The 55,117-nt window shown below is 64.4% G+C and carries 53 protein-coding genes, 1 tRNA gene and 2 riboswitches (1 of these 56 only partly in view); of the genes, 21 read left to right on the forward strand and 33 right to left on the reverse strand.

Annotation, left to right across the window (positions count from 1 at the left end; all coding sequences use genetic code 11):
* Nucleotides 1-2: 2 nt before the first annotated feature.
* From ABIA90_RS28910 to ABIA90_RS28930, 5 genes are all read right to left on the reverse strand, one after another.
* Complete coding sequence (locus ABIA90_RS28910; protein ID WP_354120547.1) at nt 3-410, reverse strand: carboxymuconolactone decarboxylase family protein; 408 nt, start codon at nt 408-410, stop codon at nt 3-5.
* Between the two features lie 54 nt (nt 411-464).
* On the reverse strand, nt 465-1,631 hold the full coding sequence (locus tag ABIA90_RS28915) for a flavin-dependent monooxygenase (protein ID WP_354120546.1): 1,167 nt from the start codon (nt 1,629-1,631) through the stop codon (nt 465-467).
* A 182-nt stretch (nt 1,632-1,813) separates the two neighbouring features.
* A complete protein-coding gene (locus tag ABIA90_RS28920) occupies nt 1,814-2,662 on the reverse strand; it encodes a transglutaminase family protein (RefSeq protein WP_063982452.1) in 849 nt (282 codons plus the stop codon).
* 169 nt (nt 2,663-2,831) lie between these two features.
* Nucleotides 2,832-3,776, reverse strand: coding sequence for an alpha-E domain-containing protein (locus tag ABIA90_RS28925; protein WP_028150006.1), 945 nt, complete (start codon nt 3,774-3,776; stop codon nt 2,832-2,834).
* Nucleotides 3,777-3,780: 4 nt separating this feature from the next.
* The gene (locus tag ABIA90_RS28930) at nt 3,781-5,199 is read right to left on the reverse strand and encodes a circularly permuted type 2 ATP-grasp protein (protein WP_014494252.1); all 1,419 of its coding nucleotides are present in this window, start codon (nt 5,197-5,199) and stop codon (nt 3,781-3,783) included.
* Between the two features lie 277 nt (nt 5,200-5,476).
* Here ABIA90_RS28930 and ABIA90_RS28935 point away from each other — a divergent pair, with 277 nt between their 5' ends.
* The 3 genes from ABIA90_RS28935 (at nt 5,477) to ABIA90_RS28945 (ending at nt 7,487) form a co-directional block, all read left to right on the forward strand.
* On the forward strand, nt 5,477-6,214 hold the full coding sequence (locus ABIA90_RS28935; RefSeq protein ID WP_166091725.1) for a competence/damage-inducible protein A: 738 nt from the start codon (nt 5,477-5,479) through the stop codon (nt 6,212-6,214).
* A gap of 38 nt (nt 6,215-6,252) precedes the next feature.
* Nucleotides 6,253-6,780 (forward strand): xanthine phosphoribosyltransferase, encoded by a 528-nt coding sequence (gpt, locus tag ABIA90_RS28940; RefSeq protein ID WP_028150009.1) that lies wholly within the window; start codon nt 6,253-6,255, stop codon nt 6,778-6,780.
* A gap of 86 nt (nt 6,781-6,866) precedes the next feature.
* Nucleotides 6,867-7,487 carry a hypothetical protein gene (locus ABIA90_RS28945; RefSeq protein WP_247309483.1) on the forward strand — a complete coding sequence of 207 codons (621 nt, stop codon included), beginning with the start codon at nt 6,867-6,869 and terminating at the stop codon, nt 7,485-7,487.
* A 39-nt stretch (nt 7,488-7,526) separates the two neighbouring features.
* On the opposite strand, the gene ABIA90_RS28950 is transcribed toward ABIA90_RS28945, so the two are convergent.
* Both ABIA90_RS28950 and ABIA90_RS28955 read right to left on the reverse strand, forming a co-directional pair.
* Nucleotides 7,527-7,757 carry a hypothetical protein gene (locus ABIA90_RS28950; protein ID WP_354120545.1) on the reverse strand — a complete coding sequence of 77 codons (231 nt, stop codon included), beginning with the start codon at nt 7,755-7,757 and terminating at the stop codon, nt 7,527-7,529.
* Nucleotides 7,757-8,779 carry a methionine synthase gene (locus ABIA90_RS28955; RefSeq protein WP_354120544.1) on the reverse strand — a complete coding sequence of 341 codons (1,023 nt, stop codon included), beginning with the start codon at nt 8,777-8,779 and terminating at the stop codon, nt 7,757-7,759. Before ABIA90_RS28955 ends, ABIA90_RS28950 begins: the two co-directional genes overlap by 1 nt.
* Nucleotides 8,780-8,889: 110 nt before the next feature.
* On the opposite strand from ABIA90_RS28955, the gene ABIA90_RS28960 reads away from it, so the two are divergent.
* The 3 genes from ABIA90_RS28960 (at nt 8,890) to ABIA90_RS28970 (ending at nt 11,348) form a co-directional block, all read left to right on the forward strand.
* Nucleotides 8,890-9,591 carry a glutathione S-transferase N-terminal domain-containing protein gene (locus ABIA90_RS28960; RefSeq protein WP_354120543.1) on the forward strand — a complete coding sequence of 234 codons (702 nt, stop codon included), beginning with the start codon at nt 8,890-8,892 and terminating at the stop codon, nt 9,589-9,591.
* 171 nt (nt 9,592-9,762) lie between these two features.
* Nucleotides 9,763-10,371, forward strand: a complete 609-nt coding sequence (locus ABIA90_RS28965; RefSeq protein ID WP_063982457.1) for a 2-hydroxychromene-2-carboxylate isomerase — start codon at nt 9,763-9,765, stop codon at nt 10,369-10,371.
* The gene (locus ABIA90_RS28970; RefSeq protein ID WP_354120542.1) at nt 10,371-11,348 is read left to right on the forward strand and encodes an NADPH:quinone oxidoreductase family protein; all 978 of its coding nucleotides are present in this window, start codon (nt 10,371-10,373) and stop codon (nt 11,346-11,348) included. The genes ABIA90_RS28965 and ABIA90_RS28970 overlap by 1 nt, the downstream gene beginning before the upstream one ends.
* A gap of 106 nt (nt 11,349-11,454) precedes the next feature.
* Here ABIA90_RS28970 and ABIA90_RS28975 read toward each other — a convergent pair whose 3' ends face one another.
* The 9 genes from ABIA90_RS28975 to ABIA90_RS29015 form a co-directional block, all read right to left on the reverse strand.
* Nucleotides 11,455-12,345, reverse strand: a complete 891-nt coding sequence (locus ABIA90_RS28975) for a crotonase/enoyl-CoA hydratase family protein (protein ID WP_028150016.1) — start codon at nt 12,343-12,345, stop codon at nt 11,455-11,457.
* A 138-nt stretch (nt 12,346-12,483) separates the two neighbouring features.
* Nucleotides 12,484-13,905, reverse strand: a complete 1,422-nt coding sequence (locus tag ABIA90_RS28980) for an amidase (protein ID WP_354120541.1) — start codon at nt 13,903-13,905, stop codon at nt 12,484-12,486.
* A 2-nt stretch (nt 13,906-13,907) separates the two neighbouring features.
* Nucleotides 13,908-15,071, reverse strand: a complete 1,164-nt coding sequence (locus ABIA90_RS28985; protein WP_063982461.1) for a M20 aminoacylase family protein — start codon at nt 15,069-15,071, stop codon at nt 13,908-13,910.
* A gap of 14 nt (nt 15,072-15,085) precedes the next feature.
* Nucleotides 15,086-16,591: a M81 family metallopeptidase gene (locus ABIA90_RS28990; RefSeq protein WP_354120540.1), complete on the reverse strand. Its 1,506-nt coding sequence runs from the start codon at nt 16,589-16,591 to the stop codon at nt 15,086-15,088.
* Between the two features lie 213 nt (nt 16,592-16,804).
* A complete protein-coding gene (locus ABIA90_RS28995) occupies nt 16,805-18,454 on the reverse strand; it encodes an ABC transporter ATP-binding protein (RefSeq protein ID WP_028170190.1) in 1,650 nt (549 codons plus the stop codon).
* A gap of 14 nt (nt 18,455-18,468) precedes the next feature.
* Nucleotides 18,469-19,356, reverse strand: a complete 888-nt coding sequence (locus tag ABIA90_RS29000) for an ABC transporter permease (RefSeq protein ID WP_028150021.1) — start codon at nt 19,354-19,356, stop codon at nt 18,469-18,471.
* A gap of 20 nt (nt 19,357-19,376) precedes the next feature.
* Complete coding sequence (locus ABIA90_RS29005; RefSeq protein ID WP_014494267.1) at nt 19,377-20,318, reverse strand: ABC transporter permease; 942 nt, start codon at nt 20,316-20,318, stop codon at nt 19,377-19,379.
* Nucleotides 20,319-20,499: 181 nt separating this feature from the next.
* Complete coding sequence (locus ABIA90_RS29010) at nt 20,500-21,801, reverse strand: D-amino acid dehydrogenase (RefSeq protein ID WP_247309500.1); 1,302 nt, start codon at nt 21,799-21,801, stop codon at nt 20,500-20,502.
* A 67-nt stretch (nt 21,802-21,868) separates the two neighbouring features.
* Nucleotides 21,869-21,982, reverse strand: a riboswitch (glycine riboswitch).
* A 3-nt stretch (nt 21,983-21,985) separates the two neighbouring features.
* A riboswitch (glycine riboswitch) is annotated at nt 21,986-22,089 on the reverse strand.
* Nucleotides 22,090-22,183: 94 nt separating this feature from the next.
* On the reverse strand, nt 22,184-23,314 hold the full coding sequence (locus tag ABIA90_RS29015) for a M20/M25/M40 family metallo-hydrolase (protein WP_354120539.1): 1,131 nt from the start codon (nt 23,312-23,314) through the stop codon (nt 22,184-22,186).
* Nucleotides 23,315-23,581: 267 nt separating this feature from the next.
* On the opposite strand from ABIA90_RS29015, the gene ABIA90_RS29020 reads away from it, so the two are divergent.
* A complete protein-coding gene (locus ABIA90_RS29020; protein WP_354120538.1) occupies nt 23,582-25,192 on the forward strand; it encodes an ABC transporter substrate-binding protein in 1,611 nt (536 codons plus the stop codon).
* 229 nt (nt 25,193-25,421) lie between these two features.
* Entirely contained in the window at nt 25,422-27,017 is a 1,596-nt protein-coding gene (locus ABIA90_RS29025; RefSeq protein ID WP_354120537.1) for a glycosyltransferase family 39 protein, read from the forward strand.
* Nucleotides 27,018-27,220: 203 nt separating this feature from the next.
* Here ABIA90_RS29025 and ABIA90_RS29030 read toward each other — a convergent pair whose 3' ends face one another.
* On the reverse strand, nt 27,221-28,423 hold the full coding sequence (locus ABIA90_RS29030) for a multidrug effflux MFS transporter (RefSeq protein ID WP_479697493.1): 1,203 nt from the start codon (nt 28,421-28,423) through the stop codon (nt 27,221-27,223).
* A 197-nt stretch (nt 28,424-28,620) separates the two neighbouring features.
* On the reverse strand, nt 28,621-29,208 hold the full coding sequence (locus ABIA90_RS29035; RefSeq protein ID WP_354120535.1) for a TetR/AcrR family transcriptional regulator: 588 nt from the start codon (nt 29,206-29,208) through the stop codon (nt 28,621-28,623).
* Nucleotides 29,209-29,306: 98 nt separating this feature from the next.
* On the opposite strand from ABIA90_RS29035, the gene ABIA90_RS29040 reads away from it, so the two are divergent.
* Both ABIA90_RS29040 and ABIA90_RS29045 read left to right on the forward strand, forming a co-directional pair.
* Nucleotides 29,307-30,086 (forward strand): crotonase/enoyl-CoA hydratase family protein, encoded by a 780-nt coding sequence (locus tag ABIA90_RS29040; protein WP_354120534.1) that lies wholly within the window; start codon nt 29,307-29,309, stop codon nt 30,084-30,086.
* Between the two features lie 250 nt (nt 30,087-30,336).
* Complete coding sequence (locus ABIA90_RS29045; protein WP_354120533.1) at nt 30,337-31,620, forward strand: hypothetical protein; 1,284 nt, start codon at nt 30,337-30,339, stop codon at nt 31,618-31,620.
* Between the two features lie 66 nt (nt 31,621-31,686).
* Here ABIA90_RS29045 and ABIA90_RS29050 read toward each other — a convergent pair whose 3' ends face one another.
* Nucleotides 31,687-32,892 carry a phospholipase effector Tle1 domain-containing protein gene (locus ABIA90_RS29050; RefSeq protein WP_354120532.1) on the reverse strand — a complete coding sequence of 402 codons (1,206 nt, stop codon included), beginning with the start codon at nt 32,890-32,892 and terminating at the stop codon, nt 31,687-31,689.
* Nucleotides 32,893-33,125: 233 nt separating this feature from the next.
* Nucleotides 33,126-33,214: transfer RNA gene (locus ABIA90_RS29055), tRNA-Leu, on the reverse strand.
* Nucleotides 33,215-33,389: 175 nt separating this feature from the next.
* Between ABIA90_RS29055 and ABIA90_RS29060 the strand changes: the two genes are divergently transcribed.
* Nucleotides 33,390-33,815 (forward strand): twin-arginine translocation pathway signal, encoded by a 426-nt coding sequence (locus ABIA90_RS29060; protein ID WP_071912587.1) that lies wholly within the window; start codon nt 33,390-33,392, stop codon nt 33,813-33,815.
* Between the two features lie 21 nt (nt 33,816-33,836).
* Here ABIA90_RS29060 and ABIA90_RS29065 read toward each other — a convergent pair whose 3' ends face one another.
* Both ABIA90_RS29065 and ABIA90_RS29070 read right to left on the reverse strand, forming a co-directional pair.
* Complete coding sequence (locus tag ABIA90_RS29065; RefSeq protein ID WP_354120531.1) at nt 33,837-35,039, reverse strand: FAD-dependent monooxygenase; 1,203 nt, start codon at nt 35,037-35,039, stop codon at nt 33,837-33,839.
* Between the two features lie 19 nt (nt 35,040-35,058).
* Complete coding sequence (locus ABIA90_RS29070) at nt 35,059-35,304, reverse strand: zinc-finger domain-containing protein (protein ID WP_007602543.1); 246 nt, start codon at nt 35,302-35,304, stop codon at nt 35,059-35,061.
* 330 nt (nt 35,305-35,634) lie between these two features.
* Between ABIA90_RS29070 and ABIA90_RS29075 the strand changes: the two genes are divergently transcribed.
* Together ABIA90_RS29075 and ABIA90_RS29080 are read left to right on the forward strand one after the other, a co-directional pair.
* Entirely contained in the window at nt 35,635-36,771 is a 1,137-nt protein-coding gene (locus ABIA90_RS29075; RefSeq protein ID WP_354120530.1) for a hypothetical protein, read from the forward strand.
* A gap of 114 nt (nt 36,772-36,885) precedes the next feature.
* Nucleotides 36,886-37,641, forward strand: coding sequence for an alpha/beta fold hydrolase (locus tag ABIA90_RS29080; RefSeq protein WP_071912591.1), 756 nt, complete (start codon nt 36,886-36,888; stop codon nt 37,639-37,641).
* On the opposite strand, the gene ABIA90_RS29085 is transcribed toward ABIA90_RS29080, so the two are convergent.
* Nucleotides 37,627-39,003, reverse strand: coding sequence for a hypothetical protein (locus tag ABIA90_RS29085; RefSeq protein WP_354120529.1), 1,377 nt, complete (start codon nt 39,001-39,003; stop codon nt 37,627-37,629). The two genes, ABIA90_RS29080 and ABIA90_RS29085, sit on opposite strands and share 15 nt — an antisense overlap.
* Nucleotides 39,004-39,280: 277 nt before the next feature.
* Between ABIA90_RS29085 and cysE the strand changes: the two genes are divergently transcribed.
* Both cysE and ABIA90_RS29095 read left to right on the forward strand, forming a co-directional pair.
* Nucleotides 39,281-40,105 carry a serine O-acetyltransferase gene (gene cysE / locus ABIA90_RS29090; protein ID WP_014494283.1) on the forward strand — a complete coding sequence of 275 codons (825 nt, stop codon included), beginning with the start codon at nt 39,281-39,283 and terminating at the stop codon, nt 40,103-40,105.
* 124 nt (nt 40,106-40,229) lie between these two features.
* Complete coding sequence (locus ABIA90_RS29095; RefSeq protein ID WP_007602550.1) at nt 40,230-40,448, forward strand: DUF3126 family protein; 219 nt, start codon at nt 40,230-40,232, stop codon at nt 40,446-40,448.
* A gap of 40 nt (nt 40,449-40,488) precedes the next feature.
* Here the strand turns inward: ABIA90_RS29095 and ABIA90_RS29100 are convergent, their stop codons facing one another.
* Both ABIA90_RS29100 and ABIA90_RS29105 read right to left on the reverse strand, forming a co-directional pair.
* Entirely contained in the window at nt 40,489-40,929 is a 441-nt protein-coding gene (locus ABIA90_RS29100; RefSeq protein WP_354122488.1) for a PaaI family thioesterase, read from the reverse strand.
* A gap of 26 nt (nt 40,930-40,955) precedes the next feature.
* Entirely contained in the window at nt 40,956-41,663 is a 708-nt protein-coding gene (locus ABIA90_RS29105) for a hypothetical protein (protein ID WP_354120528.1), read from the reverse strand.
* Between the two features lie 223 nt (nt 41,664-41,886).
* Here ABIA90_RS29105 and ABIA90_RS29110 point away from each other — a divergent pair, with 223 nt between their 5' ends.
* From ABIA90_RS29110 to ABIA90_RS29120, 3 genes are all read left to right on the forward strand, one after another.
* A complete protein-coding gene (locus tag ABIA90_RS29110; protein ID WP_354120527.1) occupies nt 41,887-42,216 on the forward strand; it encodes a DUF6949 family protein in 330 nt (109 codons plus the stop codon).
* Nucleotides 42,217-42,325: 109 nt separating this feature from the next.
* Complete coding sequence (locus tag ABIA90_RS29115; protein WP_028150041.1) at nt 42,326-42,856, forward strand: gamma carbonic anhydrase family protein; 531 nt, start codon at nt 42,326-42,328, stop codon at nt 42,854-42,856.
* Nucleotides 42,857-43,084: 228 nt separating this feature from the next.
* Nucleotides 43,085-43,465: a hypothetical protein gene (locus tag ABIA90_RS29120; RefSeq protein ID WP_354120526.1), complete on the forward strand. Its 381-nt coding sequence runs from the start codon at nt 43,085-43,087 to the stop codon at nt 43,463-43,465.
* A gap of 234 nt (nt 43,466-43,699) precedes the next feature.
* Here the strand turns inward: ABIA90_RS29120 and ABIA90_RS29125 are convergent, their stop codons facing one another.
* The 6 genes from ABIA90_RS29125 to ABIA90_RS29150 all read right to left on the reverse strand — a co-directional run bounded on the left by ABIA90_RS29125 (nt 43,700) and on the right by ABIA90_RS29150 (nt 49,285).
* Nucleotides 43,700-44,191: a hypothetical protein gene (locus ABIA90_RS29125; protein ID WP_166091991.1), complete on the reverse strand. Its 492-nt coding sequence runs from the start codon at nt 44,189-44,191 to the stop codon at nt 43,700-43,702.
* A gap of 177 nt (nt 44,192-44,368) precedes the next feature.
* On the reverse strand, nt 44,369-45,100 hold the full coding sequence (locus tag ABIA90_RS29130) for an aspartate/glutamate racemase family protein (RefSeq protein WP_354120525.1): 732 nt from the start codon (nt 45,098-45,100) through the stop codon (nt 44,369-44,371).
* A 20-nt stretch (nt 45,101-45,120) separates the two neighbouring features.
* Complete coding sequence (locus ABIA90_RS29135; RefSeq protein WP_063982477.1) at nt 45,121-45,999, reverse strand: ABC transporter permease; 879 nt, start codon at nt 45,997-45,999, stop codon at nt 45,121-45,123.
* A gap of 3 nt (nt 46,000-46,002) precedes the next feature.
* Nucleotides 46,003-46,962 (reverse strand): ABC transporter permease, encoded by a 960-nt coding sequence (locus ABIA90_RS29140; RefSeq protein WP_354120710.1) that lies wholly within the window; start codon nt 46,960-46,962, stop codon nt 46,003-46,005.
* 4 nt (nt 46,963-46,966) lie between these two features.
* Complete coding sequence (locus ABIA90_RS29145; protein ID WP_354120524.1) at nt 46,967-48,256, reverse strand: ABC transporter substrate-binding protein; 1,290 nt, start codon at nt 48,254-48,256, stop codon at nt 46,967-46,969.
* Between the two features lie 42 nt (nt 48,257-48,298).
* On the reverse strand, nt 48,299-49,285 hold the full coding sequence (locus ABIA90_RS29150; protein WP_063982479.1) for an ABC transporter ATP-binding protein: 987 nt from the start codon (nt 49,283-49,285) through the stop codon (nt 48,299-48,301).
* Nucleotides 49,286-49,539: 254 nt separating this feature from the next.
* On the opposite strand from ABIA90_RS29150, the gene ABIA90_RS29155 reads away from it, so the two are divergent.
* Nucleotides 49,540-50,247 (forward strand): GntR family transcriptional regulator, encoded by a 708-nt coding sequence (locus tag ABIA90_RS29155; RefSeq protein WP_085398689.1) that lies wholly within the window; start codon nt 49,540-49,542, stop codon nt 50,245-50,247.
* A 14-nt stretch (nt 50,248-50,261) separates the two neighbouring features.
* On the opposite strand, the gene ABIA90_RS29160 is transcribed toward ABIA90_RS29155, so the two are convergent.
* Nucleotides 50,262-50,468 carry a hypothetical protein gene (locus tag ABIA90_RS29160; RefSeq protein ID WP_063982481.1) on the reverse strand — a complete coding sequence of 69 codons (207 nt, stop codon included), beginning with the start codon at nt 50,466-50,468 and terminating at the stop codon, nt 50,262-50,264.
* A 355-nt stretch (nt 50,469-50,823) separates the two neighbouring features.
* Here ABIA90_RS29160 and ABIA90_RS29165 point away from each other — a divergent pair, with 355 nt between their 5' ends.
* Both ABIA90_RS29165 and ABIA90_RS29170 read left to right on the forward strand, forming a co-directional pair.
* A complete protein-coding gene (locus ABIA90_RS29165) occupies nt 50,824-52,179 on the forward strand; it encodes a metal-dependent hydrolase family protein (protein WP_071912614.1) in 1,356 nt (451 codons plus the stop codon).
* A 451-nt stretch (nt 52,180-52,630) separates the two neighbouring features.
* Entirely contained in the window at nt 52,631-54,394 is a 1,764-nt protein-coding gene (locus ABIA90_RS29170; RefSeq protein ID WP_354114802.1) for a CYTH and CHAD domain-containing protein, read from the forward strand.
* Between the two features lie 119 nt (nt 54,395-54,513).
* On the opposite strand, the gene ABIA90_RS29175 is transcribed toward ABIA90_RS29170, so the two are convergent.
* Nucleotides 54,514-55,117, reverse strand: the 3' portion of a protein-coding gene (locus tag ABIA90_RS29175) for a transglutaminase-like cysteine peptidase (protein ID WP_028154093.1). It continues 20 nt past the right edge of the window; the window shows 604 of its 624 coding nt (coding positions 21-624); the start codon falls outside the window, past its right edge — the gene reads right to left on this strand; the stop codon is at nt 54,514-54,516.

The raw sequence follows: 55,117 nt of genomic DNA on the forward strand, positions 1-55,117 counted from the left end.
GCTCAGTCAGCGGCATCGACGAGAAACGCCTCGTCGACGGGGACGCCGAGCGCCGTGACCAGCCGGTTGGTCTCCGCGGCCATGCCGACGATGGCGAGCATCTCGCCATATTCGGCATCGGTCATGCCCTTGGCCCGTGCGCCCGCGGTGTGCGAATGGATGCAATAGCTGCAGCCATGCGCGATCGAGACTGCGACATAGAGCATTTCCTTGATCTTGGGATCGAGCGCGCCGGGTGCCATCACCTCCTTGATGCTCTCCCAGGTCCGCCGCAGCGTCTTCGGATCATGTGCCAGCGCGCGCCAGAAATTGTTGACGAAGTCCGACTTCCGCACCTTGCGGATATCGTCGAAAACGGCGCGCGCCTCGGCGGAGAGTTCATCGTCCGAAAGCAGCTTTACGGTCGCCATGGGTTACCTCGCGGGGTCAGGTCTGATCCCGCGAGTGTAGCACGGCTCGAGCGCTCAGCCGGCATGCCCGGCCGAGCGGCGCAAGGCCAGTTTGCCGACGTCGACATATTGCCGCTGCTGCGCATGGGCGTGCTGAGCTGCGACGTGAAGGTCGCGCAGGCGCCGCTGCAGCGGCGAGCTGTCATAGACCACGCTGGCGCCGGCCAGCGCAAAGCAGGCATCCGCGATGCCGACGCAGGTCGTGGCGAGCCAGGTCGCGGACCGGGCCCCCTCGTTCATGAGGTCTTCGTCGTTCAGCGTTCCCGCCAGCGCGTGACGCCAGTGGCTGGCGGCCTGGACCTCATGAAACGCTTGCGCGGCCCCGAGGTCGGCGGAGATCCGGCCGAGATCGTACTGGAAGATCTCGGACTCCCGCATCGGCACGGCCGCGTACAATTGCTGCCTTCCGGTGCCCGCCAGCGCGAGCAGGTCATCGACGGTGCCCTCGGCCATGCCTACCGTGAATGCGCCGTGCACCAATGGCAGCCATTGGCGCAGCGCCCGATAGAGCGGACCCGACTGGCGCGGGGCGGCATCGAGATCGAAGAAATTGGCCTCGGGAACCAGCGTCTCCCGCAGCGTGACGTGATGGCTGCCGGTGCCCTTGAGCCCCGCCGCGTGCCAGGTGTCCTCGATCTCCCAGTCGCGCGCCGGCAACACAACGACGCGAAGCAGCGGCTTGCCCTGCGGGCCGGGGACCGGCTTGCCGTTTTCGGTGACAATGCAGAACCCGCCGATCCAGTCGGCGTGCGTGCAACCGCTGGCGAACGGCCAACGACCTTTGACGCGATAACCGTCGGCCACGCGCTCTGCCGTTCCACCCGGTTGGGATGAGCCGCAGATCGCCGTATCGGGTCCGTCCTGATAGATGCGCTGGTACAATTCCGGGGGGGACGCTGCGACGAAGAGGCTGCTGGCTCCGGCGACAGTCGCGATCCAGCCAATCGAGCCGTCGAGACGGGCCAGTGCCTTGATGACCTCCAGTCCGGCCGGAAAATCCAGCTCCAGCCCGCCATGGCTCCGCGCAACGAACATCCGGAAGAGCCCAATCGACCGTAGTCGTTCCACGAGGTCGGGCGGGACGCGGCGTGCGGCTTCGATCTCCGCGGCGCGGGCCTTGATCTCGGGAGCCAACTCCCGGATCCCCGCAAGCATGTCCTGGTGGGGATCGCGCAGGGGCACGGAATGCTTCTTGTTCTTTTCGTGAAGCCGCATCTGTCTCAACCTCTGTTGCGGAAACGGATCACAACGGAGGTTGAAGAGATGGCGCTACGGGACGGTTTCAGCGCGGCGGTCGTCGATTACAGCTGTAACGCTGTGACGTGATTGCGCCGCAGATGCCTCGTGACGAGATACCGCAGCGCCTAGCTCTGCCGCTGTGACTGGGACTGCGATTGCCCGCCGCGGCCGGCCTGCTCGACCTTCACGGCCACCGTCAGCGTCTCCGCGCCGCCGCCATAGCGGGTGCCGCGCACGGGGGCCGCGCCGAGATAGTCGAGCCCGATCGCAACGCGGACATGGGCGTCGGTGGTGCAGATGCAGTTGGCGGGATCGAAGCCGACCCAGCCGAGACCGTCGACGTAAGCTTCCGCCCAGGCATGGCCGGCATCCTGGTGCACCGTGCCGTCCGAGCGCAGGAAATGGCCGGAGACGAAGCGCGCCGGCACGCCACCACTGCGGGCGCAGGCGATGAAGATATGCGCGTAGTCCTGGCAGACGCCGCGCTTGAGCGTGAACGCTTCCGCCGCCGAGGTGCCGCTGTTGGTCGGATCCTCGTCGAAGGTCATGTGATCGCTGATTTGCGTCATCAGCGTGTGCAGGAAGCCGAGCGTGTCGCTCTCGGCCTCGCTGCGCAACTGCCGCGCGACCGCCGTCATCGCCGGATTGACGGTGGTGAGGTCGGTGGCGCGCAAGAACATGCCGGCCGGAAAGCGCTCGTCGGCGCCGCGCAGCACGCCGCCGGTGTCGTGGGTCTCGATCAGGCCCTCGGCGGTGATCTTGATGTCGCCGACGGGTCCGCAGGACAGCACATGGGTGACGTTGCCGAAGGCGTCCTCATGGGTGTCGAGCTTGGTGTCGGTCGAGACGTCGATCTGCCACTCCGCCACATATTGCCCGTCATGGCTGCCGGGCGTCATGCGCAGGATCTGGATCACGCTCGTGGCCGGCGGCTCGTAGCGATAGGTCGTGGTGTGCAGGATTCGCAGGCGCATGGTGGACCGTGAAGTTAGTGGTTAGACCCGCTGCCTATTGCGAAGAAGCTCGTCATGCCCGGGCTTGTCCCGGGCATCCACGATCTTCCTCGCCGCGCAAAAGCAAGAACGTGGATGGGCGGGACAAGCCCGGCCATGACGATATCCCGTTTTCGTCAGCCGGGGGACATCAGATCAAATACTGCTTCGTGATGATTTCGCCCAGCCTGGAATTGTCCGTGATGAATTCCTGAATGAATTCATGCACGCCATGCTGGAAAATGTCGTTCATATTACTGTGTTCCAGCCGGTTGCGGATGCCGCGGGCATGGCGCTGGGCGGGGCCCTGGCGGCCATAGGCGACGCCGATCTGGTCGAGATTGCGCACGAGATTGCCGTAGCAGCTTGCCAGCGAGCGCGGCAGCGTGTCGTTGAGGATGAGCAGGTCCGCAATCAGCCAAGGCTTCAGCGTCTCGCGATAGACCCAGTGATAGGCTGTCAGCGCCGAGACCGAGCGCAGGATCGAGCTCCACTGATAGAAGTCGAGCGGGCCGCCGACATGCTCCTCCTCGGGCAGCAGCACGTGGTACTTCACGTCGAGGATGCGCGCGGTGTTGTCGGCGCGCTCCAGATGCACGCCCATCCGCGAGAACCAGTAGGCGTCGTTGCGCAGCATGGTCCGGTAGGCCGAGCCGTCGAAGCGCAGCGAAGTCTCCTGCACGAAGCGCAGGAATTTTGCGAGATCCTCGCGCGTGGAGGTGCCCTTGCTCCAGACCTCCTGGAGTTCGATCCAGGCCGAGTTGATGGTGTCCCACATCTCGCTGGTGAGCGCGGTGCGCACTGAGCGTGAGTTCAGCCGCGCCGCCTCGATGCAGTTCCTGATCGATGATGGATTGCTTGCCGAGAACGAGAGGTAGTCGACGACGTTGTGCTCGTTGGCGACTTCGTATTGCTGATAGAAGCTCGCGGCGACGCCGGCGGTGAGAAGCGCGGAGTCCCATTCATTGGTCTTGCCGATATAGGCGGCGGGAAGCGCGGTGACGCGCAGCGTCGCATCGATGGTGCGCGCGAGATATTCGGCCCGTTCGACATAGCGGGCGAGCCAGTAGAGGTTTTCAGCGGTACGCGACAGCATCTGACTACTCGTCCAGGATCCAGGTGTCTTTGGTGCCGCCGCCCTGGCTCGAATTCACCACCAGGGAGCCTTCCTTGAGCGCGACCCGTGTCAGCCCGCCGGGCACGATCGTGGTGCTCTTGCTGCCGGTGAGCACGAAGGGCCGCAGGTCGACGTGGCGTGGCGCGAGGCCGCTTGCCGTACAGGTCGGGCAGGTCGAGAGCGCCAGCGTCGGCTGCGCGATAAAACCTTCCGGCTCGCGCTTGAGCTTTTCGCGGAAGGCCTCGATTGTCGCTTTCGTCGCGGCAGGGCCGATCAGCATGCCGTAGCCGCCGGAGCCGTGGACTTCCTTGACGACGAGCTCGCCGAGATTGTCGAGCACATAGGCGAGGTCCTTCGGCTCGCGGCAGCGCCAGGTCGGCACGTTCTTCAGGATCGGCTCCTCGCCGAGATAGAATTTCACGATGTCCGGCATGTACGAGTAGATCGCCTTGTCGTCGGCGATGCCGGTGCCGACCGCGTTGGCGAGCGTGATGTTGCCGGCCGCATAGGCCGACATCAGCCCGGGCACGCCGAGCACGGAGTCGGGGCGGAAGGTGAGGGGGTCGATGAAATCGTCGTCGACGCGGCGATAGATCACGTCGATCCGCTTCACTCCCTCGGTCGTCCGCATGAACACTTCGTTGTTCTTGACGATGAGGTCGCGGCCTTCGACCAGTTCGATGCCGAGCTTGTCGGCGAGGAAGGAGTGCTCGTAGTAGGCCGAGTTGTAGACGCCAGGCGTGAGCAGGGCGACCGTCGGCTCGCCGGAGGCGCCTTGCGGCGCCACCGAACGCAGGGCGGAAAGCAGCTCGTCCGGATAGCGTTCGACTGGCGCCACCCTGTGGCGGGCGAACAGGTCAGGAAACAGCCGCATCATGATCTCGCGGTTTTCCAGCATGTAGGACACACCCGACGGCGTACGGGCATTGTCCTCCAGCACGATGAAGTCCTCGGCATCGACCCGGACGATGTCGATGCCGGCGATGTGCACGTAGACGTCGTGCGGCACCTGCTGGCCGTTCATCTCGGGGCGGAACACCGGGTTCTGGAAGATCAGGTCGTCGGGCACGACCTCGGCGCGCAGGATGTCGCGGCCATGATAGATGTCGCGCAGGAACATGTTGAGCGCGCGCACGCGCTGCTTCAGGCCCTTCTCCAGCAGCGCCCATTCCTTGCCGGACATGATTCGCGGGATCACGTCGAAGGGGATCAGTCGCTCGGTGGATTCGGAATCGCCATAGACGGCAAAGGTGATGCCGATGCGGCGGAACAGAAGCTCGGCCTCCTGGCGGCGATATTCGAGCGCCTCGGGAGGCGTCTCCTTGAGCCAGCGCGCCAGCTCCTGATAGGCGGGGCGAAGGTCCCCGCCGGGAATGTTCATTTCATCAAACGCGACTGCCATAGATCCCGACTTGTCTCCGCAAGGCGTTGCGCCATTCGACAGGTCGTCAGGCCTTGGTGAAGACCGCAACGTCCTGGCCATGCGGCAAGAGTGCATGACTCTGAGGAGGTAGCAAGGGCTGGGCCAGCGCGATAAGCATGGAGTTGTGGCGTTTGCCGGGGACAGCCGGGAGGGTGCCTCAAAAAATGGCTGAGGACTGCTTATTTCGGCAGCAAAACCGCGTGACTTCAACGCGTTACCTCGGCAAAGTCGGGCCGACAGGTGAGGGACTTAAGGTATGAGCGACATCGTCACGGCGGGCATTCTGGTCATCGGGGATGAAATCCTGTCCGGCCGCACCAAGGACAAGAATATCGGCTTCATCGCCGAATACCTGACCAATATCGGCATCGACCTGAAGGAAGTCCGGGTCGTCTCCGACGACGAGGACGACATCATCGCGGCGTTGGATGCACTGCGGCATCGCTACGCCTATGTCTTCACCACCGGCGGCATCGGGCCAACCCATGACGACATCACCGCCGACAGCGTCGCCAAGGCGTTCGGCGTCGGCATCGACCACCATCCGGAGGTCGTCGCCCGCTTCCGCGAGCGCTGGAGCGAGCAGGACCTCAACGAGGCCCGCCTGCGCATGGCCCGCATCCCCGATGGCGCCGAGCTGATCCAGAGCGCGACCATCCTCGCCCCCGGCTTCAAGATCGGCAACGTCATCGTGATGGCCGGCGTGCCCTCGATCATGCAGGCGATGATGGACATCGTCTCGCCCAAGCTGAAGTCGGGCGTGCGCATGCTGTCCGAATCGGTCCGCGCCAATGCGCGCGAAGGTGACATCGGCAGCCCGCTGCGCGCGATCGCCGCCGCCCATCCCGACACCATCATCGGCAGCTATCCGTTCATGGACGAAGATCAGAAGCCGAACACCAATCTGGTGGTGCGCTCGCGCGACGCGGACAAGCTGGCAGCGGCGATGGCGGCGGTGAAGGAAATGCTGGCGGGATTGAACATCACCCGGTAGCAGAATGGCTGCCGGATGAAGATTGGCAGGAGACAACAATGGCTGGCGAAGCACCGGAACTGAGCGCGCAGGAGCGGGCCGGCAAGGCCTTTCCTGTTTCGTGGGACCAGTTCCACCGCGACTGCCGGGCGCTGACCTGGCGGCTCAACGAGGTCGGCCCGTTCCACGCCGTCATCGCGATCACCCGCGGCGGGCTGGTGCCGGCCGCGATCGTGGCGCGCGAGCTCGGTGTCCGCATCATCGATACGGTCTGCATCGCCAGCTACGACCACGACAAGCAGGGCGAGCTCCAGGTCCTCAAGGGCATGTCCGAGGCGGCGATGAAGCTCGGCGGCGGCACGGGCAAGGGACTTCTGATCGTCGACGACCTCGTCGACACCGGCAAGACCGGCAGGCTGGTGCGCGACATGCTGCCCGATGCGCATTTCGCGACCGTCTACGCCAAGCCGAAGGGACGCCCGCTGGTCGACACCTTCATCACGGAAGTCTCGCAGGACACCTGGATCTTCTTCCCCTGGGACACCGCGCTGTCCTACCACCCGCCGCTGCGCGACGGCGCGGCGTGAGTGAAGCGACGAAGCAATCCAGACGACTTCCGCAGACGCATTTCTGGATTGCCTCGCTTCGCTCGCAATGACAGGTGGAGGTGGCCATGCCCCTGCAAAACCGTGTCACGCCGACCGGCGACATCATCGCCACGCCGCACCGTGGCCTGTTCACCGGCAATCGCGGCATCATCCATGATCCCGCGACCAGGACGCTGCTCAAGAAGCGGTGGTCGTCGCCGGCCTGGCTCACCTGTGTTTGCGAATTCCGCGGCCGCCGTCGCGAGGTGATGACGACGCATAGCTGGACCGAGCTGTTCTTCCTCGACGAGGCCACCGCGCTCGCCGCCGGCCATCGCCCCTGCTTCTACTGCCGCCGTGACGACGCCAATCGCTTCCGGGCCGCGTGGGAGAAGGGCAACCGCGTCCGTGACGTTCGCATGCACGATATCGACACGGTGCTGCACCACGAGCGGCTCGATCACGGCAAGAAGCGGCTTCACGCGCTGCTGGTGCCGCTCGAGCAGCTTCCAGACGGCGCGATGCTGCAGCAGGGCGAGGAAAGCTTTCTACTGATGCGGGGCGGGACGCTGTTGTGGTCGACGGCGGGTTATGTTGAAGGCGCGCGAGAGCTTGACGATGCGCAGTTGCTGACCCCGCCATCGACGTTGCGCGCGATGAGCGCCGGCTATGAGGTCACACTGCACCCCAGCGCACACCGCGCCTGACCGTCCCCGCAAGGGGGAGGGAACGCAGCGAGCGTGTGGCTATTTCAGCGGCCGCCCTTGCTCATCCACCGTCGTCCGCGCATCGCGCAGCGCCCATTCGCGCATGATCTGGCGGCAGCGGGTGAGCTCAGCCTCGGTTGCCGTACCCGTATCCTTCGACGCACGCTCGACCATGGCCTTGCAATTCAGCAGCACGGAGCGATCCTCCGCGCGCGCCGCCAACGTGATCGCCGCAAGAGCCGTAACGACGAGTGCCGTTCGGAGCACCATCACCCCAGCTTCTCGCGCGCCAGCGCGGCACCGGCGCCGAGCGCCATCAGCTTGGCCTCGGCGATCTCCCGCCGCATCGGCGCCATGCCGCAATTGGTGGTGGCGATGATGTTGCTCTTGGGAACGAACTTCGACACCGCGTCGATCACCTGCACGACGTCCTCGGCGGTCTCTACCGTGTCGCTGGCGACGTCGATCACGCCGGCCTGCACGATCTTGGTCTTGAGCAGCGCGAGCAGGTCGAGCGGCACCTTCGAATTGCGGCACTCGATCGCGACCTGCTGGATCGGGCTTGCGTCGATCGCCGGAAAGATCTGCTCGTACTGCCGCCACTGCGCGCCGAGCGTCTCCTTCCAGTCGGTGTTGGCCTTGATGCCGTAGCCGTAGCAGATGTGCACGGCGGTGGCGCAGGTCAGCCCCTGCGCGGCACGCTCCAGCACCTTGATGCCCCAGTCGTTGACCTCGTCCATGTAGACGTTGAAGGCGGGCTCGTCGAACTGCACGAGATCGACGCCGTCGGCCTGCAATGCCTTGGCTTCCTCGTTGAGGAGATCGGCGAAGGCAAAGGCCATCTTGACGCGATCACCGTAGTAGCGGTCCGCAATCGTGTCGATGATGGTCATCGGGCCGGGCAGGGTGAACTTCAGCTTCTTTTTCGTATGCGTGCGCGCCACGCGCGCCTCGTCGGCATGAACGCGACCTTTGAGCTGAAGCGGCGCGACCACCTGCGGCACCATTGCCTTGTAGCGGTCCTTGCGGATGCCCATCTCGACCTTGTGGGCGAAGTCGATGCCGTCGATCTTCTCCAGGAAGCCGTGCACGAAATGCTGGCGGGCCTGCTCGCCCTCGGTGACGATGTCGATGCCCGCATCCTCCTGGACCTTGACGGCGAGCATCGTCGCATCGCGCTTGGCGCGGAGAAGCTCGGCGCCTTGCGACTTCCAGGGCGCCCACAGCATGTTGGGCTCGGCAAGCCATTCGGGTTTCGGCAAGGAGCCGGCGATCGTGGTTGGAAACAGCATGGCGGCTCTCCCGGCAGGTTGTGTTGCGCCCCTTCCTGCCATGTCTTAACGTCAAGGTACAGAACAACAAAAGTCGCTCTCTATTCCATTGGCGACGACAGGGAAGGGCGATGATCGACCTCTATTATGCGCCGACGCCGAACGGCTGGAAAATCTCGATCATGCTGGAGGAACTCGGGCTCCCCTATGACGCGAAGCCCGTCAATATCCGCGCCGGCGAGCAGTTCAGCCCCGAATTTCTGGCGGTCTCCCCCAACAATCGCATTCCCGCGATCGTCGACCACGCACCCGCCGACGGCGGTGCGCCGTTCTCGGCGTTCGAGACCGGTGCAATCCTGATTTACCTCGCGGAAAAGACCGGCCGCTTCCTGGCCGGCGATCTGCGCGGCCGCTCGACGACCATCCAGTGGGTGATGTGGCAGATGGCGGGCCTCGGGCCGATGCTCGGCCAGCACGGCCATTTCGCGCTCTATGCTGCTGAAAAGATCCCTTATGCGATTGAGCGTTACCGCGACGAGGCCGCGCGGCTCTATGGCGTGCTCGACCGGCAGTTGGCCAAGACCGGCGCCTATGTCGCCGGCGACTATTCCATCGCGGACATCGCCTGCTTCCCCTGGACCATGACCCACAAGGCGCAGGGCTTTACGCTCGACGACTATCCGAACGTGAAACACTGGTACGCCGAGGTGCGCGCACGGCCGCAGGTGCAGGCGGGGCTTGCGATCGGCAAGTTCGTGAAGGAGCCGTTCGACGAGGAATCACGCAAGATCATGTTCGGCCAGCGTGCCAAGGAAGTGCTGGGAAAGAAGTAGGCTGCTCGCCCCATCGTCATTGCGAGGAGCGAAGCAACGAAGCAATCCAGACTGGTTCCGCGGAAAGATTCTGGATTGCTTCGCTTCCGCCGTCGCTCTTCGAGCTATGGCGGACAAGTCGCTCGCAATGACGGGGATAGAGCACGACAAACAAGACGCAAAGGAAACGCCATGATTGAATTCTTCTTCGACTGTTCCAGCCCCTGGACCTACCTCGCCTTCCACAACATCCAGCCGCTGGCAAAGGAGCTGGGGGCCGAGATCATCTGGCGGCCGATCCTGGTCGGCGGCATCTTCAACACGGTCAATCCGAGCGTCTACGCGCAGCGCGAGACGCCGGTGCCGCTGAAGGCGCGCTACATGAAAAAAGACCTCGCCGACTGGTCGCGCTCGGCCGGCCTCGCGATCAAGATGCCGCCGACGGTGTTCCCGGTGAACAGCGTGAAGGTCATGCGCGGCTGCATCTGGCTGGGGAAAGACATGGTGCCGTTCGCCACTGCCGTGTTCGAGACCTATTGGGGCGGCGACAAGGACATCTCGCAGGACGCCGTGCTCGCCGAGATCTGCAGGAAGGTCGGTGTCGACGAGCAGAAGTTCTTTGCCGGCATCTCCGAGCAGGCAATCAAGGACCAGCTCAAGGCCAACACGGAAGAGGTCGTGGCACGCGGCGGCTTCGGCTCACCGACGATCTTCGTGGGCAAGACCGACATGTACTTCGGCAACGACCGCCTGCCGCTGATCCGCGAGGCGCTCGAACGCAGCAAGGCGAGTGCGGCCTGATGGTGCGGGCTGTCGTCTGCCGCGAACTCGGCGCGCCCGAGACGTTGCGGCTGGAGGAGTTTCCGTCGCGCGCCGTCAAACCGGGTGAGGTGCGCGTTGCGATCCGCGCCGCCGGATTGAACTTTCCGGACGTGCTGATGGCGGCCGGCGAATATCAGCTCAAGCCGGAGCTGCCGTTCACGCCCGGCATGGAGGCCGCCGGCGACGTCACCGAGGTGGGCGCAGAGGCAAGCGGCGTGTCCGTCGGCGACAAGGTCATCGTGAAGATGCGCCATGGCGCCTTCACCGACGAAGCGGTGGTGATGCCGACGCAGCTAACGCCGATGCCGTCGACGTTCGACTACGCGGAAGCTGCGACCTATCTCGCCGGCCACGGCACCGCCTATCACGCGCTGATCGATCGCGGCCGGGTCATGCCGGGCGAGGTGTTGCTGGTGCATGGCGCCGGCGGCGGCGTGGGGCTTGCCGCAGTCGAGATCGGCAAGATGCTGGGCGCGACCGTGATCGCGACGGCCTCCAGCGACGAGAAGCTCGCCATCGCGAAATCGCGCGGCGCCGATCATCTCGTGCGCTACGATCGCGAACCGTTTCGCGATGCCGTCAAGCGCATCACCGATGGCCGTGGCTCCGACGTCGTGTTCGATCCCGTCGGCGGCGAGGTGTTCGAGAACTCGATGCGCTGCATTGCCTGGGGCGCACGGCTGCTGGTGATCGGCTTTACCGGCGGCATCGGCTCGGCGAAGACAAACCTGCTGCTGATCAAGGGCGCCAGCGTGCTCGGCGTGCGTGCGGGTGAGGCGGTACGGAAGAATCCCGCGCTCGGCGAGGTGCGCCTGAAGGCGCTGCTGCAATGGGCGGAAGAAGGCAAGCTGCGCCCGAATGTCTCGCACCGCCTGCCGCTGCAGGATTATGCCAAAGCGATGCGGCTGTTGATCGACCGCAAGGCGATCGGGCGGGTGGCGCTGGTGATGGAGTGACGGTGCCGTAGGGTGGGCAAAGCGAAGCGTGCCCACCATTCTGGTTTCGATTGCTGATAGATGGTGGGCACGGCGCAAGAGCGCCTTTGCCCACCCTACGATCCCTCTACTTATACTCCCGCTCGCTCCACCACGGAAAATAATCCGGCATATCGCTCGACACCTTGTTCTTGAACTGCGCCGGACGCTTCTCCAGGAATGACACCACGCCTTCCCTAACGTCGTCCGAGCGGCCGCGCGTATAGATGCCACGGCTGTCGACCTTGTGGGCTTCCATGGGATCGTCCGCACCCATCATGCGCCACATCATCTGGCGGATCAGGGCGACCGACACCGGCGCGGTCTTGGCGGCGAATTCCTTGGCGAGCGCACGGGCGGTCGGCAAGAGATCATCGGGGGCTACGACCTTGCTGACGAGACGCCCCGCGAGCGCTTCCTGGGCCGGGAAGACGCGGCCGGAATAGCACCATTCCAGCGCCTGCGAGATGCCGACGATGCGCGGCAGGAACCAGCTCGAGGCGGCCTCCGGCACGATGCCACGCTGGGAGAACACGAAGCCGAAGCGGGCGGCATCCGAGGCAATGCGGATGTCCATCGCGAGTTGCATGGTGACGCCGATGCCGACGGCAGGGCCGTTCACGGCGGCGATGACGGGCTTCAGACACTTGAAGATGCGCAGCGTCACCTGGCCGCCGCCGTCGCGCACCTGCGGATCGCTGTAGTCGACCTTGCCGTCCGCGAAACGCTTGACCGGGCCGCGCCGCGCATCGCGATCGAAGGTATCCGCACCCGAGGAGAGATCAGCGCCCGCGCAAAAACCGCGGCCGGCGCCGGTGACGATGATGGCGCGGACGTCGTCGTCCTTGTCGGCGGCGTCGAACGCGTCGATCAGCTCGGCCTGCATCTGCGCGTTGAAGGCGTTGAGCTTGTCGGGCCGGTTCAGCGTGATGGTGAGGATCTGCTCGGCGACCTCGTACTTGATGGTCTCATACGCCATGGTGGTTTCCTTCCTCATCTTAAGTGCGATCTCAATGAGACGAGACGCATGGTCGCCGTTGTCCGTCTTGCGCGGACTGGGCATGCGAGCAGTACAAGAACGTGGATGGCCGGGACAAGCCAGGCCATGACGGAATGCCTACTTTGCCGGCGGGCTCGGCCAGGGCTTCTGTGCGCTGCGCAAGCCCTCGAACGCCTTGGCCATGCCGAGCACGCCGATATCGTCGAAGCGGCGGCCGACGATCTGCACGCCGATGGGAAAGCCGTTGGCGTCGAAGCCGCCGTTGATGGAAACCGCGGGGTTTTCCGACATATTCCACGGCACGGTATAGCAGATGTGCTCGAACGGCCGCATCGGATCGTTGGTGGGTGAAGCCCAGTCCGCCGCATAGTTCACGTTCGGCGCGGTCGGCGAGATTACATAGTCGAGCTCGCAGAATAGTTTTGAAGCGGCCGCCCGGATCGCCATGGTCTGGTTGAAGCCGCGAATGACATCCACACCCGAGAGCTTTGCGCCGGACGCGCCCCATTTGAAGATGTAGGGCAGCACCTTTGCCTGTTCGGCCGGCGTCAGTTTTGACAGATCGTCCCACATCCGCGCGCGCCAGAAATTGTCGAGGCCGTCGAGCATCTCGCGGGTCAAAATGCCGTCGACCTCGGTGACGACGCTACCTGCGGATTCGAACGCCTTTGCGGCTTTCACCGCGACATCGCGGACCGGCCTTTCTGCCGGCAGGCCGACGCCGGCATCGAGCATCAGGCCGATGCGCAGTTTGCGCGGGGATTTCTCCAGGCCCTTCCAGTTGAGAGGCTCGGCGGGCAGGCTCATGCCGTCGCGCCGGTCGGGCTTTGCAACCACGCTCATCATCAGCGCGCAATCGTCGACCGTGCGGGTCATGGGACCGGCGACACGGCCGACATAGGTCGGGTCGATCGGCACGCGGCCAAAACTCGGTTTCAGGCCCACGAGACCGCACCAGCCCGCAGGCAGGCGGACCGAGCCGCCGATATCGGTGCCGAGATGCAAGGGGCCATAGCCGGCCGCAGCAGCGGCGCCTGCGCCCGCGCTGGAGCCGCCGGGATTCTTGGAGAGGTCCCAGGGATTGCGCGCCAGCGCATGGAAGCTGGAGAGTCCCGAGGACAGCATGCCGTAATCGGGCATGGTGGTTTTTGCGAAGATGATCGCACCGGCCTCGCGCAGGCGCGCAGCGGGCGGAGCGTCCTTCTCGGCCGGGACGAGCTTCACGCTCGCAGCGCCGAGCGGGACGGGCACGCCCTTGGTCGCGATGTTGTCCTTCACCGTCACAGGCACGCCGTCGAGCGCGCCGGAAGGTTCGCCCCCGCTCCAGCGCGCGGTCGAGGCCTTCGCGGCCTCGCGCGCGCTGTCGGGATCGAACGCGTAGAGCGCCTTGAGATGCGGTTCCCACGCAGCGACGTGCGCAAGCACGTCCTCCAGCACCTCGCTCGGCGAGAACTGCTTGGCCCGATAGCCCGCGATCAGATCGACCGCGGAGAGATCGTGCAGCGAGGTGACGGCCTCTTCGACGCTCTTTTTGTGCATTGCTAACCTACCGGCATGCGCGTTTCGATGATCCGGGCGAACATGCTGGCGCCGATCGGCAGGATCTTGTCGTCGAGCACGAAGCCGGGATTGTGCACGGGCACCGAGCCGTCGTGGCCGATCCAGAAATAGGCGCCGGGAATGGTTTGCAGCATGTCGGCGAAATCCTCGCTGCCCATCTTCGGCTGGGCGCGGGTGATCACGTTGGCGGGGTTGACGACGGTGCGCGCGACCTCCTCGACCACCTTGGACTGCTCGACCTGGTTGACCAGCACGCCGAAAGTGTCGCGGATGTCGGCTTCGATCACGCACTGATAGGCGCTCGCGATGCCGGCGCAGATCGTGCGGATGCGTTCGGCGATCAGGGCGCGGACTTCATCCGAGAAGGTGCGGATGGTGCCGCAGAGATGGGCCTCGCCGGGGATGACGTTGTAGGCGGAACCGGCGTGAATCTGCGTGATCGAGATGACGGCGGCCTGCAGCGGCTCGACGTTGCGGCTGACGATGGTCTGGATCGCCTGCGCCAGCGTGGTCGCGATGATCACCGCGTCTTTGGAGCGTTCGGGCATCGCGCCATGCGCGCCGTAGCCGGTGATGCGCAGGTCGAAGAAGTCGGCGCTGGCCATCGCGGGGCCGGGCAGGATCGCGATCTCGCCGAGGTTGAGGTCGGGCGCGTTGTGCAGGCCGTAGAGCTCGTCGCAGGGAAACTTCTCGAACAGGCCGTCCTTGATCATCGCGCGAGCGCCACCAAGGCCTTCCTCGGCCGGCTGGAAGATCAGGTGCACGGTGCCGTCGAAATTTTTGGTCTCGGCGAGGTAGCGCGCGGTGCCGAGCAGCATGGTGGTGTGGCCGTCATGGCCGCAGCCGTGGAAGCGGCCGGGGATTTTCGAACTCCATTTCAGATTGGTGTTCTCTTCCATCGGCAATGCGTCCATGTCGGCACGAAGCCCGATGCGCTTGCTGCCCGAACCCTTGCCCTTGATGACGCCGATCACGCCGGTGCCGCCGAGACCGCGGTGCACCTCGATGCCCCAGCTCTTCAGCTTGTCGGCGACGATGCCGGAGGTGCGCACTTCCTCGAAGCCGATCTCGGGATGGGCGTGAAGGTCGCGCCTGATAGCGGTGAGTTCGTCGGCAAAGCCGTCGATGCGCTCGATCGTGGGCATGTGTTCCTGTCCGGTTAGCGTGATGGGGGCGTGAAAACGGGGCCGTTCGGCTTGATGCGGATGCCCGGCCGCAGGCGCGTCCAGGGCAGGGTGGCTGTGTCGGCCGGCATCGCGCCGGGCGCGGCGCAGATCATCAGCTTTTCCGCGATCGGCTCGAAATCGGCGCGGAAATGCACCGAGCTCTTGTTGACCAGAATCTTCTGCGCAGTCGGCTCGATGCCGACATAGCGGTACATCGCCTGATCGGCGAGCTGCGCCTTGTGCGAGGAGACGACGATGCGGACGTCACCGATGCGCAGGCATGCGGAGGGACCCATCTCCATCTCGCGGCCACCGTAGTAGGGGCCGGGCGCGATGAAGCGGCCGTCGGAGAGCTTTTCGACAATGAAGGTCTCGCGATAGGGCTCGTCGCCGGGAATGCCGGACTTGCCACCGAGCGACAGCGTCACGGTGGCGCCGACGCCGGCCGCATGCGCGGCTTTGGCCGAGACCGGGTCGTAGATCGCGCCGGTCGCGGCGCTCGCCTTGTTGCGCACCAGTGCGCGCAACATGCCGGTGGTGTCGGAATCGCCGCCGGCGCCGGGATTGTCCTGGGTGTCGGCGATGATGATCGGCTTGCTCGCGCCCTTGGCGAGTTCCATCGCATGGCGCACGCCGTCGTCGGGCGACCAGATCTTGCCGTCGAAATCGTCCTCGTGGCTTTCGATCAGTTTGACGATCGCATCGGCCGCGCGGTCGGCATCGGCCTGCGTCTTGCCATAGGCGAACACGCTCGGGCCGCAGTCGCGGAAGTCTGCGGCGGGGAAGCCGGGCGCGAAGGACAGCGTCGGAACGGCGTCGCTCTCGAGCGCGGCAAGTTTTTCGTAGATGCCCTTGGTGGGAAAGTCATTGGTGCATTGCCAGCTGATCGCGATCAAGAACGGCAATTGGCGAAACGACTTTGCAAAGCGCTGCCTGGTCTGCAGCAGCAGGGCGAGGTGCCTTGCGGAGGCGCGGCCGGTCTCGGCCATGTCGACATGCGGATAGGTGCGGTAGGCGATCAGCGCGTCCGCGTGTTCCATCATCTCGGGCGTGACGTTGGCGTGCAGGTCGAGGCTGGCAACGAGCGGAACGTCCTTGCCTATGACGCGGCGCACGCGCGCCAAAATCTCTCCTTCGCCGTCGTCGAGATGCTCGGTCACCATCGCGCCATGCAGGTCGAGATAGACCGCATCGAGCGGGCCGGCGGCGGCGATACCGTCGACCATCACCTTCACGATACGTTCGAAGGCGTCCCTGGTGACATGCGCCGACGGACTTGCGCCGCAGGCGATCGTCGGAATGAGGTTCCAGCCATTCGCTTCGGCGCTGTCGACGAAGCCGGCGAGGCCGACATTGATGCGGCGCATCACCTTCAATACGTCGGCGCCTTCCGTCATGGCCGGCCAGCCGCCGCCATGCTGGAAGTCCGCGAAAGTCGCCTTCGTCGGGGCGAACGTGTTGGTCTCGTGCAGGAAGCCGCCGACGGCGATACGTGTCATTAATTCTGGTCCAGCGTTTGAAAGTGCGCGACGTTAGCCTTGGCTTCGAGGCGGGGGCAAGCGAGGAGCCCATGCCGCCGCGCATGGCTTTAAGTCATTTTCGAATGATGATGGTCGCTACCCGTCATTGCGAGCGAAGCGAAGCAATCCAGACCGTCTCCGCAGAGGGACTCTGGATTGCTTCGCTCCGCTCGCAATGACGAGTGGACAAACCTAAGCCGTCGCCGCGACGCCTTCCGACACCGGCCTGAAGTTCGCAAAATCCCAGCCGCGGCCCGGTGCGGCCTCCAGCAGCGCCCTGGTGTAGGCTTCCTTCGGATGCGTCAGCACCTCGGCGGCAAGGCCCTGTTCGACGACACGGCCGTGCTGCATCACCACGACCTCGTCGCAGATCTGGGCTGCGACGCGCAGATCGTGGGTGATGAACAGGATGGCGATGCCGAGCCGATTTTGGATCTCGTCGAGCAGTTCCAGCACCTGCGCCTGAACCGAGACGTCGAGTGCCGAGACCGCTTCGTCCGCGACCAGCACGTCGGGGTCGAGCGCGAGCGCACGCGCAATGGCGATGCGCTGGCGCTGGCCGCCGGAGAATTGGTGCGGATAGCGCGTCACTGCGTCCGCGGGCAGGCCGACGAGCTCGAGCAGTTCGCGCGCCCGCTTCATCGCATCGGCATGCGAGGTGCCGTAATTGATCGGGCCTTCCGCGATGCTCTCGCCGACGGTAATGCGCGGGTTAAGCGAGCGATAGGGATCCTGGAACACGATCTGGATCTTCTGCCGATGCGGCTGGAGCAGGCGGCGCGAGATGTCGGCGATCTCGCGGCCGGCGAGACGCACGCCGCCGGAGGTCGGATCGATCAGGCGCACGATGCACCGCGCGACGGTGGACTTGCCCGAGCCGCTCTCGCCGACGATGCCGAGCGTGCGGCCCTTGCGCAGCGTCAGCGTGACCTTGTCGGCGGCGACGACCTCGCGGCCTTTGCCGAAGAAGGCGCGCTCCTTATAGACCTTGCCGAGCTCGTTGGCCTCCAGCACCACCGGCTCCTTGGTCTCGGGCCGCGCCGCGCGCGGCACCAGGCTCGGCACCGCAGAAAGCAAATTGCGGGTGTACTCCATGGTCGGGTTGCGCAGCACGGTCTCGAGCGGACCGGTCTCGACCAGCCGGCCCTGCCGCATCACGGCGACGCGGTCGGCGATCTCGGCAACCACGCCCATGTCGTGGGTGATGAACAGGACGGCCGTGCCGTGATCGCGCTGGAGGTCGCGGATCAGCGTCAAGATCTGCTTCTGCGTGGTGACGTCGAGCGCGGTGGTCGGCTCGTCGGCGATCAGCAGCTTCGGTTCCAGCACCAGCGCCATCGCGATCATGATGCGCTGGCGCTGGCCGCCGGACAGGCGATGCGGATAGGAAGCGAAGATGCGCTCGACCTGGGGCAGGCGGACCTGCTCCATCATGTCGAGGATGCGCTTCTTCCGCGCCTTGGCGTCGAGATCGGTGTGGGCGCGCAGCACTTCGTCGATCTGGCGGCCGACCGGCACCACCGGATTGAGCGCGGTCATCGGCTCCTGGAAGATCATCGCCATCTGCGTCGCGCGGAGCTGGCGCAGGCGGCGATCGGTCGCGGTGAGAATCTCTTCGCCGACCAGCTTGACGCTGCCGCCGGTCGGAACCAGCGTGCCCTTCGGCAGCAGGCCCATCGTCGTGAGCGAGGTCACCGACTTGCCCGAGCCGCTTTCGCCGACGAGACACAGTGTTTCGCCCTTGTGCACCTGGATCGAGATGCCGTCGATGATGTTGGCGCCCTTCGGCTTCTTGCCGACGGAGACGACGAGATTGTTGATGTCGAGAACTGGGTTGGTCATCACTTGATCCGTCATCACTTGCCCTCCCGCTGCTTCATGCGGGGATCGAGGGCGTCGCGGGCGGCGTCGCCGATCAAATTGATGCTGAGGATGGCGATCGAGAGCAGCAGGCCTGGCCAGAAGATCAGCGTCGGCTTGAGCTGAAAATACTGGCGGCCCTCGGCCATGATGTTGCCCCAGGTCGGCGTCTCCGGCGAGATGCCGGCGCCGAGGAAGGAGAGGATGGCCTCGGTCAAGATCGCGGAGGCGCAGACATAGGTGCCCTGGACGATCAGCGGTGCGATCGTGTTCGGCATCAGATGGCGCCACATGATCTTTGGCAAACTGGAGCCGACCGAGATCGCAGCCTCGACGTAAGGCTCCTCACGCGCGGACAGCACGACCGAGCGCACCAGGCGTGCCACGCGCGGTATTTCGGGGATGGTGATCGCGACCAGCACGGTCCAGATGCTGGCGCCGGACAGCGACACCACGGCGATCGCGAGCAGGATGCTCGGCATCGCCATGAGGCCGTCCATGACGCGCATCAGGACGGCATCGACCAGCTTGAAGAAGCCGGAGACCAGGCCGATCGCAAGGCCGATGACGATCGACAGGATCGCCGAGCCGATGCCGATCAGGAGCGAGATGCGGCCGCCATAGATGACGCGCGACAAGAGGTCACGGCCATAGGCGTCGGTGCCGAGCAGGAATTGCGCCGAGGCCGGCTTCAGCCGCTGCGAGGGCGCAAGCTGGACCGGATCGTGCGGCGCGATCAGCGGCGCCAGGATCGAGACCAGCACGATCAGCGCGAGCAAGATCGTGGCCGCCGCGATGATCGGCGTCGAGGTGAGGAACCCGAAACGCGGCCGCAATGGCGACGTGATCGGAATGGACGACTGGGGAAGGCTATCGACGGACATTTTTGTTGCTATCCTTAGCCCTAGTACCGGATCCGGGGATCGAGCAGCGTGTAGGCGACGTCGATCAGGAGATTGACGACGACATAGATCAGCGACGTCAGCAGGATCATCGCCTGGATGACTGGGTAGTCGCGCGCCAGCACCGCGTCCACCGTGAGGCGGCCGATGCCGGGGATGTTGAACACGCTCTCGGTGACAACGACGCCGGAGATCAGCAGCGCAAAGCCGGTGCCGATCACGGTGATGACGGGCACCGCGGCATTGCGCAGCGCATGGCGCATCATCACGGCGACCTCGTTGATGCCCTTGGCGCGGGCGGTGCGGACGTAGTCCTCACCAAGCACGTCGAGCATCGCCGCGCGCGTCATGCGCGCGATCAGCGCGATGTAGATGAAGGAGAGCGCGCAGGTCGGCAGGATGATGCGTTCGAAGAACGGTCCAAAGCCGTTGAAGATGCTGCGGAAGCCCTGCACCGGCACCCAGCGCAGGTCGATCGCGAAGACCTCGATCAGGAGATAGCCGACCACGAACACCGGCACGGAGAAGCCGAGCACGGAAAGGCCCATCACGAAACGGTCGATCCAGGTGCCGTGCTTCCACGCCGCGATGACGCCCAGGGGCACGGCGACGATGACGGCGAGAATGATTGTCGAGAGCGCGATCGAGATCGACGGTTCGACGCGCTGGCTGATCATCTTCATGACTGGCAGGTTGGAGATCAGCGACGTCCCGAGATCGCCGTGCAGCAGCTTGTTCACCCAGGTGATGAATTGCACGATCAGCGGCTCGTTGAGGCCGAGCGAGTCGCGGATGCGTTCCAGCCGTTCCGGCGTCGCGTTGTCGCCGGCGAGAATGGCGGCGGGATCGCCCGGCGTCAGCCGCAGCAGCAGGAAGACGAACAGCGCGACGACGCCCATCACGGGCACCGCGGCCAGAACGCGGCGAATGAGATAACCTAGCATGCACCTATCTCCGGCTGCGGAACTTGTGGGGCCGAGAGGCCCCCGTGGAATCGGTTCTGTCTATCATGCACGCCTGTCACTCGGGCTGGAAAGCCGGCCGGAGAAGCCGACCTTTCGGGGCAAATTGTGTGCCAAGGGCAGGGCGGTCGCAAGAGGCCGCCGAGCCTCCGATATCGGCCACTCAGGATGCATGGCGGAACTCGCGCTCAACCCTGAGTGAGGGTGCGGTCGGCGGTGCGTTGAGCCCGCGCCAGCCGTCGATGGTCCCGGCAATCATCTGCGCGGTCGCCGCCGACAAGGTCCAGCCGAGATGGCCGTGGCCGGTGTTGAAGAACACGCCCGGCATCCGTCCTGCGCGCACCACGGGCATCATGTTCGGCATCATCGGCCGCAGCCCGGCCCAGGGCACGACCTTGGACGTTTCGACGCCGGGGAAGTTGCTGCGCACCCAGTCGACCAGCGGCTGCACGCGGTCGGCGCGGATGTCGCGGTTGAAGTCGTTGAATTCGGCGGTGCCTGCGACGCGGAAACGATCGGCGCCGAGCCGGCTGGTGACGATCTTGGCGGCTTCGTCGAGCAGGCTCACGGTCGGCGTCGCATTGCGGCTTGCGGCAGTGTCGAGCTGAACGGTGATCGAATAGCCCTTCACCGGATAGACGTTGACGCGCTCGTCGAGGAGGGCGGCGAAGTGGCGGCTGGCCACACCGGCGCAGACCACGACGCCATCAGCCTTCAGCATGCCGCGCGCGGATGCGACAGCATCACTGGCCGAAAGATCAGCCCAGCCGATGACAAAGCCGCCACCTGCCTGGGCAATGGAATCGATGTTGGCTTCGTGGATAAAGGTCGCGCCGCGCCGCTTGCAGGCTTCCGCAAGTCCGCGCGTGAACTTGTGGATATCGCCGGTCGCATCCGACGGCGTGTAGAAGCCGCCAAAATAGTCCTTGCGCAGCGTCGGCTCGATGGCGCGGATCTCCTCCGGCGTCACCGGGCGGCGATCGAGCCCGCCTTCCTTCAGCAGCGCATTGACCTGCAGGCCGGATTCAAAACCCTTCTTGTCGTGATAGATGTGCAGGATGCCGCGGCGTTCGAGATCGAAGTCGATGCCTTCGCGCTCCGCGATCTCGAACAGATGCTTGCGGGCTTCGATCGCGAGCCGCGTGGTCTGGACCGTGTTGGCGCGGTAGTTGCCGATATTGGCGACGAACTCGCTCATCCATGAATATTTGTGCCAGTTCGGCCGCGGGTTCATCAGCAGCGGCGCATCGCGCCGGAACATCCAGCGCAGGCCTTTCAGGATCGTGGCGGTGCTGTTCCAGACTTCGGCATTGCTGGCGGAGAGCTGTCCGCCATTGGCGAAGGACGTCTCCATCGCGGCGTAGCGGTGCTTGTCGAGCACCGTCACCTTGTATCCGCGTTCGAGCAGGGCATAGGCGGTCGTTACGCCGGTGATGCCGGCGCCGATGATGGCGATATGGGTCATGGCAGGTTCGGGGCTCCCGTGAGTTAGAGTCGGCTAACCGCCGGCCAAAGGCCGTTGGCGGCGCCCCATCTGTCACGGTTACCTGAGAGCTTGATCCGTTGCGGACCTCGGCGAGGTCAGCTCCGGACTATCCCCTTCGGTGGACGTCACGATCCCAAGATCGCGCCGCCTCTCTCCAGATCGTCCTGACGATACGGTCCTTTTGCCTGAGAGTTTCCGGGGCGGTTGCTCCGTCGGCGCCGCAACGAAAGCCTGAACTCTCGTTGCGATCTCTCCCGCATCGTCGCGTGGACAATCGAGCAGTACGATGCGCCTCATTTTTAGACAAGGCTAAATTTAAACCGCGACTGCCAACGCATTGTGCAGTGCGAAGGCTGCGTCGTCAGTCGAGCGTCGCCAGCAAGCCGGCCATCAGGCGCCCGCGTTCAACCAAGCTCTCGACCTCGATGAACTCCTCGAGCGTGTGGCCGTTGCCGCCGCGCACGCCGAGGCCGTCGAGCGTCGGGATGCCCATCGCGCCGGTAAAGTTGCCGTCGGAGCCGCCGCCGGAGCTCGCATGCGGCAGCTCAGTGCCGAGCGATTTGGCGATGCCGCGCGCCTTTTCATAAAGCGCCATGGTGCCGGCATCGGGCTCCCATACGGGGCGCGTGACGCCGCGCGTCACCTTGAACGTGACATCATTGGACGTGCCCGACAGCGCCAGCATCCGCTCGACGCCGCGGTCGAGATCGGCCTGGCGCTTGGCCATGGACAGCGCCTCGCCGGTGGCCGTCGTGGCAACGCAATTGACCCATTGTCCGCCGTGCACGACGCCGACAGAGAAGGTGCAGTCCTCCGTCGTCATCGCGTCGATGGCGAGGATCTGCCGCGCCATCTCGCGGATCGCCGAGCGTCCGGCCGACAATGTCGCGCCGGCATGGCTCGGCCGGCCCGTCGCTTCCAGATTGAAACGCGCGATGGCGTAACGTCCGGTGGTGACACCGTTGTCGGCGCGGCCCGGTTCGGGCACCAGCACATATTTGTTGCGCGCGGCTTCCGCCTCGATGAGGTCTCGCGTCGAGGGCGTGCCGACTTCCTCGTCGGGCGTAAACAGCACGGTGATCGGCAGCGGCGTGGTGAAGGAAGCGCGTGCCAGCTGCCGGATCGCTTCCAGCGAGAGATAGTTGCCGCCCTTCATGTCGTAGATGCCGGGGCCGTAGCACTTGTTGCCCTCGCGCCGCCATTTCAGCTTCTCGATGGTGCCGACCGGGTGGACGGTATCCATGTGGCCGGCGATCAGGATGCCCGGCTCGCCCTGTTTCGGATGCGGAAAGCGCGCGCGGATCACGCCGCCGAAGCCCTGTCGGCCGCCGATGCGTTCGATCGTCGCACCCATGATCGCCATATCCCGCGCTGCGATATCGAGCATGCGGTTGACGGCACCCGCGTCCCAGGTCGGGCTCTCGCATTCCACCCAGGTGCGCAGGCCCTCAAGCATCGCCTCGGAATCGAAGGGAAGATTGGCTGGATTCATCTTAATGTCTCTCAAGCTTCGAAAGATGGAACGCGCATTGCATTGGCGCGGACGGGACTGGCGGAAAGCGTTGTAGAGCCAAACCGATCTTTGTGGAGCCCGTGGGCGCGCCGCTTGGGGCTGCAGCGAAACCGGATTGACGCGCTCAACACTGTCTGCAAGTCTCGAAAGACAAAGGCATCGCATGAGGTTAGTTCGCCTAAAGAACGAACCGAATGCTCAACCAATAACCTGCCTTTGAACAGTTTCACGTCAGGAGAAACTTTTATGTTGAGCTTGATGCGCCGGGGGCGTCGCGCGTTCGCCTCCACACTTGCGCTATCGGTCGTTGCGCTTTCGACGGCGATGGCCTCGCCGGTACTTGCCGCCGCCAGCAAGACCATCACCGCGGTGATGCATTCGGATCTGCGCATCATCGATCCGATTTTCACCACCGCCTACATCACGCGTGACCATGGCTACATGGTCTACGACACGCTGATCGCGACGGACTCGAATTTCAAGATCCAGCCGCAGATGGCGGACTGGAAGATCTCCGACGACAAGCTCACCTACACCTTCACGCTGCGCGACGGCCTGAAGTGGCACGACGGTACGCCGGTGACGGCGGAAGACTGCGCCGCTTCGCTGAAGCGCTGGGCCGCGGTCGACGGCATGGGCCAGCAGATGATGCAGTTTACTGCGAGCATCGAGGCGACCGACCCCAAGACGATCACGCTGAAGCTGAAGGAGCCCTACGGCCTCGTGCTCGAATCCATCGGCAAGCCGTCCTCGCGCGTCGCCTTCATGATGCCGAAGCGTCTCGCCGAAACGCCGCCGGACAAGCAGATCCCCGAGCAGATCGGCTCGGGTCCGTTCAAGTTCGTGCAGGGTGAATTCCAGCCCGGCGTGAAGGCGGTGTACGTCAAGAACACCGACTACGTGCCGCGCAAGGAGGCGTCGAGCTGGACTGCCGGAGGCAAGGTGGTCAAGGTTGATCGCGTCGAATGGATCACCATGCCGGATGCGCAGACCGCAGTGAACGCGCTGCAATCGGGCGACATCGACTTCATGGAAGTGCCGCCGTGGGATCTGCTGCCCGTCCTTGAAGGCAATGCCGACCTCAAGACCGAGACGCTGAACAAGTTCGGCTACCAGACCCTTGGGCGCATGAACTTCCTCTATCCGCCCTTCGACAATCCGAAGATCCGCCGTGCCGCACTTCTGGCGATGAACCAGAAGGACGTGCTCGACGCGCTCGTCGGCAATCCCCAATACTACAAGATCTGCGGTGCGTTCTTCATCTGCGATACGCCGTTCGCGACCGACGTCGGCTCGGAATCGCTGGTCAAGGGCAACGGCATGGCCGAAGCCAAGAAGGCGCTCGCCGAGTCCGGCTATGACGGCACGCCCGTCGTGGTCATGGTGCCCGGCGACGTCGTGACGCTGAAGGCGCAGCCGACGGTCGCGGTGCAGTTGCTCCGCGAGGCCGGCTTCAAGGTCGACGCGCAGGCGACCGACTGGCAGACGGTGGTCAGCCGGCGCGCCAGCCAGAAGCCTCCGAAGGAGGGCGGCTGGAACATGTTCTTCACCAACTGGGTCAGCGCCGACGTGTCCAACCCGATCGCCAATCTGTCGATCGGCGGCCAGGGCAAGAAGGGCTGGTTCGGCTGGGCGGAAAACGCCAAGATCGAGAAGCTCAAGGACGATTTCGTCCGCGCCGCCTCGCTCGACGATCAGAAGAAGATCGCGACCGAGATCCAGAAGGAAGCCTATGACCAGGTGATCTACGTGCCGCTCGGCCAGTATCTGGCGCCGAGCGCGTGGCGGAAGTCGCTCACCGGCGTGCTCGATGGCCCGGCGACGCCGGTGTTCTGGAACATCGACAAGACCGAGTAAGGCCAAGTCCGGGTAAGGGAAGGTGCATCTCGCACCTTCGGTCCGATCGTTACGCGGCGTCGCTGTCATCAGCGGCGCCGTTTTCGTTTGTCAGCCTCGCGTCAGCTTTTAACTCTTCCAGTGTCCAATCATTGCTATTTGTTTCTGACTTGAAATAGATATGCGCAGTTCGCACATCACTTCCTTCCTGCATTTGAGTCCCGTGTCGATTGATTTTACGTTTCGGGCGATGGCCGAGCGGTCCGATCGCGCGCCGGCGCGATGGCGGCGGCCTTTCCTGCGCTGGCTCGACGGCGTCGAGACGGGTTGGGCCGTTCCGCTTCTCATTGTGTGCTTCGTCGCGCTCTGGACGATCTATCTGGCCGTCGCCTATGCCGGCAGCGGCCTGCACCCTGATACCCTCGAGGCCTGGACGCTCGGGCGCCGTTTCGCGTGGGGCTACCACAAGCATCCGCCGCTGATGGGCTGGGTTACGGCGGTGTGGACCTCCGTTTTCCCGCTCAGCAACTGGTCGCTGCAATTGATGGCGATGGCCAATGCCGGGCTCGCCCTGTTTTTCGTCGACCGGATCGCACGGCAGTTCGTGACCGGGCACAAACGCATTCTGGTGCTGCTGCTCCTGATGCTGACGCCGGCCTATCAATTCCACGCCCAGCGCTTCAATGCCAATGCGGTGCTGCTTGCGCTCTGGCCGCTCGCGACCTGGTGTTTTCTGCGCGCGTTCGAGACCCGCAGCACGGCCTGGGCGGTCGCCGTAGGATGCACGACGGCGCTGGCGATGGTCGGCAAATATTATTCAGTCTTCCTCGTGGCGAGCTTTGCATTTGCCGCACTGGCTCATCCCGCGCGCCGCGCCTATTTCACGTCCGCTTCGCCGTGGATATCGGTCGTGGTCGGGCTCGCGGTGTTGTCGCCGCATATCTACTGGCTCGCGACGACGGGGGCGTCGGCCTTCACCTACGCGATGGCGCACGCCAACGGCAACTTCGTGAGCTCACTCGGCGAGGTGCAGAACTTCCTGCTCGGACTCGTGGCGGCCATCAGCGTATCGGCCGTCTTCTGGGTGATCATCGCCGGCACACGGCTGAAACAATTTGCTGCCGACTTCGCCGCGATGAGTTCCGGCCTGCGGCTTCTTTTTTACGTTGCGATCGGCACGATCGTACTGCCGGTCCTGACGTCGCTGGCGATGGGCACCGATCTGCCGTCGCTATGGGCGTTGCAAGGGCTGTTCCTGTTCGTCGTGCTGATCGTTTGCGGCACGCGCTACCCGATCGAAAGATTCTACACCGTCAATGTCACGGTCATCACCGCAATCGTTGGGCTCGCCGCTGTCTTCGTCGCCGCCCCGATTCACGCCGTCTATCGCAACAATCACGGCTACGAAGAGGGCCGGAATTTCTACGCGCAGGTAGCCAATGAGATCACCCGGGAATGGCACGAGCTGACCGGGGAACCGCTCAGCGCCGTCAGTGGCGACGATTCGCTGGCCTTTGCGACCGCGTTCTACAGTCCGGACCATCCGTATTACGCGCGGCCGTTCGAATTTCAGTACACGTGGGGCATGCCGCGAAGGACGACATTGGATCGCGGCTGGGCCGCGCTCTGTTTCAGCGGCCAGGATTATTGCGGCAGGTGGATGGAGTCCGTGTCCGCGCGCGCCGAGCATTTCGTCAAGCGCCAGTTCACCGTGCAGGCGACGCTATGGGGCAGGCCCGGCCTGACTCGAGACGTGGTCGTGCTGATCGTGCCACCGCGAACGAGCAGCGCGACGCCCGAGAGCGCCGCGCAGGACTTCAGCGCCAGCAGGCGCCCGACGGACTAGGCTTTGCGCTCAGCAGTGGCTGTCGCGGATTCGCTCGAGGCCTTCGCTCGCGAAGGGGGGAGTGAACGCAGTTCGGTCGGCGCCCGGCGTCGGGCGCTCCGTTTCCGCCCGATCCGGGGTGGTGTTGTCTTCGCGATGTTCCGGTTCCATGAGGCGGCCTTTCGAATTGCTGCAGTACAACATCGACGCGGCCGGGAAGTTCCTCATGCGATGGGACGATGATGCGGCTTGAACAGCCGTCCCTTTTCCACCACCAGCACGATCGCAAGCGCCGCCAGCGTCGACAGGAAGAAGCCGACCGAGAACGGCAGCAGCGTGCCGTCGAAACTCTGGCCGATCGCCATGCCGACGACGATGCCGATCAGCGTCGTGATCGAGCCGTAGAGCGAGGAGGCGGTGCCCGCGATGTGGCCCTGCGGCTCCATGGCGAGTGCGGTGAAGTTCGCGACCATCATGCCGAACGAGAACATCATCAGGGCGGACAGCACCATGAACAACGAGAGCGGCAGCATGCCGAGGCTTTCCGTCAGCAGCATCACGCCCGCAACCGCGGTGTAGAGCGTCAGCGCGCTGTGCGAGATCACGCGCATGCCGAGCCGTCCGACCAGCTTCGCATTGAGGAAGCCGGCGATCGCGGTGCCGGCCGCGATCGCGGCGAAGGCAATCGGGAAATAATGGCCGAGATGATAGACGCCGGTGAAGACCTGCTGCGCCGAGAAGACATAGGCAAAGAGCGCGCCTATCACGCTGCCGGCGGCCGTCGCATAGCCGATGGTCTGGCGGTTGGTCACGGTCTGCCGGAACGCCGAGAGCACGTCTGCGGGCGCCAGCGACCTGCGTTCGGACTCGGGAAGAGTTTCAGGCAGCCGCAGCACGCTCCATGCGAGCGCGAGCAGCCCGTAGAGCATCAGGACGACGAAGATGCCGCGCCATTGTGTGACCAGCAGCACCGCCTGCCCGAACGAGGGCGCGATCACGGGCACCGCGATGAACACCATCATGGCGAGCGACATCACGCTCGCCATCCGGCGGCCGACATAACAGTCGCGCACGATCGAGGTGGCGATCACGCGCGTTGCCGACGTGCCGAGCCCTTGCAGCGCGCGCGCCAGCAGCAGCGTCTCGAACGAGGGCGCGGCGACCGCCAGCACGCTCGCCACCGCATAGACCGCCATGCCGCCGAGCAGCACCGGGCGGCGCCCGAAGCGGTCCGACAACGGGCCCATGACGAACTGGCCGGCACCGAAGCCGATCAGGAAGGTGGAGAGCACCAGCTGAAGATGGTTGGCGTTGGGAATGGCGAAGGCTGCCCCGATGTTGGGCAGCGCCGGCAGCATCATGTCCATCGCAAGCGGATTCAGCGCCATGATGGACGCGATCACGATGACGAATTCTGGAAAACCCATGGGTCGGTGTCCCGAGGACACCCAATCGTCGGCATTGACGTCGGACAAAGCTCACCTCTGAAAATCAGAGGCTTTTTGATCGGTTATGCTGCGTCGCACAACCCATGTTTCGGGATGGCTGACAGGCGGGGCGGCGTCGGACACGAGTTGGTGAGGTCGCCCGTCACGCCGGCGGACCCGTCGAGGCTAAGGACGGCTTAAGCGCGGCCTGTCTTCCGAGCCTGCTCGACCAGGCCGAGCGCCAAGCGTCCCGCGGTGTCGACATAGTCGAGATCGCGATGGATCAGCATCACGGTCGTGGCGCCGTCGAGCAGGATCACGAGCTGGCGCGCGAGCGCCGCTGCACCCGCAACGCCGTGCTCGCGCAATTCGGTTTCGAGCCACGCTTCAAAACGCTTCTTGTGCGCCGCGCCGGCCTTGACCGCGGGATGTGCCGGCGTGTTTGCGAGCTCGGCGATGGTGCGCAGGAAGCCGCAGCCGCGCCATCGCGGCGTATCCACGGAGCGTCCGAGCCTTGTGAAGAGACAGCGGACCTTGTCGGCCACCGTGCCCTCGGTCTCGGCGAACCAGCGCATATAGAGCTCCAGCGTCGGCTGGTCCCTGGCCGCGATGGTCTCGGCGACGAGCTCGTCCTTGCTGGTGAAGTGATAATAGAGCGTCTTCTTGGTGACGCCGGCCTTCTCGGCGACTGCGTCCATGCTCACCGCCCTGATGCCTTCGCCATAGAACAGGCGCGTCGCCGCGATGACGATCTGCTCGCGCGTGGTGTCGCCTTTGCCTGACATCGCCAATGTATACTGCCTAGTGAGTATACACGACAAGATCGCTGTGGCTGACTTCCGCGCCTGTTCGACCTGGAATTCGACCTGGAAGGAGCCTACACTTGTCCGATCTCGTACTCTCCGAAACGCGAGGCGCTGTCGCGCTGCTGACGTTCAATCGCCCGAACAAGCTCAATGCGCTGAGCTACGCCCTCGTCGACCGTCTGATGGCGCTCCTCGATCGTATCGAGGACGATGCCGATATCCGCGCCGTGATCCTGACCGGGGCGGGCGACCGCGCCTTCTCGGCCGGCGCCGACGTCGCCGAGTTCTCGGAGAGCGTGAAATGCGGGCCGGACGCGGCGGTAAAGGCCTTCGTGCGGCGCGGGCAGGCGATGACGGCGCGCATGGAGGCGTTTCCGAAGCCGATCATCGCCGCCGTGAACGGCATCGCCTTCGGCGGCGGTTGCGAGATCACGGAAGCCGTGCATCTCGCCGTCGCGAGCGAGCACGCGAGCTTCGCCAAGCCCGAGATTGCGATCGGAATCACGCCGACCTTCGGCGGCACGCAGCGCCTGCCACGGCTCGCAGGCCGGAAGCGGGCGCTCGAATATCTCCTGACAGGAGATTCCTTTTCACCACAACGGGCTCATGAGATCGGTTTGGTCAACCAGGTCGTGCCGCACGGGCAGCTCCTGGACGCAGCCTTCGCGCTGGCAGGCCGCATCACGCGGCATTCGCACCTGGCGGTCGCCCGCGTCATCACCGCCGCCACGCGGGGCCTCAACGTCTCGATCTCGGAAGGCCTCGCCATCGAGAGCGAGCAGTTCGCACGCATGGCGGCGACCCGGGACACGCGCGAAGCGCTTGATGCCTGGCTTGCCGCCCGCGCGTCGCGGTAGGGGTGGCGCGGCTCATCTGGCGGTTGTGGCGATAGGGAACCGGTTCCCCGCCGTCCAGGCGGACGGCTGGCAACCAGGGATTCACCATAAGCGCGCGCGCAACGCACAGGGGAGATGAATCCGCAACCCATCCTGTCCATGGTGGCACGGCCTGGTGCCGCGTTGGCGCCGGGAGAAACTTGGCCCAACAAGGTATCCGATTGTGTCCGACGTCACCGGTGCAGCACGATGGTTGGAACCCTCGGCCGACATGGCTTCGCGGCGGAACTTCTGGCTCGCCTGCCTGATCGCACTGACCGCACTGCTGGTGCTCGGCAATCTCGCCAACGACGCCGTGCTCGATATGAAATATGGCTGGGACACCCGCGTCAATTGCGCGGCGGTCGATGCGTATGCCAGCGGGCTCGATCCCTATTTCGTCAAGAACCTGAAGGGCACCAAGCTCTCTTATCCCTATCTGCCGGTGACGCTGGATGTCTTCCGCCCCTTGTGTGCCGGTGGACTTCTGGTCGATCACTACAAGGGCATCTTTCCTGTCCTCGCCGTGCTTTGCGGGCTCCTCTTGCCCGGTCTTGGCCGAACGCGCCCGGGCGCGCGCGATGTTGCGCTGAGGGTGCTCTGCACGCTCGGCGCGTTCGTCGGTTTCGAATGGGTGCAGGCGTCCGGCAACTTCGCGATCCTGAGCGGCATGCTGACCGCGATTGCGCTGAGGTTTCTGCTTTCTCCGTCTGTGTCCGACACGCCTGAGGACCGCAGTTTTCCGTTGCGGCTCGCCGGCGCCGCGCTGCTCGGCCTCGTGACATCGTTCAAGCTGGTGTTCTTTCCCGTGCTGGCCGCGCTCTATTTCCTGCCGCTACCGCGCAGCCGCAAGCTCACGCTGATCGCGGTTGCGGCGTTCAGCTTCGCATTGCCGATCCTGATATCGCGGCTGATGTACCCCGACCTGTTCGCAAGCTGGCAACTGGCGATGGGCGGAAAGATCCCCGACCAGCATCTCGTCGATCTCTTCGAGATCAATCCGTCGCTGCTGCTGGCTGCGCGCGACCTCATGGATCATGCCGGCCTCGGTGACAGCAAGGCGGCAACGTTCGCAACCTATGCATTCGCGGCACTCGCGCTCGTGCTGGTGCCGTTCGCCTTGTCCATCCTGCGCGTGGTCGCGAGCCGGCCGGCGCAGGAAGGCGGATCACTTCTTGCGCGACTGGATCGCTGGCTGATGGATCATCCCCGCGTCGCCATGCGCATCACGGTGTTCGCGATGTTTGCGCTCTATCTCAGCTCGCCGCGCCTCAAGGAATATGCCTTCTTCGAGCTCGCGCTTTATGCCGCGATCCTCGTCGTCGATCTTCCGGCCCTGGCACTTGCCGCGTTCCTCGCCGTCGGTCTCGCCTTTCCTGCGCTGATCTCGATTCTGGGGACGGCATTCGAGGGCAGCTTCATCCTGCTCATCATTGCGCTGACAAGTTTCTGGATCCTGCTGCTCGACTTTCGCGCCGAACCGAAGCGGCTGGAGACGGAGGCCGTCAATCCATGACGCGCGTCGCCCGTCGGCTCTGATGGTGCGGGCAGCCGGGATCGAACCGGCACAGCGCTTGCGCTGCTAAAGTCCCGAATCTCGGATCGTGATGCTCGACGGGAATCTCCTCAGCAAGATTGCCTCCACTTTCCTCATATACCAGGAATGCGGTTGAAGACTGGCCTTGCCAAGGCGACTGCCGCGGGGGATGAAAAAGCTCGGCGCATATGGCTGCTGAGTTTTCCGGACTCGAACGGTTTTATTCAGGAGCATTGAGACCAGCGGATGCTCACGGTGGTGACAAAGGACATTGCGTTCGATGTTTCGAGCGACCGAGCGTCCGAAATATCGCCAAAAACCTGATCGCTCGTTGTTGATCACGACGTCCTGATTTTCGATTATTGAGAGCAACGTTCCTTCAACATATTTGTTGTCGAACGCGATATCAGGGCAGTATTCGGCGAGTTTGTCGATCATGAGCAATAAGCTCATCGTTGCGAGAAAATCGTCCGGATAGCCGCCCCCAACATCGCCGTGAACACCGGGCATCCATATCTGATCCAGCGTCTGCCCTGAGCACGGCGCTCCTTCCCAAAGGATCGGGGAATAGTCACTGCGGCTATCGTCGATGGATACGATATGCACGCCATGCTTCACGCATCGGTCAAGCTCTAGATTCGTAAATCGATGTCGCTTGAGAAGCTGCTCCTTCTTGTAAGGGCCAGAAACCGTGTCCCAGACTCCAAGGAACTCAACCCGGACGTCGGGATGAACGGCTAGTTCCTTGAGTGCGGCGAAATTGGCTTTTGGGGATTCGTCGTCTTTAAAATAGGCCCAAGCCTGCTCAATCAGTGCCGAAGATTCAGCTTTCAGCAGTCCCGAGTAGGAAATCATGCTGCTAAGGGCACGTGCTGCGAACGCCCCGCGTGAAAATCCAAAAATGTAAATCTTGTCGCCGGGTACGTAGTTGGCAACAAGGTTGATGTAGGCCTCGAGAATGATTGCCGATAGTCCCTCGCCGGTTGCGCCGGCGATAATTTGCGAACTGCGGTTAGCTGTGCCCACGCCCGCCGAATAGATGAAAACCTGCGGCCGTCGTGCCGGTGTTCGGTCCTCGTAGTTGAGAGCCAAGTTCAACCGATAGACGTTACTTTGGAAGATGTCCTTGAACGCAGCCTGCCAAGTGCCGTCGATTCCGATGATGATATGTTTCGGCCGAGTAGGCTCGGACTGAAAAGGAGATTGGCCAGTTCTATCCGTATCGAGCTGCCCCTCTGTAGGGTCCAACATAATGCGCTCTCCTGCCAAAATGCCTTTGGCGTCTTTCGCGCAGGGGACCTTTGAGTTCGGTTCGTCGTCGGTCAGCCGTGCAGGACGCCCGAAAAACGCTAGGCTAATCCAGCAACCTTAGAGTGTAAATGCAACCGGCCTGACCTATCCGGCAACTTTGGAATCATCGATTGGGCTGCTTTCCGCTCGGGTTGTCGATTTTTCGCGCGGAGGAGGACAGTCTCGGTGGTTCGTGGTGCGGGCAGCCGGGGTCGAACCGGCACAGCGCTTGCGCGCCGAGGGATTTTAAGTCCCTTGCGTCTACCAATTCCGCCATGCCCGCTTGATCCAACGAGATCAACTAGTTAAGTCCACCTCCGGCCGTCTGGAATTGGCGCGTTTCGCGGGCCGGATGGGCGGTTCTTCCTTAAGCGAGCCGGCTGCGCAAGGCAAAGCCTCAATCCGGACATCTGTTGTTGCTTTAGGCATTCTCAATCCACGGGGACTACTCATCCGGCATGGCTGCTTCGTTTTCCTCTCGCCTGCGCGACTCGGGCGCATTTCTGGCGCTGCTCGCGGCGGGCGCGGCGCTGTCCGGTTGCGCCAGCATGACCGAGACGGTCGCACCGGCCTTTGCCGATCCCGGCAAGTACGAATTGTACGACTGCAAGCAACTCGAGGCTGAGCGTAAGGCGCTCGCCAGCCGCACCGAGCAGTTGCAGAAGCTGATGGAGAAGGCCGAGACCGGGGCCGGAGGCGCCGTCGTGTCCGAGCTCGCCTATCGCAACGACTACATCGCGGTGCGCGGGCAGTCGCAACTTGCCGAGGAGGCCTGGCGCCGCAATAGGTGCCGGGAAACGCCGCCCGGTGCGGCGCCGGCGGCCTCTGCTCCGCAGCGGCCGGACATCAAGCCCGCCCCGAAATCCGGTAGCGCCGTTCGCTGAGTTGACACGATTGCGCCCGCCTCACGGCCGCCAGCCGTAGATCCAGTCCTGCCGCGCCAGCATGCGCTCCGGGCCGAGCGCGCGGATCGCAACATCGCGCGCGATCGCGAACGGCCCACCGAGATGATAGATGCGGCCCTGCTGCCGCGCCGTCCGCTGCACCTGCCGCACCCGCGCCTGCCGCGCGCGGCCATATTGCTTGAGCGCCGCCGTGATGCCGGCCGCGCTCTCGGCAGCCTCGAGGCTCAGATGCCGGGCGAGCACGGCGGCATCCTCGATCGCCATGCCGGCGCCCTGGGCCGCGAATGGCAGCATCGCATGCACGGCGTCACCGAGCAGGCCGACCGGTCCTTGGCTCCAGGGGCAGCCGTCGGGCACGCCGAACAGCGCCCATTTGCGCCAATTGTCGACGGCCGTGAGCATCATCCTGGCCTGCGATGGCCAGCGCGGTGCCGCGAAGGCGTCCATCACCTCGAAGGGGTCGCCCGGCGTGCTCCAGCCGGGCCTGTTCCAGGTCCCCGGCAGCACCGCGACCACGTTGATCTGGCGCCCGCCGGCGATCGGATAAGCCACGAGATGGGCGTTCGGACCCATCCAGAGCTGCACCCGCCGCGCGGTAAAATCCTTCGGCAGTTGCGTGGCATCGAGCGTGCCGCGCCAGGCGATCAGGCCGGAGAAGCGCGGTTGCACCTCGGGAAACAGATGCTGGCGTACCGTCGACCAGATACCGTCGGCGCCGATCAGTGCGCTGGCGAGATCGCTGCGGCGGATCGTGCCGCTACGATGGACGATCGTCAGCCCCTTGGCGTGGGGCGCCACGTCCTCGAAGGTCGCACCTAACTTCAGATCGATATCGGGATGGTCGGAGACCGCACCGGCCAGCGCGGATTGCAGGTCGGCGCGGTGCACCACCCAATAGGGCGCGCCGGCCCGCGCGGAAGCGGCTTCGCCGAGCGGCATGCGCAGCAGTTCGCCGCCGGCCCGCGCGCTCATGACGCAGAGCGCCTCAGGCGTGACGGCGCTTCGCTTGAGCCGCTCGGTGAGGCCGAGCTCGACCAGCACGCGGCTGGCGTTGGGGGAGAGTTGCAGGCCGGCACCGACTTCCTCGAGCCGCTCGGCCTTTTCCAGCACGACGATGCGGAAGCCGCGGGCTGCGAGCGCAAGCGCGGCCGTCAGTCCACCTATGCCGGCACCGGCGATGACAATCGTTCGGGAGAGCGCCACCCCTGACCGTGAGAGGCGGTCAGGCCACCTTGTCCTTCAGCACGCATTCCGGCGGACGAGCTTCGCCGGCCTTCAGGTCGGCGGCGAAACGGTACAGCGTCGAGCAATAGGGGCAGATGATCTCGTTGTCGTTGCCGAGGTCCAGGAAGACGTGCGGATGATCGAACGGAGGATTGGCGCCGACGCACATGAACTCTTGCGAGCCGATCTCGATGACGGGGACACCGGCATCGTTATGGAAGTGCGGGACGACATGGTCGGACATCGTAGTTCATCCTGGAGTGGCAATGGCGGCAGACACAATCAAACACTGACGCGGCATCTTTGAGGCGCCGCGGACCATACTGTTGGGTGCAGATGATTGCTAGTCCAGCGGAACCGAAAGGTTCGCAATTGCCCCATGCTCATTTGCTCATGCAAATTCGACACAATCTTGCGGCCTGAGAGAAGCCCTTCTTTCGTCGGGGACGTTGTGTCGCAATTTTGGCATACTATGTCTTTGGACGAGCGGAACTGCGACGAAAGACGAACCATCAGGCGCAATGATCTCGGGATCGTCCAGGCTCTTGGCACAACTCTTGGTATGACTCTTGGCATGAAGTGGCTGCGAATCAGCACGGCGTTGACCGGTATTGCAGCATGCAGCTTCATGCTCGCGCAGGTAGCGCCGCATGCCCGCGAGGCCGGCGCGCTCCTCTCCGCCCAGGACGATCCGGCGGCGCTCTCCGAGCTCAAGCTCGATGCGCTGCTGCGGCAGAACGACCGCCTGGTTCAGGACAATATCGAGGCCGCGCTCGCCGCCGGCGACGCCGATCTCGCCGACAGTTTTGTCGCGCTGGCGCGTGACCGCAACATCGCGCTGCCCGACGACCTCCTCAACCGCGTGAGCGATGCGGTCAATGAAGAAAATTCCACGCGGCATTTCGCCAAACGGTTCGCCACCGGTCTCGTCACCGGCAACGCCGACGATGTCGCGAGCCTGTCCGGAACCGTCGCCGGCGATCTCTTCGTGATCGGCGACATCAGGGACGTCGTGCGCGAGGGCAAGCGTCTCGCCATGGGCGAGGACACCGACCATCTGGTGCTCGGCCTTGCGACCGCCGGCCTTGCGGTGACGGCGGTGACCTACGTGTCGGTCGGCGGCGCCGCGCCCGTGCGCGCTGGACTGACGCTGGTGAAGGATGCCCGCAAGGTCGGACGGCTCGGCGAGGGACTTGCCGCATGGGCCGGCCGGTCGGCGCGTGAGGTGGTCGATACGCCGATGCTCCAGAACGCCGTCGCCAAGGGTTCGGTGTTCCGCCCCGGCGAGACCGCGAGCGCGATCAAGGCCGCGTTCCGTGCCGAGAAGGCCGGTGCGCTGGTCCGGCTCGGCAAGGACGTCACCCGCGTTGCCGAAAAGACCGGCACGCGCGGCGCCATGGATACGCTGCGCATCGCCGAAGGCCCGAAGGACGTCGCGCGCGCGGCCCGGCTTGCGGAAGCGCAGGGCGGCAAGACCCGCGCGATCATGAAGCTGCTCGGCCGCGGCGCGCTGTTGCTCGTCGGCGGCATGTTCGATCTGGCGCTCTGGCTGTTCGGCGCGGCACTGACGCTGTTCGGCCTGCTGTCTTCGATCAAGGCGGCGACAGAGCGCCTGACCCAGGCCTGGTGCGATCGCAGAAGGGCGCGCCGGCTCCGCCGCGCGCAGGCCGCGGCCGAGGCCGCTCTGGCGGACGGGGCCCTCACGGCCTGAAGCGCGATACGCTTCAGGCTATCGTTTGGGCATGATCTTGCCGGAAAACCGCTGCACACTTTTCCGGATCATGCTCTAAGATCAAACTTTCCCCTCAAGATTGCGGAACATGTGATGCCGAGCTTTCACAACGGCGCCGTTGAAATTGCCTATCTCGACGAAGGCGAGGGCGATCCGATCATCCTGGTGCACGGCTTTGCCTCGAGCAAGAACGTGAACTGGGTCTATCCGACCTGGGTCTCGGAACTGCGCAAGAACGGCCGCCGTGTCATCGCTCTGGACAATCGCGGCCACGGCGAAAGCGCAAAGCTCTACGAGCCCGCACAGTACTCGATCCCGACCATGGCCGGCGACGTGCTCGCGCTGATGGATCACCTCGCGATTCCGCAGGCCGACATGATGGGCTATTCGATGGGCGGACGGATGACGGCGTGGCTCTCCCTCAACGAGTCGCAGCGCCTGCGCTCGGCGATCCTGGGCGGCATCGGAATTGGCGGCCTAATCGAGGGCACCGGGCCCGGCGAGAATGTCGCAAAGGCGCTGGAGGCGCCCTCGCTCGACGACGTCACCGATCCGGTCGGCCGCACGTTTCGCGCCTTCGCCGATCAGACCCGTTCCGACCGTCGTGCGCTCGCCGCCTGTCTGCGCGGCACCCGCGACCTCATGACGAAGGAAGAGGCCGCGCGCATCGACGTGCCCGTGCTGATCGCGGTCGGCAGCGCCGACGACGTCGCAGGATCAGCCAGCGCGCTCGGCGCCATCATCCCGGGATCGGAAGTGCTCGATATCCCCAACCGCGACCACATGCGCGCGGTCGGCGACAAGGTCTACAAGACCGGCGTGCTCGACTTCCTGTCACGCCGCGGCTGAGGTCTCGTCGTCAGGCTCGTCCTCACCGAAACGACGCGCCAGCGCCATCAGGACCACGAAGGTCGCGACCCACACCATCCGTGCGCCGTAGCGGTCGTGCGGGCCCGAGATCACGCCGCAGATGAGGGCGTTGCCGAGCAGCGCCAGCGCGACGGTTGCCGCCAGCAGCGTCAGATCGTCGAGCCGGCGGCTTGCGAGCGCATGCGCGAGCAGCCCGACCAGCGCCAGCATCGAGGCCAGCGCGACGGGAACGTGCAGCCAGTTGACGTGATCGAAATCGAGGCCGTGATTCTGTTGCCGCGCCGCGCGCATCGGCGCGACTTGCGCCGGGATGTAGCGCTCGATGATTCCGTAGGTGTGCCCGATCCAGACACCAGTGCCTTCGCCGGTGGCCACATGCAGCAATTGCTGGCCCATCGCCCGCAACGCCGCGCCGGCCTGCCACGCCGGATAGTCGGCGAGCGAATGCACGACGATATAGCCCATCTCGTCGTTCATGCCTTCGAAGCGGCCGAGTGTGTTGAACATGCTCTTGCCCCACAGGAACTCGTCGGCGGTCGCCGGCAATTGGTTGCGATAGGGACAGAGCTTGTAGTGCTCGCGCGGGCAATGATCGCTCAGGAAGCGTGCGACGATACCGTCCTGCATCATGCGTCCGAAAGCGACGCCATAGCCGCCGGGCGTCCAGGCCCATTTGCCCGACAGCGCATGGTTTGCCGACACCAGCATCAGGCCGCCCGCGACGATGGTGAGGCTTGCCTGCGCCAATCCGGCGAGCGGCAGGCGCGCGCCGAGGAACGGCCGCACGATCCAGCCGGCGGCGCAGAGCCCGAACAGCACGCCCAGTGTGGCGCTGTGGGTTGCGGCGGCAAAGGCGGTGAAGACGAACAGCGAGATCTTTTCGAGGCCCGACGTCCGGCTCGCGCCGACGACCAGCAAGAACAGGGACAGGATCGAGAGCCCCGCAAAGATGTCCGTGAGCAGCATGCTCGCGAGCCAGGGCAGCGCGGTCGACAGGATCAGGCAGAGGCTGATCGCGACGAAGCGAGACGTCTGCATCAACCCGAGTACGCGCAGCGTCAGTTGCAACAGCCACAGCGTCGCCAGCGACTGGACCGCGAGATTGATCCAGAAGCCGAAACTCTCGCCGTAGTGCAGATAGAGGCCGAACACGGTGGAGCGGCTCGGGACCAGATAGCCTTCGTACCAGCGCGCCAGATAGCCGCCGGTATCCCATTGCAACAGCGGATAGCCGTTCCAGAACGCCGGCGCGATCAAGAGGAGGGGCAGTCCCACCGCCGCCAGCCGCAGCCAAAGCGAGCCCGCGGCGCCCGCGCGCAATTGATCGGTGGTGATGCTCAAATCCGCTCCGTCGTGTTCCCCGACCATGCCCGCAATAGCCGTCGAGGCGGAATTCACCAATAGTTTGACGCTGCCCGGCTTGAATTTGGCAAAACCCTGACCATTTTGAGCCGACCTCGCCGCCTGGGGGCGTCAGAAGAAACTGTTGTGTTTCAAGGCGTTGGCGTGCTTTCGCGGAGCAACTCACTGTTCACTCTCAGGCAAGCCCGTCGGGACTTCGTCGGGTAGACTGTGGTATAGAGCCAGCAAAATGAGCCAATTCGAAAGAGCAGATCCTATGGCAGTGCATCAGGTCAGTCCGGGAGGAAAGCTCGCAACGCTCGATCCGATCTGGGATCGGATCCGCGGCGAGGCGGAGGACATCGTCCATCGCGAGCCAGAGCTTGCGACCTTCATCTACTCGACGGTGCTGCATCACAGTCGCCTGGAAGATTCGGTGATCCATCGTCTCGCCGACCGGCTCGATCATTCCGCGCTGTCGGGAGATCTCGTGCGCCAGACCTATGACGAGGCGCTGCGCGAGGCTCCCGATCTCGGCAACGCCTTCCGCGCCGATCTCGTCGCCGTCTACGACCGCGATCCCGCGACGTCGCGCTTCATCGACCCCTTGCTCTACTTCAAGGGCTTTCACGCCATCCAGACCCATCGCCTCGCGCACTGGCTCTATCTGAAGGGCCGCAAGGACTTTGCGTATTATCTCCAGAGCCGCGCGTCTGCGGTGTTCCAGACCGACATCAATCCCGCCGCGCGCATCGGCCGCGGCATCTTCCTCGACCACGCCACCGGCTTCGTCTGCGGTGAGACCGCTGTGATCGAGGATGACGTCTCGATCCTGCACGGCGTTACGCTCGGCGGCACCGGCAAGGAGAACGAGGACCGTCATCCGAAGATCCGTCACGGCGTCCTGATCGGCGCCGGCGCAAAGATCCTCGGCAACATCGAGATCGGTCATTGCGCGCGCATCGCCGCCGGCTCGGTCGTGGTCAAGCCGGTGCCGCACAACGTCACGGTTGCCGGTGTGCCCGCCAAGATCGTCGGTGAGGCCGGCTGCGCCGAGCCGTCGCGCACCATGGATCAGATGATCAACGCGATGGGACTTTGAGCTAGAGAAACGGGCCGGATTCTCCGGCCCTGCTCGTCCCCAAATTCTTTGGCAATTCATGCTGGCGGTTCGTCGCGTCTCGTCCTAAAACCCCGCCAACCCAGATTTCGATTGGAGACTTGCCGTGGACGTCAAGGAAGTAAGGAAGCTCGACGCGTATCTGAAGCGCGTATTCGGCAATCCCAAGATCCGCGTCGTACCGCGGCCGAAGAAGGATGATTCCGCCGAGGTCTATATCGGCGAGGAGTTCATCGGCGTGCTCTTCGTCGATGACGAGGATGATGATCGCTCGTTCCAATTCCAGATGGCGATCCTCGAGGACGATCTCGTCGATCAGGAATAGTCTCGCGCCTGACGGCGTCGCGCGCGTCGCGACGCCGCACCTATTTCTTTGATAGAATGCGCAGCCGCGCCGTGGCATCAGCGACAATGATGCTGTCCGCATCGACGAGCTCGGCTTGCACGACCATGTCGCGATCCGTCCGCTCGATGACCCGTGCCCTTGCCGTGATCGGTCCAACTGCTGCGGGCTTCAGGAAGCGCGTGTCTAAGCTTCTTGTGACCACGGTCAGGTCAGGAGAAAGCGCGGCCAGCGCGCAAATCCCGGTGGCGGAGTCCAGCATCGCCGCCAGGAAGCCGCCTTGGGTCGTGCCATGCCTGTTGGTGAACGCGGGCTGAGCCTGGAAGCGGATCAGGGCACGCCCGCCCTCGTCAAAGCCGAGCCATTCGCGCCCAACAATTGGGCGCCCGGAGGCAGGTTTGCTGCTGCATCGGTCACGTCGATCACCGCGCTTGATGTTGTTGGCGACGAGCCTATCAGCCAGTCAATGCGGCGCAAAGCGATCGGGGGTCAGCCCTTCGGTCCGCGCAGCTGCGCTGACAGCCGGTCCAGCGCTTCCGCGACATCGCGCCATTGCGACAGCCAGCTCCGCGGAAAGCGGAAGGTGAGATCGGCGCCGCCGACACGGCGTTCGGAAAGGCACATGCCGGGCGTGGCGGCATCGCGCGTGCAGCGAGCGGTCAGCGCGGGGCTTGTCGCGGAATAGAAGTCCTCGCTGCCATAGGGCGTGTCGGCGCGGAACATCCGCATCGTCAGCCCGTCCGCCGCACTGGTCGCGGCCTGGTCGAGATAGCGCGGATAGATCGTGGCTGTTCGCTGCTCCGGCGCCAGCGCATCGTGATGCGCCGATATCGACAGGAAGACACGGTCGATCGGTTGCATCGCCTCTTCCACGGTGTCGGCGGTGACATGTTTCGGCGCGCCCGGCGGCTCAAGCGAAGGGTAGAGGAAGTCGAGATCGATGCGCTCCTGCGGGCCGGAGTGCCGCTGGATCTTCATCCGGATCGCGGTCGTGGGAACGTTGAACAGCGTGCCGCCGACACTCACCGGCAGCCGGTCCGGAGCATTCGCGCCGCCCGAGCCCCAGGTCGGCCACAGCAAATAGGCGACGAGCGCCACCGCGCCCAGCGCCGCAATGCCGCCGAGCACGATCGGGACGACATGCGCCCGAGGGTGCGTCCTGGAGGACCTGAGGGGAGCTGCCGAAAACATCGTCATGAGCTTGCGCAAGTCGAACCGGGAAGTCGGCCGGTGGCCGACGAATCAGCGGCGAATATGCCATGCGGCGGCGAATTCGCGGAGCGTTCCCGGCCGCCGGGACGGGGGAGGGCCCTGCGCGGATCGGCCACCGACGTTAACCTTCCCTTAAGGATAATGTAGCGTTAACCGGCACTCTTTGTCACAGGAAGGCTCCGGCGTTGCGTAAGGGCGGACCGTTCCGATGACACCTGAAGCCTTCAATTCTCTGTTCTCGATCTGCATCGGTTTCGCGCTCGCGGGCGCGCTCGTGAACGGTTACCAGGCGGTCGCGCAGCGGCCTGCCGGCTTCGGCCTGTTGCAGGACGGCGTGGCGCCGAAGACGTTTGCCGCGGTTCCGTTCCTGGTCTTCGCGGCGCCCTTCATCATCATGCGCAACACGTTGCGCGGCATGCGGGTGGAAAGCCGCCGCGTCGAATTCGTGATGATGGCGACCGTCATCGCCGGCTTCTGGAGCATGATGAGCGGCACCTTCTTCTTGATGACGCTGCGCGCCGCCGGCGTTCTGGTCTGACGCTTCCGTTGCACGGGACGCTCGGCGTCCCAGGCTGCGTGGCGCGGCGGCCCTTTGCCTCAGCGTCGCCGTTTCGCTATGGCTGGGGTTGACGCGACAGGAGAACCCCATGGCGATCTACGAGCTCGACGGACAGGCACCCGATCTTCCCGCCGACGGGAATTACTTCATCGCCGAGACCGCGACCGTGATCGGCCGCGTGCGCCTGAAGCCGGGTGCGAGCGTCTGGTTCGGCGCCGTGCTGCGCGGCGACAATGAATGGATCGAGATCGGCGAGGGCGCCAATGTGCAGGATGGCTCGACCTGCCACACCGACCTCGGCTTTCCCTTGGTCATCGGCAAGAATTGCACCGTCGGCCACAACGTCATCCTGCACGGCTGCACGATCGAGGAGGGCGCGCTCGTCGGAATGGGCTCGATCGTGATGAACGGCGCGAAGATCGGCCGCAACAGCATCGTTGGCGCGGGCTCCGTCATCACCGAGGGCAAGGAATTTCCCGAACGCTCCCTGATCATCGGCTCGCCCGCGCGCGTGATCCGCACGCTCGACGACGCCCAGGTGCAGAAGATGGGGAGTGCGGCGAGGTTCTACGTGGCCAACGGCCCGCGCTTCAAGAAAGGCCTGAAGCGGATCGGCTGAGAATAGCCGTGGGCCGCCTCCGGTCCGCGCATCACGGTTCGATATAGGCATGGCCGCCGCGTAGCGGTCCGCTCGCGCCGCGCGTCAGCTTCCTTCGGATTCACCTGCTTCGATCGCGGCTGCTGATGCTCGCGCGGAAGTGAGACAGTGAGGCTGTCAGGAAAGCGCGGGTGACGTTAGCTTGGTCCCGCTTTGAGCGTGGAACGTCTCCACGCGGAGGATCGAGTGATGTTACGCAAGATGATGATGGCGGCGCTGGCCGTCGCGGCAGTCGGCTTGTCGGCGCCGCAGGCGGCTGAGGCGGGGGGCGGTTTCGGTCATGGTGGCGGCGGCTGGGGCCACGGCGGCGGCGGCTGGGGCCATGGCGGCGGCTGGGGCCATGGCGGTCACTGGCGTGGCGGCGGCTTCTGGCCCGGAGTGGCGATCGGGGCAGGTCTCGCCGGCGCTGGCTACTATGGCGGCTATTACGGCTACGGCTATGGTTACGGCGATCCCTATTACTATGGTACCGGCTATGACGACGGCGGTTACGGCGGCTGTTACGTGGCGCGGAAGCGCGTCATGACGCCGGCAGGCTGGCGTGTCCGCCGCGTGGATGTCTGCGAATAGCGTTCTGACAGCTGCAAAAAGCTTGAGCCCCGCTCCGATTCCATCGGAGCGGGGCTCAAGCTAGCCCATTAAAGAACAAGGCCGTTGACGCAGTATACCGTCAACGACCTTGCCAGCCCCGGACATTGAAATCGGCTCACGCCATCCGGTAACCGGGAGCATGGCGCGGAATCATACGGGGGAATGTGATCCAGTTCACATGTGGAAAAATTTAAGTCGCAGGTCCTGACCCGGCTAGCCGCGCGAACGCTTGCGGGCGCTGGCGTGGACACGGCGCGACGGTTTCCTGCGGGTAACCGAGGGTGTCTCCGCTTCCGTGGCCCGGACGCTGGCAAAGGACTGCCGAAGGCCGTCGATGGACTCGTTCAGCGTCGTGACCTGTTCGGACAGGCGCTTGGTGTCGGCCTGCTGCGCCGCCATCAGGCGCTTCATGGTCTGGAGCTGGTCCTGCACGACCTGGAGCTGGTCGATCGATTCCTGCTGGGTCGCCTCCAGACCCTTGGTCTTCTCGACGAGTTGCTCGGATGCCTGGGCCGTGCGGGCCTGGAGCTGCCGCGACGCCACCACCCGGTCGGTCTCAGGAGTTGCGCCGGTAGAGGCGCGCCAGATCGCGATCGAGGTCACGCCGGCGATGAGGAGCAGGAGGGCTGCGGCGGTCAGCGCAATCGGCTGGGCGCCAAGGCGAAGGAGGGGGTTGGACGGCCTGTCCTGGGCGAGATCGATCATCGCTGACAAAACCCAAATTGAAACTTGGTGAGTGGCGAAGTGCGGCAACCAGAGGTCGCCGGGACGTCCCGAAAGTGTTACCATTCGGCAACAAATGGGACCAAAAAGAGGCTAACGGCAAAAAACCAGCAATCAGCTGATCTTGGGACCCCTGAAGGTCCTCGAAAAGAGCCGGGATCAAGGCTGAAACTGCGAAAACGGTCCGGAATAGGTCTTCGAGCGCGGCGCCGCATAGGGCCCGAGTCGGGAGGTCTTCAGTCCCAGCCGCACCAGTGATTCTGCCAGCGTGACCGCCGCGGCGACGCCGTCGACCACGGGCAGGCCATGTGTGGAGGCGAGCTCGGCGGCGAGATCAGCCATGCCGGCGCAGCCGAGCACGACGGCTTCCGCCCGATCGTCGCGGACCGCGGCGGTGATCTCCGCGGAGATCTTGCCGAGAGCATCAGTATTGCGCTCCTCGAGCGCGAGCACCGGGACCTCGGCGGCGCGGACGCGCGCGCAGCGCTCGGCGAGACCGTATTTCCGCAAATTATGCTCGATCGGCACGATCGAGACACCGAGCGTCGTCACCACGGCAAAGCGCGCCGCGATCAGGCTCGCCATGTGGAAGCCGGCTTCCCCGATGCCGATCACCGGCGCTTTCGCGGCGGCACGCGCAGCGTCGAGGCCGGTGTCGTCGAAGCAGGCGATGATGTGGGCGTCGGCGCCGTCGCGGTCGGCGTCGCGGATGCAGCCGAGCATGCCGGGCACGGCGAAGGCTTCGTCGTAAAAGCCCTCGATCGAGACCGGGCCCATCGCGGGCTGGCGCGCGTCGATCAATGTGTCGGGCAGGGCGACGCTGCGTGCTGCAGCGGCGATCTTCGCCGTCATCGACGCGGTGGTGTTGGGATTGACGACGTGCAGTCGCATCAGTTCAGACAAGCCCCTTGTCAGACAAGCCCTTGGCCGGCATCCGAGCCCTTGGCCGCCTGCCGTTTGTTGAGCATGTGGATGGTGCCGAGTGCAAGGGCGATCACGGTGAACGACACCGCCGAGATCACGGTGCCGAGCGCGTAGATGTCGGGGTTCGTCACGGTGGTGGTGAGGCCCTGGAGATCGAGCGGCAGCGTGTTCACCGCCCCGATCGCCTGGCTGGAGCGGGCGAGCTCGTCCCAGGACAGCGTGAAGCCGAACAGGCCGATGCCGATCACGGAGGGCAGAATGATCGGCAGCACGACATGACGGAAGGCCTGCCAGGGCGTCGCGCCGAGATCGCGCGCGGCTTCCTCGAGCCTGGGATCGAAGCGGTTGAAGATCGCGAACATGATCAGCAGGCCGAACGGTAGCGTCCAGGTCAGGTGCGCACCTAAGCCCGAGGTCAGCAGGCCCATCGAGGTCTCGAAATTCTCGTTCCAATGCGCCTTGATCAAATCGTCGATGATGCGGAATTCAAGCGAGATGCCGAGTGAGGTGATGATCGAGGGCACGATCAGGCTCGCGATCGCCGAGTAGAACAAAATGCTTTGCGCCTTGAACTTGCGGCGGAAGGCCATGCCGGCGGCGACCGACAGCACGACGGTCACAACCATCACGATCAGGCCAAGCAGCAGCGAGCGGCGGAAGGCCGCGCCGAGATCGACGATGCCGGTGCCCTGGAACAGTTTTGCGATCCAGAAGGTCGACACGCCATTCATCGGGAAAGTGAGGCCGCCCTGCGGGCCCTGGAACGAGAGGACGTAGATCGCGATCATCGGGCCGTAGAGAAACAGCACATAGGCCGCGAAGAAGATCGCGAGCACGTAGAACGAGCGCGGGCGTCCCTCCTTCATGCTCTAGAGCTCCTTCTTGATGTCGACGATGCGCGACATCATGGTGATGATCAGGAAGGTGATGATGAGCAGGATCACGGCGTTCGCGGCGGCAGCCGGGAATTGCAACGCGTTCACCCGCGTCTCGATGATCTTGCCGGCGGCGGCGATCTGCTGGCCGCCCATCACGCCGATGGTGATGAAGTCGCCCATCACGATGGTGATGACGAAGATCGAGCCGATCACGATGCCGGGCTTGGAGAGCGGGATGATGACGTTGACCAGCGTCTGGAAGCCGGTGGCGCCGGCATCATAGGCCGCCTCGATCAGCGACTTGTCGATCCGCACCATCGAATTGAAGATCGGCACCACCATGAAGAATGTGAAGAGGTGGACCAGCGCCAGCACCACGGAGAATTCGGAGAACAGCAGCCATTCCACGGGATGGTTGATCAGACCTGTTTTGACGAGGCCGGAATTGACGAGGCCATTGCGCCCGAGCAGCGGGATCCAGGCGATCATGCGAATGACGTTGGAGGTCCAGAACGGGATCGTGCAGAGCAGCGACAATCCCATCTGCCAGGTCTTGGACTTGACGTGGAAGGCGAGGAAGTAGGCGACCCAGAAGCCGATGAAGAGCGTGATGACCCAGACCAGGAAGCACAGCTTCAGCGTCTTCAGGTAGGTCTTGGCGATGGTGCAGAGATCGGGGAGCTGCGCGATGCAGCCCTCGAACGTGTCGGTGTAGCCGCGGCCGGAGAAGGCCGGCAGCAGCTGGTATTCGTTGTAGTCCCAGAACGAGACGATGACGACGAAGACCAGAGGGATCAGGAAGAAGGCGAGAAACACCAGCATCATCGGTCCGGCCTGGAGCCAGGAGATGAAGGAGGGCGACAGGCGCGTCGCTTTCGCGGCGCGCGCCGTGCGAGACCCCGGGATCAATCCCGGGGACGCCTGTTGCAGGATGTCCTCTGACGTGTCCATCACGTTAGGCCGCGATGAACTCGTTCCACTTGCGGACCATGTAATCGTTCTCGTCCATCACGGCGTTCCAGCAGGCGACGCCGCCCATGCGGTCCTCGTAGGAGCCGCCGTCGCGTACCGCGCCGGCCTTCTCGAGCAGTGAGCCGTCGGGCGCCTTGATGTCCTTCTCGGCCGGCTTGCCTTCCATCCAGTACGCCCATTCGTAGGGCTCCATGTGCGCCTTCGCGGTGGAAAGCACGGCGGAGTAGTAGCCCTGGCGGTTGAGATAGGCACCGGCATAGCCGGACAGGAACCAGTTCACGAACTCATAGGCCCATTCGAGCTTCGCACCCGACACGCCCTTGGAGACGCAGAAGCCCGAGGCCCAGGAGCGATACCCTTCCTTCAGCGGCTGGAAGGTGCAGGGGATGCCCATCGAGCGCACCTTCGTCACGGCCGGCGACCACATCGACTGGATGACGGTCTCACCTGACGCCATCAGGTTGACGCTCTCGTTGAAGTCCTTCCAGAAGGCGCGGAATTGCCCCGCCTTCTTGGCTTCGGTCATCACCTTCATGGTGAGATCGATCTCTTCCTTGGTCATGTTGCCCTTGTCGGCATATTTGTACTTGCCGGTGGCTTCCACGACCATCGCGGCATCCATGATGCCGATCGAGGGGATGTTGAGGATCGAGGCCTTGCCCTTGAATTCGGGATTGAGCAGCTCCGACCACGAGCTGATCGGCCGCTTGATCAGGTCGGGGCGAATGCCGAGCGTGTCGGCGTTGTAGACGGTCGGGATCAGCGTGACGAACTCGGTCGCCGACGTCGCGAACTTCTTGGAGTCCTTGCCTTCGAGATAGAGCACCTTCCAGGGCGCCGTGCCCTGGCCGCCGATCTTCTTGCCGCCGGGCGTCTCGCCCTTGGTGAAGACCGGCGTGATGTTGTCGAATTCCTTGATCTTCTTGGCATCGAGGGCAAGGATGTTGCCCGACGGCACGATCTTCTTCAGCGAGAAATATTCGGTGTCGAGCACGTCGAAGGAGTTGGGCTGGGTCATCACGCGCTTGGTGACGTCGTCGGTGGTCGCGGTGATGTATTCGATCTTGATGCCGGTGTCCTTGAGGCACTGCTTGGAGATGTCGTCGCCTTCGTTCACGGCGGTGCCGAGATAGCGCAGCACCTTCGCATCGGCCGATTTCACATAGGGGAAGCCGGTGATGGCGCCGGAGCCGGCGGCGAGGCCCGCGAGACCCGCGGTGCCCTTGAGCAGCGTGCGGCGGCTGACGCCCTTCGTGCTGGTGGTCTCGGTCATATCAGTCACTCCTCTGTTGCGCATTCCAGTGATCGATCGGCGCTATTGCAGGCGTTGCGCCTTGGCGGGATCCCAGGTGGCCAGCACGCGATCGCCCGGACGGAACGGGTGGACGTCGAAGGCGGCCTCGGGGAGGTGGGAGAACAGGGCGGTGCCGTCGTCGAGCGTGAGCGAGACGGCGATGTAGGAGCCCTGGTACTCGGTCTGGGTCAGCAGCGCCGGCGCGCCGAACGCGCCCTCGGCGAACGGCGCGATGCCGAGCTGATCGGCGCGCACGGCGATGAGGTTTCCGGCGTCGCTGAGGACGTTGTGGCCGCCGATGAAGCGCGCCACGAATTCGGTGCGGGGGCGGTGGAAGATCTCGCGCGCGGTGCCTTGCTGTTCGATCCTGCCCTGGTTCATCACCACGATGTGGTCGGCGAGCGCCATCGCTTCTTCCTGGCCGTGGGTGACCTGGATGAAGCTGATGCCGAGCTCGCGCTGAAGGCGCTTCAACTCGCCGCGCATCCTCACCCGCAGGAACGGATCGAGCGCGGAGAGCGGCTCGTCGAGCAGCAGGATCTGCGGCTCGGTGATCAGTGCGCGAGCCAGCGCCACGCGCTGCTGCTGGCCGCCGGAGAGTTGGGCCGGGAGCCGGCCCGCATAGGGTGTCATCGCCACCAGCTCGAGCAATTCGCCGGCGCGCCTGTGCCTGGTCGCGCGGTCGACGCCTCGCATTTTGAGCGCAAACGCCACATTGTCGAGCACGGTCAGATGCGGAAACAGCGCGTAGGACTGGAACATCATCGCCGTGCCGCGCTTGGCGGGCTCGAGGTCGGTCACGTTCTGCGCACCGAGAATGATGTCGCCTTTGCTGACCGCCTCATGGCCCGCGATCATCCGCAAGGTCGAGGTCTTGCCGCAGCCGGAGGGGCCGAGCAGGCAGCAATAGGTCCCGGCCGGAATCTTCAAATTGACGGTGTCGACCGCCAGTGTCGTGTCGTAGCGCTTGGTGACGGCGACCAGTTCGAGAGCGGCGGGAGTGGCCATGGCGTGTCCAAGGGAGGGGCGATGCTCCCGTCTCTCCGCAAGGTCCGTGCCAACCGCCCTTGGCCGGCTGAATTCCAGAACTGTGCAGCAGAGTCAGGTCGTTAGATCGAATCCGCCGCCTTCGGCCGTCCCAGCGCCCGTCTGCCTCGCTGCACACAAAACGGGCGCGGATTGTATAAACTTTCGCCTGTGATTGGATACAGGTCGTCGACTAACATTCAAGGCCGAACGTCGCCGATCGAGCCCTCAGACCCATGGCCGCCAAGACTCACCCGAAATCCGACGCGCCAGATGCGAACGATCGCGTCAGCCGTATCAGGGAGGGGGTGACCGCCGCGATCCTCGAGCATCGCCTGCTGCCGGGCACGAAGCTCGGCGAGGACGAGATCGGCGAGATCTACGGCGCGAGCCGCACGCTGGTCCGCACAGCGCTCCAGCAGCTTGCGCATGAGGGCATCGTCAACATCGAGAAGAACCGCGGTGCCTTCGTCGCGCGGCCGACGCCGGGCGATGCCCGTGAAGTGTTCGAGGCGCGCCGCCTGATCGAGCCAACCATCGTCGATCACGCGATCGATGCGGTGTCACCGGCCTGGATCGACCGCCTCCAGCAGCATCTCGCCGAGGAGCGCGAGGCGGAGCTGCGCGGTGACGCGCGCGCCTCGGTCCGGCTCTCCGGCGAGTTTCACCGTCTCGTCGCCGAGATGAGCGGCCACAGCATCTATCTTGGCTTCCTGAAAGAGCTGATCGCGCGCTCCTCGCTCATCATCCTGCTCTACCGCCGCCACGACACGCCGGCCTGTGGCACCGATCATCACGCCGGCATCGTCGCCGCGATCCGCAAGCGCGACAAGCAGGCTGCGCGCGTGCAGATGCTGTCACATCTGGACGAGATCGAGGCCGAGCTGTTCTTGAAGGATCCCGCCGCCGACGAGTTGCGGCTCGCCGACGTGCTGGGCGTGTGACCGCCTGCCGTCTGTCAGAACGGACGTTCCTGATTTCGCCTCATGATCTTGAGCACCAGCAGGACGGCTCCGAGGACGAGCAACAACACGCCGACGAAAGTCATGCCGCTGTATTCGAACGTCACGCCTACGGCCGTCAGCAGGCATCCCAAGATGATTGCGATGAGCCCGCCGAGCTTCTTGGCCAGCAGGATGCGTCCGTCACTCGTTTGCGCCACCATGTTACGCCTCGTCATTTGAATTCTACAGACGACCGCAAGCCCTCCTGCCCAGCGGCTCAAGTCGCGTAGACCGCGCAGGATCGTACTCCCGAGCGAGAAAGTTGCAATCTACCGTTGCTGGCGGGTCGAAATCGATAGTGCGTTTTAATTTGAGTTCGACGCGAGTGCGACAGGTGCACTTACCCATTTGCCTATCCAACTTGATGGGGACGCTTCTCTTCGCTCCGTATGGCTGATTTGCAAAACCTCCCTGTGGTTGCAAATTGACTCGATGCGGTTTGCAGGCATCAATCCATAGCTGCATCGCGCGGCGTCAGCTGGCTGGCGTTCGCCCGGATCTGCGTGGAGATTGGACATGTGGGGTTGGACCACGCCGGCCGGACTCTTCAGAGCCGCCGCATTGCTTGTGTCGATTGGAAGCCTCGGCAGCCCGTTGCCCTTACGAGCCCAGCAGGACTCCGCCGTCCTGTTCCGCAACGTTCGGATCTTCGACGGAAAGAATGCCACGCTCTCGGCCGCGTCCAACGTCCTGATCAGGAACAGGAAGATCGAGAAGATTTCGACCGCCGATATCGCGGCCACCGGTCAGGTGATCGACGGCGGCGGCCGCGTGCTGATGCCGGGACTGATCGACGCACACTGGCACGCGATGCTGGTGCGTCCGACGCCGATGGCAGCCCTCGCAGGCGATATCGGCTACAACAATTTGCTCGCCGCCAGTGAGGCGACGGCGACGCTGATGCGCGGCTTTACCACCATACGCGACATGGGCGGACCGAGCTTCGGCCTCAAGCAGGCCATCGACGAGGATCTCGTCGCCGGACCCCGCATCTATCCGTCCGGTGCCATCATCACCGTCACCAGCGGTCATGGCGACTTCCGGCAGCTCTCCGATCTGCCGCGCACGATCGGCGGAATGCTCAGCCGCATGGAGCTGATCGGCGGCAGCATGGTTGCCGACAGCCCCGACGAGGTGCGCGTGCGCGCGCGCGAGCAACTGATGCAAGGCGCGTCGCAGGTCAAGCTCACGGCGGGCGGCGGCGTCGCATCGCCCTTCAGTCCGCTCGATGTCTCCACCTTCACCGAGCCCGAGCTGCGCGCCGCTGTCGAGGCCGCGGACAATTGGGGCACCTATGTCGCCACGCACGCCTATACGTCGGTCGCGATCCAGCGCTCGATCGCGGCCGGCGTGAGATGCATCGAGCACGGACATCTCATGGATGAGGCGAGCGCGAAGCTGATCGCGGAGAAGGGCGTCTGGCTGAGCACGCAACCATTCCTTGATATCTCCGGCGCCGCGGCGCTGGGACCGTCGGAGCAGGACAAGATGCGGCAGGTCGTTGCCGGCACTGACCGCGTCTATGCGCTGGCGAAGAAGTACAAGATCAAGACCGCGTTCGGCACTGACGTCCTGTTCTCGAAGGCATTGGCGGACAAGCAGGGCTCGATGCTGGCCGCACTGACGCGCTGGTACACGCCGGCCGAAGCGCTGACGATGGCGACGTCGACCAACGCTGAACTCTTGAGCCTGTCGGGCCTGCGCAATCCCTATCCCGGCAAGCTCGGCGTGGTCGAGGAGGGCGCGCTCGCCGATCTCCTGCTGGTCGACGGCAATCCGCTCGACGACATCAAGCTTGTCGAAGATCCCGCGAAGAATTTTGTGGTGATCATGAAGGACGGCAGGATCTACAAGAACAGGCTCGCGCATTGATGCGCGCTGGGCAGGTGTGAGCCCGCGAAATTCAATCGCTTCTAGTCGCGCTCGTCAGGAACCGGCTTTCCTGGTCGAGAGCCTTTTGCGATCTCGGGGAGCGCAGGAGGCCGCGCGGGGCTTGTCACAATCTCCGGCCTGTCACCATCGGAGGCGTGACTTCTGAGCGTCTCCAAAACCAGAAAGAATTTTTCTGCTAGCATGAGTCAAGCTCGCTGACGCGTTCATCTCGGTTTCGAGAACGCCGAGATTCGCTATCAATTCGATCACTTACTGTACGCGGCGGCAATTTAATTCGTCACGCCGGACGAATTATGACAGTCCTGCCCGATCTTTAGCGTCGCGCATGGCGCATGTGGACGATGATGCGTTGCGACGTAACGTTGCTATTCCTTGCGGGCCTGACGAGCTATATGCTGCGCTCTGTCATCAAACTGTCATGTCACCGGAAATGTTGAAATCAGACGCTACACCGGCTCGCAAAACCATGAGCGCGCCGGATGGGAATCCTGTCCTCAAGGACAGGAACAAGAGAACGCAAGTCGTCGCCGGCTTCCTCAGGCAACGTGACGCAGCCGAGCCCGACCCGGAACATGCGATCGTCGAGGGCGCTGTGATTGATCAGACGCCATCGCAAGACACGACGCCTGCACCGGAGCCAGCCCAGTCCGGCACTGCTGCGCGTCCCGCCGGTGAGATCGAGCTCAAGCTGCTCGTCGATGCCGCTCGCATGGCGCATTTCAACGCCGCGCCGGTCATCACGGCCAATGCGCGCAACAAGGGCACGCGCAAGCATCTCAAGTCGGTCTATTACGACACGGCCGAGCGCCTGCTTCGGCGCAATGGCCTCAGCCTGCGCGTCCGCCAGAGCGGCGCGCGCTTCGTGCAGACCGTGAAGACGGACGCTGCGGACGATCCGCTGCGCCGTGGCGAGTGGGAGGCGAGCGTGTCGTCGCTTGCGCCCGATCTCGCTCTGGCGATGCCCTTCATTCCGGAGGAGCTTCGTAGCCACCTCTTGGCGCAGCCGCTCGAAGCCGTCTTCACAGCTAACATCCGTCGTCATGCGAGGATGATCGACTTGCCGTCCGGCACGGTCGAAATCGCCTTCGATCAAGGCGAGCTGACGGCTGGCGATCGCACGCTACCGGTGAGCGAGATCGAGCTTGAGCTGAAGAGCGGCAGCGCCAGCACGATCTACGAGGTCGCGCTGCGGCTCGCGGAGCAGGGCGCGGTCAAGCCGTCCATCCGTACCAAGTCGGCGCGCGGCTTTGATCTTGCCGCCGATGAGCCGCCCCCGGCACGTCGTCCGCGAAAACTTCGCCTCGATGCGTCGGTCACGCTCGACGAGGCCTTCGCGACGATCCTGCGCTCCTGCTTCCTCCATCTGCTTCAGTCGCTGCCGGCCGCCGAGGACGGGCGCAACCCGGAAGGCGTGCATCAACTCCGCGTCTCGCTGCGCCGGCTGCGATCGGCGCTCGACCTGATGCGATCGGTCGGCGCGCTCAGCAATCTCGACGCGCTGCGGTCGGAGGTCAAATGGCTGGCGCAAGACCTGTCCGCCGCCCGTGATTGGGACGTGTTCCAGCTCGATACCTTGCCGACGATCGCACAGGCCTGTCCATTGGTCGCCGGCTTCGATGCGCTGGGCCGGGCTGCGGCCGAGCGCCAGTCGGACGCCTATCGCAAGGCGCATGATGCGCTCGACGATCGCCGCTGCGCCGTGTTCCTGATCGGCCTCGGAAACTGGATCGAGACGCGAGGCTGGCGCAACGACGTTGCCGCCGAAGATCTCGGCCAGCTCGCCGAACCTGCCGTCGATTTCGCGCGACGCATCTTGTCGGAGCAATACGCCAAGGTGCTCAAGCGTGGCCGCCGCTTCAAGTCGCTTCCCGCCGAGGAGCTGCACCGGGTGCGGCTCGCGACCAAGCGGCTGCGCTATCTCAGCGAGTTCCTGCTGCCGCTGTACGAGGATCGCAAGTCGGCGCGACGTTTCTCGCGCAGGCTCGCAGCCTTGCAGGAGGAGCTTGGCGCATTCAACGATATGGCGGTCACGGCATCGCTGCTCGATGGGCTCGGTACTGAACCCGACAGCGCCGTCGCGGCTGCGGCGATCGCCGGCTGGCAGGCACGTGCATCGATCGGCGTGCAGCCCGCTTTGCAACGCACGTGGCGCGATTTCACCGCCGCGCGCGTGCCCTGGTCGTCGCAGGGCTGATTGCTCGCCCCAAAAAAAGTTGCGGCCAGCCATTGGGGGATGGCTGGCCGCGCGCGAACCGGTCTGGGACGGGGAGGGGTGGGGATGTGACCGGGCCGCGTAACTCGTTTTCCTGACTGCTAGTTCTTGGCGCTGGCGGTGGAGACCGCCGGCTTGGTGTCGCCGAGCGAGACCCAGACATTGGGGTCGCTCTGTGACTGGCGCTTGACGAAGCGGTAGCCGGTCTCCGTCCAGGCAACGACGTTCTCGTTCTGATTGTCGAGAACGAACTCGCCCTTGTCGGTCTTCACCGTCAGCACCGCGTGTCCTTCGCCCTTCTTGTCCCGCACGACGGTGATGAGCAGGGCCTCGCGCGGCCATCCGGCATCGATCAGCATCTTGCGCTTCAGCAGCACGTAGTCTTCACAATCGCCGTAACCGTCGGTCGGCAGCGACCACTTCTCGATCACGCCCCAGTGCTCCTGGTCGGTCAAAGGCTTGACGGTCTCGTTGACCCAGCGATTGACCTTGACGAGGTCGCGCCATGCGGCCTGCGACATCACGATGTCGCGCGGTTGCGTCGGCGCGCCCTGGCACTGAGCGGCATTATCCGCACAGAACTCGACCCAGCCGATCGGCGCACGCGTGGTGTCGCCGAGGCTCGCGTAGAGCAGGCGGCCTTCGCCGGCCTGCGCTGCCGCGCTGATCCCGAAGAGCATGGCAGCCAGTGCCAGCCCTTTCCCC

The organism is Bradyrhizobium sp. LA6.8, from assembly GCF_040547935.1.
In the GTDB taxonomy this organism is placed as follows: Bacteria; Pseudomonadota; Alphaproteobacteria; order Rhizobiales; family Xanthobacteraceae; genus Bradyrhizobium; species Bradyrhizobium barranii.

Excerpts from the sequence above, each read along its gene's own strand:
- ABIA90_RS28910 (WP_354120547.1), bottom strand. The coding sequence starts at position 410 with ATGGCGACCGTAAAGCTGCTTTCGGACGATGAACTCTCCGCCGAGGCG.
- ABIA90_RS28920 (WP_063982452.1), bottom strand. The coding sequence starts at position 2,662 with ATGCGCCTGCGAATCCTGCACACCACGACCTATCGCTACGAGCCGCCG.
- ABIA90_RS28925 (WP_028150006.1), bottom strand. The coding sequence starts at position 3,776 with ATGCTGTCGCGTACCGCTGAAAACCTCTACTGGCTCGCCCGCTATGTC.
- ABIA90_RS28930 (WP_014494252.1), bottom strand. The coding sequence starts at position 5,199 with ATGGCAGTCGCGTTTGATGAAATGAACATTCCCGGCGGGGACCTTCGC.
- ABIA90_RS28935 (WP_166091725.1), top strand. The coding sequence starts at position 5,477 with ATGAGCGACATCGTCACGGCGGGCATTCTGGTCATCGGGGATGAAATC.
- gpt (WP_028150009.1), top strand. The coding sequence starts at position 6,253 with ATGGCTGGCGAAGCACCGGAACTGAGCGCGCAGGAGCGGGCCGGCAAG.
- ABIA90_RS28945 (WP_247309483.1), top strand. The coding sequence starts at position 6,867 with ATGCCCCTGCAAAACCGTGTCACGCCGACCGGCGACATCATCGCCACG.
- ABIA90_RS28950 (WP_354120545.1), bottom strand. The coding sequence starts at position 7,757 with ATGGTGCTCCGAACGGCACTCGTCGTTACGGCTCTTGCGGCGATCACG.
- ABIA90_RS28955 (WP_354120544.1), bottom strand. The coding sequence starts at position 8,779 with ATGCTGTTTCCAACCACGATCGCCGGCTCCTTGCCGAAACCCGAATGG.
- ABIA90_RS28960 (WP_354120543.1), top strand. The coding sequence starts at position 8,890 with ATGATCGACCTCTATTATGCGCCGACGCCGAACGGCTGGAAAATCTCG.
- ABIA90_RS28965 (WP_063982457.1), top strand. The coding sequence starts at position 9,763 with ATGATTGAATTCTTCTTCGACTGTTCCAGCCCCTGGACCTACCTCGCC.
- ABIA90_RS28970 (WP_354120542.1), top strand. The coding sequence starts at position 10,371 with ATGGTGCGGGCTGTCGTCTGCCGCGAACTCGGCGCGCCCGAGACGTTG.
- ABIA90_RS28975 (WP_028150016.1), bottom strand. The coding sequence starts at position 12,345 with ATGGCGTATGAGACCATCAAGTACGAGGTCGCCGAGCAGATCCTCACC.
- ABIA90_RS28980 (WP_354120541.1), bottom strand. The coding sequence starts at position 13,905 with ATGCACAAAAAGAGCGTCGAAGAGGCCGTCACCTCGCTGCACGATCTC.
- ABIA90_RS28985 (WP_063982461.1), bottom strand. The coding sequence starts at position 15,071 with ATGCCCACGATCGAGCGCATCGACGGCTTTGCCGACGAACTCACCGCT.
- ABIA90_RS28990 (WP_354120540.1), bottom strand. The coding sequence starts at position 16,591 with ATGACACGTATCGCCGTCGGCGGCTTCCTGCACGAGACCAACACGTTC.
- ABIA90_RS28995 (WP_028170190.1), bottom strand. The coding sequence starts at position 18,454 with ATGACCAACCCAGTTCTCGACATCAACAATCTCGTCGTCTCCGTCGGC.
- ABIA90_RS29000 (WP_028150021.1), bottom strand. The coding sequence starts at position 19,356 with ATGTCCGTCGATAGCCTTCCCCAGTCGTCCATTCCGATCACGTCGCCA.
- ABIA90_RS29005 (WP_014494267.1), bottom strand. The coding sequence starts at position 20,318 with ATGCTAGGTTATCTCATTCGCCGCGTTCTGGCCGCGGTGCCCGTGATG.
- ABIA90_RS29010 (WP_247309500.1), bottom strand. The coding sequence starts at position 21,801 with ATGACCCATATCGCCATCATCGGCGCCGGCATCACCGGCGTAACGACC.
- ABIA90_RS29015 (WP_354120539.1), bottom strand. The coding sequence starts at position 23,314 with ATGAATCCAGCCAATCTTCCCTTCGATTCCGAGGCGATGCTTGAGGGC.
- ABIA90_RS29020 (WP_354120538.1), top strand. The coding sequence starts at position 23,582 with ATGTTGAGCTTGATGCGCCGGGGGCGTCGCGCGTTCGCCTCCACACTT.
- ABIA90_RS29025 (WP_354120537.1), top strand. The coding sequence starts at position 25,422 with ATGGCCGAGCGGTCCGATCGCGCGCCGGCGCGATGGCGGCGGCCTTTC.
- ABIA90_RS29030 (WP_479697493.1), bottom strand. The coding sequence starts at position 28,423 with ATGGGTTTTCCAGAATTCGTCATCGTGATCGCGTCCATCATGGCGCTG.
- ABIA90_RS29035 (WP_354120535.1), bottom strand. The coding sequence starts at position 29,208 with ATGTCAGGCAAAGGCGACACCACGCGCGAGCAGATCGTCATCGCGGCG.
- ABIA90_RS29045 (WP_354120533.1), top strand. The coding sequence starts at position 30,337 with ATGGCTTCGCGGCGGAACTTCTGGCTCGCCTGCCTGATCGCACTGACC.
- ABIA90_RS29050 (WP_354120532.1), bottom strand. The coding sequence starts at position 32,892 with ATGTTGGACCCTACAGAGGGGCAGCTCGATACGGATAGAACTGGCCAA.
- ABIA90_RS29060 (WP_071912587.1), top strand. The coding sequence starts at position 33,390 with ATGGCTGCTTCGTTTTCCTCTCGCCTGCGCGACTCGGGCGCATTTCTG.
- ABIA90_RS29070 (WP_007602543.1), bottom strand. The coding sequence starts at position 35,304 with ATGTCCGACCATGTCGTCCCGCACTTCCATAACGATGCCGGTGTCCCC.
- ABIA90_RS29075 (WP_354120530.1), top strand. The coding sequence starts at position 35,635 with ATGAAGTGGCTGCGAATCAGCACGGCGTTGACCGGTATTGCAGCATGC.
- ABIA90_RS29080 (WP_071912591.1), top strand. The coding sequence starts at position 36,886 with ATGCCGAGCTTTCACAACGGCGCCGTTGAAATTGCCTATCTCGACGAA.
- cysE (WP_014494283.1), top strand. The coding sequence starts at position 39,281 with ATGGCAGTGCATCAGGTCAGTCCGGGAGGAAAGCTCGCAACGCTCGAT.
- ABIA90_RS29105 (WP_354120528.1), bottom strand. The coding sequence starts at position 41,663 with ATGACGATGTTTTCGGCAGCTCCCCTCAGGTCCTCCAGGACGCACCCT.
- ABIA90_RS29110 (WP_354120527.1), top strand. The coding sequence starts at position 41,887 with ATGACACCTGAAGCCTTCAATTCTCTGTTCTCGATCTGCATCGGTTTC.
- ABIA90_RS29115 (WP_028150041.1), top strand. The coding sequence starts at position 42,326 with ATGGCGATCTACGAGCTCGACGGACAGGCACCCGATCTTCCCGCCGAC.
- ABIA90_RS29120 (WP_354120526.1), top strand. The coding sequence starts at position 43,085 with ATGTTACGCAAGATGATGATGGCGGCGCTGGCCGTCGCGGCAGTCGGC.
- ABIA90_RS29125 (WP_166091991.1), bottom strand. The coding sequence starts at position 44,191 with ATGATCGATCTCGCCCAGGACAGGCCGTCCAACCCCCTCCTTCGCCTT.
- ABIA90_RS29130 (WP_354120525.1), bottom strand. The coding sequence starts at position 45,100 with ATGCGACTGCACGTCGTCAATCCCAACACCACCGCGTCGATGACGGCG.
- ABIA90_RS29135 (WP_063982477.1), bottom strand. The coding sequence starts at position 45,999 with ATGAAGGAGGGACGCCCGCGCTCGTTCTACGTGCTCGCGATCTTCTTC.
- ABIA90_RS29140 (WP_354120710.1), bottom strand. The coding sequence starts at position 46,962 with ATGGACACGTCAGAGGACATCCTGCAACAGGCGTCCCCGGGATTGATC.
- ABIA90_RS29145 (WP_354120524.1), bottom strand. The coding sequence starts at position 48,256 with ATGACCGAGACCACCAGCACGAAGGGCGTCAGCCGCCGCACGCTGCTC.
- ABIA90_RS29150 (WP_063982479.1), bottom strand. The coding sequence starts at position 49,285 with ATGGCCACTCCCGCCGCTCTCGAACTGGTCGCCGTCACCAAGCGCTAC.
- ABIA90_RS29155 (WP_085398689.1), top strand. The coding sequence starts at position 49,540 with ATGGCCGCCAAGACTCACCCGAAATCCGACGCGCCAGATGCGAACGAT.
- ABIA90_RS29160 (WP_063982481.1), bottom strand. The coding sequence starts at position 50,468 with ATGGTGGCGCAAACGAGTGACGGACGCATCCTGCTGGCCAAGAAGCTC.
- ABIA90_RS29165 (WP_071912614.1), top strand. The coding sequence starts at position 50,824 with ATGTGGGGTTGGACCACGCCGGCCGGACTCTTCAGAGCCGCCGCATTG.
- ABIA90_RS29170 (WP_354114802.1), top strand. The coding sequence starts at position 52,631 with ATGTTGAAATCAGACGCTACACCGGCTCGCAAAACCATGAGCGCGCCG.